The organism is Streptomyces sp. NPDC043878, from assembly GCF_056435735.1.
In genome coordinates, this window is sequence record NZ_JBWKDW010000017.1 from 1 (window position 1) to 57,048 (window position 57,048).

Sequence of the window (57,048 nt, forward strand, 5' to 3'; positions counted from 1 at the left end):
GGTGATCGGTCCGGCGTGGGACTCGCTGCTGGCCAAGCTGATCGTCACCGGCCGCACCCGCCAGGAGGCGTTGCAGCGGGCCGCGCGGGCGCTGGGAGAGTTCCAGGTCGAGGGGATGGCCACGGCGATCCCCTTCCACCGCGCGGTGGTCACCGACCCGGCCTTCGCTCCCGAACTCACCGGGTCCACGGACCCGTTCACCGTCCACACCCGGTGGATCGAGACCGAGTTCGTCAACGACATCAAGCCCTTCACCACGCCCGCCGGCCCGGACACCGACGAGGAACCCGGCCGCGACACCGTCGTCGTCGAGGTCGGCGGCAGACGCCTGGAGGTCTCCCTCCCGGGGTCGCTCGGCATGTCCCTGGCCCGCACCGGACTCGCCGCCGGCGCCCGGCCCAAGCGCCGCTCCGCCAGGAGGTCCGGCCCCGCCCCGTCGGGCGAGACCCTCGCCTCGCCGATGCAGGGCACGATCGTGAAGGTCGCCGTCGAGGAGGGCCAGGAGGTCAGGGAAGGCGACCTGATCGTCGTCCTCGAAGCGATGAAGATGGAACAGCCGCTCAACGCGCACCGGTCCGGCACCGTCAAGGGCCTGTCCGCCGAAGTCGGCGCCTCCCTCACCTCCGGCGCGCCGATCTGCGAGATCAAGGACTGATCCGATGGCAGCACTCTCCTACAGCGATGCCGTGAACGAGGCACTCGACCGCCTGCGCGGAGTGGGCTTCGAGCACGGCCCGCGGTTCGTCAACCACGCCCCGATGGCCGCGGAGGCCCTCGCCCACATGGGATACACCGACGAGGTGCCCGGCTGGGTCGACCGCAACCTGCGCACCCGCGCCTACCACGAGGTGCCCGGCCTCCGCTGGACCATCGACCCGGCGGACCGGGCCGTATGGCAGGCGGCGCTCGGGGACTTCGGCCGGGTCGGCGACTGGACCGCCCTGTTCGAGCGGGAGTTGGCCGAGGACGCGTGGACCGGGGTGCTGGCCCGCTGGTGGCCCCGGCTGCTGCCCGGCATGTCGGGGGTGCTCACGCACGGGGTGATCCGTACCGCCCACGCGGTCCGCGCGGTGGCCGCGGCCGGCCCGGACAACCACAGGCAGCTGGGCGAACTGGCGCAGGGCCTGGGCTACTGGGCGGCCCGCTACGCGGGTCACGGAGCACCGGAGGAGCCGGTCCCGGACGAACTCGACGCCGCCGCCGACGCGTTGGGCGAGGACGAACTCGACGCCGCCGCCGACGCGTCGGGCGAGGACGGACGCGATCCGGCCGAGCGGGCGCTGGACGAACTGGTCGCGGAGTACTCGGGTGTCTACGCCACCGTCGCGCAGCGTCATCCGATCCCGCTGATCCACTCGGTCACCGGACCGGCCGCCGTCCGGCTGGTGATCGAGCACCTGCCGCGGGCCCAGCGGTGGCCCTCCTACGAGGTCGCCCGCTCCCTCAGCCATGCGATGCTCGACTGGTTCCACGCCACCCCGCGGCCGGGCGCGCCGCTGCCCGAGGCCCCCGACGTGGACGAGGTGTTCGCGAACGCCGTCCAGATCGGCGACGAGCACGCCATCAAGCTCGCCGAGGTCGCCGTCCGGCACGAGGCGATCGCTCCCGACCCCCGCCACGCGGCGGCCGCCCAGACGGCGAACCAGAGCCTCGGCCGCCTGTACCTGTGACCGCCGGCCTGCCGCGGGGCAGGCCGGGACCCCGGCCGACCGGCCGTCCCGGGACAGGCGACCGGCGCCGGCCCGGCCCGTCCGGCCGCTCCCCGCACACCCGCCCGGCCACGTCGGCCCCCGTTCTTCCCCCCTGACCCGTCTCTTCCCCGCCTGAAGTGCGGGCCATCCCGAGGAGTGTCATGGACGCATCTGTCATCGTCGTGGGCGCCGGACCGGCGGGCATGATGCTCGCCGGTGAGCTGCGCCTCGCGGGCGTCGGCGTCATCGTCCTGGAGAAACTGGCGGCGCGCACCGGCGAGTCGCGCGGTCTCGGTTTCACCGCCCGCACCATGGAGGTCTTCGACCAGCGCGGCCTGCTGTCCCGCTTCGGCGACATCGAGGTCAGCAACGTGGGCCACTTCGGCGGTCTGCCGGTGGACTTCGGGGTACTCGACGGCGCGCACCAGGCCGCCAAGACGATCCCGCAGTCGGCCACCGAGACCGTGCTGGAGGAGTGGTGCGCCCAGCTCGGCGCGGACATCCGGCGTGGCCACGAGGTCCTGTCCGTCACGGAGAAGGAGGACTGCGTCGAGGTGGAGGTGCGCGGCCCCGCCGGTGTGCGGCACCTGCGCGGCGAGTACCTCGTCGGCTGCGACGGCGGCCGGTCCACGATCCGCAGGAGCCTCGGCTTCGACTTCCCCGGCACGGCCTCGACCCTGGAGATGTTCCTCGCCGACGTCCGGGGCATCACGCTGGAGCCCCGGATGATCGGCGAGACCCTGCCGGGCGGCATGGTCATGGTGGGTCCGCTGCCCGGCGGGGTGACCCGGCTGATCGTGTGCGAGCGCGGCACCCCGCCGCAGCGCCGGGAGAAGCCCCCGACCTGGGACGAGGTCGCCGCCGCCTGGCAGCGGCTGACCGGCGACGACATCTCGCACGCCGAGCCGGTGTGGGTGTCCTCGTTCGGCGACGCGACCCGGCAGGTCACCGAGTACCGGCGCGGCCGGGTCTTCCTCGCCGGCGACTCCGCGCATATCCACCTGCCGGCCGGCGGCCAGGGCATGAACACCAGCATCCAGGACGCGGTGAACCTGGGCTGGAAGCTGGGCGCGGTGGCCCGGGGCACGGCGCCCGAGGCGCTCCTGGACACCTACCACGCCGAGCGCCACCCGGTCGGGCAGCGCCTGCTGATGAACACGCGGGCGCAGGGCCTGCTGTTCCTGTCCGGTCCCGAGGTGCAGCCGCTGCGCGACGTACTGAACGAGCTGATCCGCTACCCCGAGGTCAGCCGGCACTTCGCCGCGATGGTCTCCGGCCTGGAGATCCGCTACGACCTCGACGGCGGCCGTCACCCGCTGCTCGGCCGGCGGCTGCCGGAGGTGCGGCTGACCGGCGACAGGCTGGTCTCCTCCAGCACGGAGGCGCTGCACGCGGGCCGGGGAGTGCTGCTGGACCTCGCGGGCAACGGGGCGCTGCGCCGCCGGGCCACGCCCTGGCTGGACCGCGTCGACGTCGTCACCGCCACGCCGGTGCTGCCCGAGGGCAGCGCGCTGGCCGGCACCACGGCCGTGCTGGTGCGCCCCGACGGATACGTGGCCTGGGCCGCGCCGGGCAGCCACGGCGACCTGCCGATGGCGCTGGAGCGCTGGTTCGGCCCGGGCCGCTGACCTCGTCCCCGGTCCCGGCGGCGCCCGCCGCCACACCGTCACCCCACCCGCGTACGGCATCCGTCACGCCCGCCCGGGCCGGGCCCGCCGCCCCGGGCACCGCCCGCCCCGAGTACCGCCGAAGGAGACCCTCATGCACAGCACACTGATCGTGGCCCGGATGGACCCCGGCAGTCAGGCCGACGTGGCCCGGCTGTTCAAGGAGTTCGACGGCACCGAGATGCCGCACCTGATGGGCACCCGGCGCCGCCAGCTCTTCGCGTACCGCGGCCTCTACTTCCACCTGCAGGACTTCGACGCCGACAACGGCGGCGAGCTGATCGAGGCCGCCAAGACCGACCCGCGTTTCGTCGGCATCAGCGAGGACCTCAAGCCGTTCGTCCAGGCGTACGACCCGGCCACCTGGCGCTCCCCGGCCGACGCGGTCGCCACCCGTTTCTACGACTGGGAGGGCCGGGCGTGAGCGCCAGGCGAGTGGTCATCACGGGGGTCGGTGTCACGGCCCCCGGCGGGGTGGGCGCCGAGAGGTTCTGGAGCCTGCTCAGTGAGGGACGTACGGCGACGCGCGGGATCACCTTCTTCGACCCGTCCTCGTTCCGTTCCCGGGTCGCCGCCGAGATCGACTTCGATCCGGAGGAACACGGGCTGGGCCCGCAGGAGATCCGGCGGATGGACCGGGCGGCGCAGCTGGCCGTGGTCACCGCCCGGGAGGCGGTCGCCGACAGCGGGCTGGACCTGGCCGCGGGGGACCCGTACCGGGTGGGCATCACGATCGGCAGCGCGGTCGGCGCGACCATGGGACTCGACGAGGAGTACCGGATCGTGAGCGACGGCGGCCGGCTGGCCCTGGTCGACCACGAGTACGCGGTTCCGCACCTCTACAACTACCTGGTGCCGAGCTCGATCGCCGCCGAGGTGGCGTGGGCGGCGGGCGCCGAGGGCCCGGCGACGGTGGTCTCCACCGGTTGCACCTCCGGCCTGGACTCCGTCGGCCACGCGGTCGAGCTGATCCGGGAGGGGTCGGCGGACGTCATGGTGGCCGGCGCGACCGACGCGCCGATCTCCCCGATCACGCTGGCCTGCTTCGACGCCATCAAGGCGACCACCCCGCGCAACGACGACCCCGAGCACGCCTCGCGGCCCTTCGACGGGACCCGCAACGGCTTCGTGCTGGGGGAGGGTTCGGCGGTGTTCGTGCTGGAGGAACTGGAGAGCGCGCGCAGGCGCGGCGCGCACGTCTACGCGGAGATCGCCGGTTACGCCTCGCGCTGCAACGCCTTCCACATGACGGGTCTGCGCCCGGACGGCGCGGAGATGGCCGAGGCCATCACGGTGGCGCTGGACGAGGCCCGGCTGAACCCCGACGCGGTCGACTACGTCAACGCGCACGGCAGCGGTACCAAGCAGAACGACCGGCACGAGACGGCCGCCTTCAAGAAGAGCCTCGGCGAGCACGCCTACCGGACGCCGGTGTCCTCCATCAAGTCGATGGTCGGGCACTCGCTCGGGGCGATCGGCTCGATCGAGATCGCCGCCTCGGTGCTGGCCATGGAGCACAACGTGGTGCCTCCGACGGCGAACCTGCACACGGCCGACCCCGAGTGCGACCTGGACTACGTGCCGCTGGTCGCACGTGAGCACCGCACCGACGCGGTGCTGACCGTCGGCAGCGGATTCGGTGGTTTCCAGAGCGCGATGGTGCTGGCCCGCCCCGAGAGGAGTATGGCATGAGCTCGTCAATACCGACGGCCGTCGTGACGGGGCTCGGCATCGCCGCCCCCAACGGCCTCGGTACGGAGGACTACTGGGCGGCGACCCGCGCCGGCAAGAACGGCATCGCCCGCATCACCCGCTTCGACCCCTCCGGCTACCCCGCCCGGCTGGCCGGCGAGGTCCCCGGATTCACCGCCGCCGAACACCTGCCCAGCCGACTGACGGCCCAGACCGACCACATGACCCGGCTCGCCCTGGTCGCCACCGACTGGGCGCTGGCCGACGCCGGCGTCACACCCGCCGACCTGCCCGGGTACTCCATGGGCGTGGTCACCGCCAGCTCCTCCGGCGGCTTCGAGTTCGGCCAGGGCGAGCTGCAGAAATTGTGGAGCCAGGGCAGCCAGTACGTGTCCGCGTACCAGTCCTTCGCCTGGTTCTACGCCGTCAACAGCGGCCAGATCTCCATCCGCAACGGCATGAAGGGACCCAGCGGCGTCCTCGTCTCCGACCAGGCCGGCGGTCTCGACGCGCTGGCCCACGCCCGCCGTCAGATCCGCAAGGGCACCGACCTCATCGTCTCCGGGTCGATCGACGCCTCGATCTGCCCGTGGGGCTGGGTCGGTCTCCTGGCCGGCGGCCGCCTGTCGACCAGCGAGGAACCCGACCGGGCCTACCTGCCCTTCGACGCGGCCGCCGCCGGTCACGTGCCGGGGGAGGGCGGGGCGATCCTCATCCTGGAGTCCGAGGAGTCGGCCGCGCGGCGCGGGGCCCGGGTCTACGGCGAGTTCGCCGGCTACGGGGCCACGTTCGACCCGGTCCCCGGCAGCGGCCGCCCGCCCGGTCTGCGCAAGGCGATCGAACTCGCCCTCGCCGACGCGGGCGCCGACGCCGCCGACGTGGACGCAGTCTTCGCCGACGGCGCCGCGATCCCCGACCTCGACCGGTCCGAGGCGGACGCCCTCAACGACGTCTTCGGACCGCACGGCGTCCCGGTCACCGTCCCCAAGACGATGACCGGCCGCCTCTGCTCGGGAGCGGCGCCCCTCGATGTCGCCACGGCGCTGCTCGCCCTGGCGGACGGTGTCGTCCCGGCCACCACGAACATCGACCCCGACGTGACGTACGACCTCGACCTGGTCACGGACGAGCCCCGCCCGGCGGAGCTGCGGACGGTCCTGGTCGTGGCCCGCGGCACCGCGGGGTTCAACTCGGCGGCGGTGGTACGGGCCGGCGGTTAGGCCGCGACACGCAGCGTTCGCGCGTCGCGACGGGGCGAACGCTGCCTGTCGCGGCACTTGAGCCCCACCCCCCCCATGACGGGGACGCCCGGCCCTGCCGGGCCCCCGTCCTCCTTTTCCTCCATCCCGTGAAAGAAAGGAACCACCCGTGGCCACCCAGCCCTTCACCATCGAGGACCTCAAGCGGATTCTGCTGGAGGGAGCCGGCGCCGACGAGAACGTCGACCTCGACGGCGACATCCTCGACACCGAGTTCGAGGAACTCAGCTACGAGTCCCTGGCCCTGCTGGAGACCTGCGGCCGGATCGAGCGCGAGTACGGCATATCGCTCGACGACTCCGTGCTCACCGAGGCCAAGACCCCCCGGGCGATGGTCGAGGCCGTCAACGCCCGCCTCGACGACACCACCCCGGCAGCCGCCTGACCCCACGCGCGGTTCCCCGCGCCCCCGTGGGCGGCGCACTCCCGTCGCCGCCCACGGAACCCCCTGAAGGGGCGCGGGGAACTGCGCGACAAGCCCCCACGCACCCGCGCCCGCGACCGCACCCCCGCCCCACCCCGTCCCGCCCCCGGCACACCAAACCCCCGCCAAAAAAGGGAGCACCAGACATGTCCGACATCCCCCAGCGGGTCGCCCTCGTCTCCGGCGCCACCAGCGGTATCGGTCTCGCGGTGGCACGGCTGCTGGCGACCCAGGGGCACCGGGTCTTCATCGGTGCCCGCGACGCCGAGAACGTCGCCCGTACCGTCAAGCAGCTGCGCGAGGAGGACCTCGACGTCGAGGGCGCCCCCCTCGACGTGACCTCGCCGCTGTCGATCGAGACCTTCGTGCAGGCCGCCGTGGACACCTTCGGCACCGTCGACGTCCTGGTCAACAACGCGGGCCGGTCCGGCGGCGGCGTCACCGCCGACATCGAGGACGAGCTCTGGTACGACGTCGTGGAGACCAACCTCAACGGCGTCTTCCGGCTCACCCGCGCCGTCCTCAACACCGGCGGCATGCGCCACAAGGACCGCGGCCGCATCATCAACGTCGCCTCCACCGCGGGCAAGCAGGGCGTGGTGCTGGGCGCCCCCTACTCCGCGTCCAAGCACGGCGTCGTCGGCTTCACCAAGGCCCTCGGCAACGAGCTCGCCCCGACCGGCATCACCGTCAACGCGGTGTGCCCCGGCTACGTCGAGACGCCCATGGCGCAGCGCGTGCGGGCCGGCTACGCGGCGGCGTACGACACCTCCGAGGACGCCATCCTGCAGAAGTTCACGGCGAAGATCCCCCTCGGCCGCTACTCCAGCCCCGCCGAGGTCGCCGGACTGGTGGGCTACCTCGCCTCCGACACGGCCGCCTCCATCACCGCGCAGGCGCTCAACGTCTGCGGCGGCCTCGGCAACTTCTGACCGGTCCGACACCCGTACCTTCCGAGGAGCACGCATGTCCGCATCCGAGCCGCGGGAAGTCGCGCACGAGATCACGGTCTCGGCCCCGGCCACCGCCGTCTACCGGCTGATAGCCGAGGTGGAGAACTGGCCGCGGATCTTCCCGCCGACCATCTACGTCGACCACCTGGAGCGCTTCGGCAACGAGGAGCTGATCCGGATCTGGGCGACGGCCAACGGCGAGGCCAAGAACTGGACCTCGCGCCGTGTCCTGGACCCCGAGGGCCTGAGGATCACCTTCCGCCAGCAGGTCTCCACGCCCCCGGTCGCCACCATGGGCGGCACCTGGATCATCGAGCCGCTGTCCGCGACCGCGTCCCGCGTGCGGCTGCTGCACGACTACACGGCCGTCGACGACGACCCGGCGAGCCTGGCGTGGATCGAGGAGGCCGTGGACCGCAACTCCCGCTCCGAGCTCGCGGCCCTGAAGACCAACGTCGAACTCGCCACCGCGTCCGAGGAGTTGACGTTCTCCTTCGAGGACACGGTCGAGATCGACGGCTCCGCCAAGGACGCCTACGACTTCGTCAACGAGGCCGGACTGTGGTCGAAGCGGCTGCCGCACGTGGCGACCGTACGGCTCACCGAGGACACCCCCGGCCTGCAGACGCTGGAGATGGACACCCGCGCCAAGGACGGCTCCGTACACACCACGAAGTCCTACAGGGTGTGCCTGGACGGCGAGAGGATCGCCTACAAGCAGACCACCCTGCCGGCGCTGATGACCCTGCACACCGGCTACTGGACGTTCCGCGAGACGGACACCGGCGCGACCGCCTCCTCGCAGCACACCGTCGTGCTGCGGCCCGAGAACATCGAGCGGATCCTCGGCCCCGGGGCAGGGGTGGACGAGGCCAGGGAGTACGTGCGCTCGGCGCTGAGCACCAACAGCCGCGCCACCCTCGGCCACGCCAAGGACCACGCCGAAGCGAGGCGCTGACCCGTGGCCGGTGCCGACGCTGTCGATACGCAGGTCGTGGTGGTCGGCGCCGGCCCCGTCGGGCTGATGCTCGCCGGGGAACTGCGTCTCGGCGGTGCCGACGTGACCGTACTGGAACTGCTGGACGCCCCGACGACCGAGTCACGGGCCTCCACGCTGCACGCCCGCACCATGGAGATCCTGCACCAGCGGGACCTGCTGGAGGGGCCCGGCGGGTTCGGTGACCCGCTGCCGCCGCACGAGCCGACGGGCCACTTCGGTGGACTGCCGATGGACCTGCGGCTGCCCAGCCCCTACCCGGGGCAGTGGAAGGTGCCGCAGGTGCGCACCGAGGAACTGCTCGGCGCCCGCGCGGCCGAACTCGGGGCGCGGATCATGCGTGGCTACCGGGTCGTGGCTCTGCAGCCGCATCCGCACCACATCGAGGTGGCCGCGGAGTACGGCGGGCGGACGGAGCGGTTCACCACCCGCTACGTCGTCGGCTGCGACGGCGAGCACTCGACCGTACGGCGCCTCGCGGGCATCGCCTTCCCCGGCACCGGCGCCGAACGGGAACTGGTCCGCGCGGACGTCGAGGGCATCGACGTCCCGAACCGCCGCTTCCAGCGGCTGCCGAAGGGACTCGCGATCGCGGCCCGGCGCGGCGACGGCGTCACCCGGGTGATGGTCCACGAGTTCGGCCGGCCGGCCCGCGCGAGGGGCGAGGCCGTCTTCGCGGACATCGTCGAGGCCTGGCACAACGTCACCGGCGAGGACATCTCCGGCGGCACCCCGCTGTGGGTCAACTCCTTCGGCGACGCGTCCCGGCAGGCCGAGCGCTACCGCGAGGGCCGGGTGCTGCTGGCCGGCGACGCGGCGCACCAGCAGATGCCGATCGGCGGCCAGGCACTCAACCTCGGCCTCCAGGACGCCGTCAACCTGGGCTGGAAACTCGCGGCGACCGTGCTCGGGCACGCACCGGACGGACTGCTCGACACCTACCACCAGGAACGGCACGCCGTCGGACGGCGGGTGCTGTCCCACATCCGGGCCCAGGCCCGCCTGCTGCTGGGCGGCCCGGAGGTGGAGGCGCTGCGCTCCGTCGTCGGTGAACTGACCGCCTACGAGCCGGTACGCGCCCACCTGGCCGGCACCATCAGCGGCCTCGACGTGCGCTACGAGACGGCGGTCGGCCACCCGCTGGTGGGCGCCCGCCTCCCGGAAGCCGAACTGCCGGGCTCGGCAGAGCCGTTGAGCGCGCTCGGCCTGCTGCGCACCGGGCGGGGACTGCTCCTCGTGCCGGCCCGGCAGGAGGAACTGCGGCAGCGGATCGCCGGCGTGGCCCGGCCGTGGGCCGCGACCGTCGACACCGTGACCGCGCTGCCCCCGGCCGAGGGCCCCCTCACGGAGGTGGCCGCCGTGCTCGTCCGCCCCGACGGGCACGTCGCCTGGGCCGGCGACTCGCCCGACGGCCTGGACACCGCACTCGCCCGCTGGTTCGTCCCCGACGACCCGCGGGACACACCACCGCGCGCACACCCCCACGCAACGGACGCACAAGTCAACGGCAGGAGAAGGAACATGGGTGACCTCACCGGCAAGACCGCGCTCGTCACCGGCGCGAGCCGCGGGATGGGCCGGGCCACCGCCGAACGTCTGGCCCGCGACGGCGCGCTCGTCGCCGTGCACTACGCCACCAACGAGGACGCGGCCGCCGAGGTCGTCGCCGGGATCGAGAAGGACGGCGGGCGGGCGTTCGCCGTACCGGCCGCCCTCGACGCGCCCGGCGGCGTGCACGAGCTGTTCCTCGGCCTGGAGCGGGGGCTCAAGGAGCGCACCGGCTCCACCGTGCTCGACATCCTGGTCAACAACGCCGGAGTGATGGGCGGGGTGAAGCCCGAGGACACCACCCCGGAACAGTTCGACCGGATCTTCGCCGTGAACGCCAAGGCACCGTTCTTCGTCATCCAGCGGGCGCTCGCCAACCTGCCCGACGGCGGCCGGATCGTGAACGTCTCCTCCGGGCTGACCCGCTTCGCCAACCCCGACGAGATCGCGTACGCGATGAGCAAGGGCGCCGTGGAGCAGCTCGCGCTGCACTTCGCCAAGGCGCTCGGGCCGCGCGGGATCACCGTCAACAGCGTCGCGCCCGGCATCACCCGCAACGGCAACCCGGTGTTCGACATCCCGGAGGCCGTCGAGGCGATGGCGGGCCTGTCCACCTTCAACCGGGTCGGCGAACCGCAGGACGTCGCCGACGTCATCGCCTTCCTCGTCTCCGACGACGCCCGCTGGGTCACCGGCTCCTTCGTCGACGCGAGCGGCGGAACCCTCCTCGGGTGACGCCGTGACCGGGTCGCATCCCTCCGCGACGGCCACCGCCCAGCTCGCCGCCGGGCGGTGGGACGTACGGCTGTGGGCGCTGCTGTTCGTCCTCGCCGGCAACATGCTCATCGACGCGCTCGAAGTGTCCGTGGCGGTCGTGGCCCTGCCCTCGATCCGCGCGGACCTCGGGCTGCCGCTGACCGCCGTGCAGTGGACGATGACCGGTTTCGCCGCCGGCTTCGGCGGGCTGATGCTCTTCGGCGCCCGGGTGGTGAGTCTGCTGGGGCGCCGCCGGGTCTACCTGGCGGCGCTCCTCGCCTTCGCGGCCGCCTCCCTGCTGAGCGCGCTCGCCCAGGAGCCCTGGCTGCTGGTCGCCACCCGCCTCGTCAAGGGCTTCTGCGCGGCGCTCACCGCGCCCACCGGCCTCGCCATCATCTCCACCACCTTCCCCGAAGGGCCGCCCCGCAGCCGGGCGTTGTCCGTCTACACCCTCTTCGGCGCGGTCGGCTTCACCACCGGCCTGCTGCTGTCCGGCTGGCTCACCGGCCACAGCTGGCGGCTCACCTTCGCCTTCCCGGCACCGGTCGTCCTTCTCCTGTTCGCCCTCGGCCTCCGCCTGATCCCCGACAGCGACAGCGATACGGGCATGGACGGGGGCAGGGGCAGGGGCAGGGACCGGGGCAGGCGCAGCGACAGCACCGGCGGCCCGGGCCCCGCCCCCACGCACCGACAGCCACCGCGGCGCTACGACGTGACGGGCGCCCTCACCTTCACCGGCGCCCTGCTCGCCCTCGTGCAGGGCGTCACGGCCCTGCCCGCCCACGGCTGGGCCGACCCCCGCTCCGGCGGGGCCCTGCTGGCCGCGGCGGCGCTGCTCACCCTGTTCGTCGCCGTCGAACGCACCACCCCCGCACCCCTGGTGCGGTTCGGCGCGCTGCGCCACGGCCCCCTGCTCCGCTCCGCACTCGGTGCCGCCTGCCTCAACGGGTCGTATCTCGGGCTGCTGTTCGTCCTGGTCCACCAGCTCCAGACGGTCGCCGGCTGGTCGCCGCTGCGCTGCGCGCTGGCCCTCGCGCCGGCCGCCGTCCCGCTCGCCGTCACCGCGCTGCTGTCCGGCCGGCTCGTCGCCCGCTTCGGCGCCCCGCGGCTCATCGCGGCCGGCGCCGTCCTGCCCTTCGCGGGCTACCTGCTCCAGTTGCGCGACTCCTGGCCGCCGGACTACCCGGGGCTGCTGCTGCCCACGCTGCTGCTGGTGGGCGCCGGGTTCGTGCTGTCCTTCGCCGCGCTGAACACGCAGGCCACCGCGGCGCTGCCGGCCGCCGAACGCGGCGCGGGCAGTGGCCTGTACCAGACCGCCGTACAGATCGGAGCGGTCCTGACACCGGCGCTCGCCGCCGCCCTGCTCACGGCCGCCACCCCGTCGCACGCCACCGCCGCACAGTCCGTGGCGGCCTGCCGGCCCGCACTCGTCCTGGTCGCCGCCGTCGGCGGACTGGGACTCCTGGTGGGCCTCGCCGGCCTCACCCGCACCGCCGTACCGCGCCGCCCTCCCGTACCTCCCACCCACTCCACGACGGGCCACGATCATGGATCAGACGACGAAGACCTGGATCTTCGACGAACTTGACGATCTCGACGACCTGGACTACGAGTTCGAGCAGGACCACGTGGTGGAAGTGGTGCCGCCGAGCCTGGCGACGCTGGCCTCCTGTGGCCTCGCCGAACGCACCCGTCTCCTCGACGCCTACGTGCGCGCCGAACTCGCCCGCGTCCTGCGGGTCGAGCCGCACACCATCGACACCGTGGGCCGCCCCATGAACAGCCTGGGCATCGGCTCCATCACCGGCCTGGAACTCCAGCGCCGGATGGAGGCCGTCCTCCGGGTCGACGTCAACCTCAACATGCTGCTGCGCGCCAACAGCGCCGCCGAGCTGGTCGACTGCCTGGCCGGACAGCTCGGCCCCGAGGACAGCCCGCACAAGCACGCCGCCGAGATCGAGCACCTCGTCTCGCACGACCTGCCGGGCACGGCGTGAGCGGGGACCTGCTCGTCCGCGGGGGGCCGGCCACCGGCGCGGCCCGGCTGCCCGCCCCCGGCCGGCTAGACGTGTGGCTGCTGCGCCGGCCCCGGCTCGACTCGGCCGCCGAACAGCTGGAGCTGACCGAGCTCAGCGAGGCCGAACGCCGGCGCACCGCGTCCTTCGTCCGCCCCACCGACGGCATCACCTACGCCTCCGCGCACATCGCCCTGCGCCGGCTGCTCGGCGCCTACCTGGGCCTGGCCCCGCGGGACGTGCCGTTCGTGCGGGAGCCCTGCCCCGGCTGCGCCAAGCCGCACGGGCGGCCCGCGGTCGCCCACCCCGACCCGCCGCTGCACTTCTCCCTCGCGCACAGCCACGGCATGGCCGTCATCGCCGTGTCCTCCACGGTGATCGGCATCGACGTGGAGCGGCTGCCCCGCGAGGAGACCGTCGAGGTGTGCGCCCCCGCCCTGCACCCGGGGGAGCGGGAGGAACTCGCGGCCCTCGCCGGGGACGCCAGACGGGAGGCGTTCGGACGGATGTGGACCCGCAAGGAGGCCTACCTCAAGGCGCTCGGCACCGGCCTGTCCCGTGATCCCGGCCAGGACTACCTCGGCTCCGACGCCCGCCGCCGGCCCGCCGGCTGGACCCTCCTGGACCTGCCGGCGGGCCCCCGCCACAACGCCGCCGTCGCCGTGCTCGGCACCGGGGCGCCCCGCGTCGGGGTGCGCTGGCTGCCCCCCGAGGCACTGTTCGCCGGCGGCACGGTGGACCTCGACGCCGCCGGCCCGGGCGCCGGCGCCACGACCACGCAAGGACCTGACAGGGGAGCGTGACCCAGATGTCGACCGACCAGTCCGGCACGGCACACACCGCCGCCGCCCGGCCCAGCCTGCGCGACCGCGAACACCGCGGCCAGTGGAGCGCCCTGGAACGGGTGGAGGAACTCGGCCTGATCAAACAGGCCGCCGCCCACGGGGACCCGCTGGCCACCGAGCGCCAGCACGCCAAGGGCAAGCTGACCGCCCGCGAACGCATCGAACTGCTCCTCGACGAGGGCTCGTTCACCGAGGTCGAGAGCCTGCGCCGGCACCGCGCCTCCGGCTTCGGCCTGGAGCGCAAGCGCCCCTACACCGACGGTGTGGTCACCGGCTGGGGCACGGTGGAGGGCCGTACCGTCTTCGTCTACGCCCACGACTTCCGCATCTTCGGCGGCGCCCTCGGCGAGGCCCACGCGCAGAAGATCCACAAGATCATGGACATGGCGCTCGCGGCCGGGGCGCCCCTGGTGTCCCTGAACGACGGCGCCGGTGCCCGTATCCAGGAGGGCGTCAGCGCGCTCGCCGGCTACGGCGGCATCTTCCAGCGCAACACCCGGGCCTCCGGCGTCATCCCGCAGATCAGCGTGATGCTCGGCCCGTGCGCGGGCGGCGCTGCCTACAGCCCCGCCCTGACCGACTTCGTCTTCATGGTGCGCGACATCTCCCAGATGTTCATCACCGGACCCGACGTGGTGCGGGCCGTGACCGGCGAGGAGATCAGCCAGAACGACCTCGGCGGCGCCGACGTGCACGCCACCACCTCCGGGGTCGCCCACTTCGCCTACGACGACGTCCGCAGCTGCCTGGAGGACGTGCGCCACCTGCTGTCGCTGCTGCCGTCCAACAACCGCGAACTGCCGCCCACGGCCGGGGCCGGCGACCCGGCGGAACGGCGCACGGACGCGCTGCTCGACCTCGTCCCCGAGGACCCGAGCCGGGTCTACGACATCCGGACCGTCATCGAGGAGATCGTCGACGACGGCGACTACTTCGAGGTGCAGCCGGGCTGGGCCACCAACATGGTGTGCGCGCTGTCCCGGCTGGACGGCGAGGTCGTCGGCATCGTCGCCAACCAGCCCGCCTCCTTCGCCGGCGTCCTGGACATCGACGCCAGTGAGAAGGCCGCGCGGTTCGTGCAGTTCTGCGACGCCTTCAACATCCCGCTCGTCACCCTGATCGACGTGCCCGGCTTCCTGCCCGGCGTCGACCAGGAGCACAACGGGATCATCCGGCGCGGCGCCAAGCTGCTCTACGCCTACTGCAACGCCACCGTGCCGCGCGTCTCCCTGGTCCTGCGCAAGGCGTACGGCGGCGCCTACATCGTCATGGACTCCCGGTCCATCGGCACCGACCTGGCGCTGGCCTGGCCGTCCAACGAGATCGCCGTCATGGGCGCGGAGGGCGCGGCCAACGTCATCTTCCGCCGCGAGATCGCCGCCTCCGACGATCCCGACACCACCCGGGCGCAGAAGATCAAGGAGTACCAGGCGGAGCTGATGCACCCGTACTACGCGGCCGAACGCGGCCTGGTGGACGACGTCATCGACCCCCGGGACACCCGCCGGGCGCTGGTAGGGGCGCTGGCGATGCTGCGCCGCAAGCAGGCCGACCTGCCGTGCCGCAAGCACGGCAACCCGCCGCAGTGAGCGGGGCCGGCGGCGAGCGGGACGCGCTGGTCATCCGCGTCGTCAAGGGACGGGCCACGGCCGCCGACATCGCCGCCCTGACCAGCGTTCTCCTCGCCCGCGCCGCAGCCCTGGCCGCGAGCGAGCCCTGCCTCCAGGACCACCCCCGCACACCCCCCTGGCGCCGCCCCGACGGCCCCCCCACCCACCACAACCCCCGCCCCTGGACCACGTAACCCCCCTTCAGGGGCGCGGGGAACTGCGCGACAAGCCCCAAGGAGCCCGCACCGGCAGGACGGCCGCACCTCCACCCCCTTCAGGCGCGCGGGGAACTGCGCGACAAGCCCCAAGGAACCCGCACCGGCAGGACGGCCGCACCTCCACCCCCTTCAGGGGCGCGGGGAACTGCGCGACAAGCCCCAAGGAGCCCGCACCGGCAGGACGGCCGCGCCCCCACCCCCTTCAGGGGCGCGGGGAACTGCGCGACAAGCCACAAGGAACCCGCACCGGCAGGACGACCGCACCTCCACCCCGGATGGCGCTCCGCCCCCAACCCCCGTCGCCAGCAACGGAGTTGACATGACCGCCCCACCAGCAGATCCCGCGATCGCAGCGGACCGTGACCTCACCGCCCTGCGCGAACAGGTCCGCATCCTCACCGACCGCGCCGAACTCACCGCCCTGGTCGACCGGTACGTCATCCTTCTCGACACCCAGGACGAGAACGGCTTCGACGACACCTGGACCCGCACGGTCTTCACCGCTGACTGCCGGCTCCAGTTCCCCGTCGGAAGGGCGTCCGGCCTGGACGGGCTCGCCGCCTTCCACCTGGACAAGAAGTCCCGCTTCGCCCGCACCCACCACCTCGCCGCCACCTACGGCATCCACCTGGACGGCGACACGGCCCGGCTGCGCGTCCACCTGGTCGCCTCGCACGTCCACCACGACGACGGCCCGGACCCCGGCGGCCGCTTCGACATCGGCGGCCACAGCGAGGGCGAGGCCGTCCGCACGCCCGACGGATGGCGGCTGCGCCGCTGGACGTTCCACCTCGTCTGGTCGGCTGGAGCCGGACCCCGGCCGGGACCCGCACCGAGTGCCCTGCGCACCTCCCAGCCGCAGCCGCGCGGTTGACCGAGGGCCGCCGGCCCACCCGCCCCGAAGGGAGAGACCCCGTGTCAGCGATACCCACCACCCCCCAGGCCATGGAGACGTTCCTCTGCCGCAACCTGGCCTCCTACCTCGACATCCCCCCGGCTCACCGCATCCACCGCGACCGGCCCCTGTACAGCCAGGGCGTCGACTCGCTCACCGCGCTGGCCCTCCAGCGCAGGCTGGAACACGCCCTGCGCATCCCGGTCCCGGCGAGCTATCTGTTGCGGGAGAACTCGGTCAGTGAACTGGCCGCCGTACTGGCCGATCTGATGCGTCGCGCCACCGCGTCACAGGAAGGCGAGACAGCCGCCGCATGAGCGGAATGTCCGGATCCTCTTGCTTTCGCAGGCGTGTTTGTGGACAGTGGTGCCGCGCCACCATGACCGGGCCGGCGAAAGGCTGTCGTTGAGACTGTCGTTGGGACCAGAACGGATCCTCGTGGCGGGCGGGAGCGGCTTCGTCGGCTCCCACGTGGTGCCCCTCCTGCGGACGGCCGCGGCGGCCGCGCCACGGGACATCGCCGTACGACTGCTCACCCACCGTCGGCCGCCTCCCGGTCCGGCGGCGGGCGACGTGGAGACGGTGCACGGCGACCTCGCCGAGCCCGCCTCCCTGCGCGGGGTGTGCGAGGGCGTCACCACCGTCCTGCACCTGGCGGCCCTGATCGGTGGCAGCGAGGAGGACTGCCGGGCGGTGAACGACGAGGGCACCCGCGCCCTCCTGGCCGAGGCCCGGCGGGCCGGCGTCCGCCGCTTCGTGCAGCTCGGCACGGCCGCCGTCTACGGCGACGGGCCGCACCGCGGGGAGTCCGAGGGCCGGCTGGCGGAGACGCCCGTCTCCGCGACCAGCGTCACCCGGCTCGCCGGCGAACGGCTCGTGCTGGCCGCCGGCGGGACGGTGGTGCGCCCGTACCTCGTCTACGGCGAGGGTGACACCTGGTTCGTCCCCTCGCTCATCAGACTGCTCGGCCGCCTGCCGCACTGGGTCGACGACGGCGCCGCCCGGCTGTCCCTGATCTCCGCGCCCGCCCTGGCAGGCGTCCTCGCGGAACTGGCCCTCGCCGCGCCCCCGCCCGCCGGCCGCGTCCTGCACGCCGCCCACCCACGACCGGTGTCGGTCCGCGAACTGGTCACCACGGTCTGCGGTGCCCTGGACCTGCCGCTGCCGACCGGCACGATGACCGCCCGAGAGGCGCTGCGCCACCTGGACGCGACCGCGGAGCCCGTCTTCCGGCGCCACCTGGCGCTGATAGCCGTGGACCGCTGGTACGCCACAAGCCACCTCTGGTCCCTGCTCTCCACACCCCCCGGCCCCGCTTTCGCCCATGACTTCGCCCACCACGCCCCGTGGTACCGCACGTCCCTGCTCGAACTCCCCAGAGGAGCCCAGGGCGCTTGAACGCTCCCGAAAGGGCACGGGAACCCCGCACCTTGGCCTCCGGCCGCGGCACGTCAGGGGCACGGGGGACGGACCCTGCGAACCCCCCGAAGGACCTCCACCCGCCACGCGCCCCCGAATGAGTCACCTCGCCCCCGACGGACTCACCTCGCCCGGGACGAAATCACCTCGCCCTGACGGAGTCACCTCGCCCCGCCGAAGTCACCCCCGCAACGCCACCCGCAGCGCCCGCACCAACGCCTGCGCCCGTGGATCCGCCGTCACGCTCCTGCGGAACCCGTTCGTCACATAGCCGAAGGCGATGCCCGACTCCGGGTCGGCGAACCCGAGGGCCCCGCCGCGGCCGGGATGGCCGAAGGAGCCGGGGGAGAGCAGCGGCGACGCGGCCCCGTGCAGCATGGAGCCGAGGCCGAAGCGGGTGTGGACGACCAGCACCCGGTCCGGTCCCGCGGACCGCTCGGCCCGGGCCCGCTCCCTCGTCTCGGGCGTGAACAGCCGTATCCCGCCGTCGACTTCGCCGATGAGGGAGGCGTGGAAGCGGGCCAGTCCGTCCGCCGTGGCGATGCCGTTGGAGGCGGGCAGGACGGCCGCGCGGTAGCCGGGGTCGTTCTCGTCCGGCAGCGGGGTGATCGCGGCGAAGGCGCGCCGGGTGAGGGATGCCGGGTCGGCGTACGCCTCGGCGACCGCGCGCCTGGGCCGGATCCGCAGCCCGCCGGCCGGCTCGGGCGCCTCGATCTCCGCCACCCGGCCCACCCGGGGGCGTTCGGCGTCGGGCAGTCCGAGCCACAGGTCCGCGCGGAGGGGCCCGGCGATCTCGTCGGCGATCCACGCGCCGGCCGAGCGGCCGGTGACCCGCCGTACCAGCTCGCCGGTCAGCCAGCTGTAGGTCTGCGCGTGGTAGCCGTGGTCGGTGCCCGGCTCCCAGGCGGGCGCCTGCGCGGCGACGGCGGCGGCGCCGAGCACCGGGTCGGCGGCCTGTGCGGGTGTCAGCGGCCGGTCGAGGACCGGAACGCCCGCGCGGTGCGCGAGCAGGTGCCACACCAGGGTGCGGTCCTTGCCCGCCGCCTTGTACTCGGGCCAGTACGCACTGACCGGCGCGTCCAGGTCGAGTTCCCCTCGCTGCCACAGCAGCAGGAGGACGGCCGCGGCGACGCCCTTGGTCGCCGAGCGCACGATCTGTGCGGTGTCCCGCTCCCAGGGCGCCGAGCCGTCGACGTCCCTGGTGCCGCCCCACAGGTCGACGACCCTGTGCCCGTCCCGGTAGACGGCGACGGCCGCGCCCCGGTCCCCGAGCGTCTCGAAGTTCGCCGCGAACGCCTCCCTGACCGGTTCGAAGCCCTCGGCCACCACGCCGTTCACGTCCACGTCCGCGCTCCCTGTCCGCTCGCCTTCGACACGGGTGCAACCTGTGCGCGCGGCCTGCGATTCCGGTGTCCCGCTAGCCCAGCAGGATCGTCACGTCGATGTTCCCGCGGGTCGCGTTCGAGTACGGGCAGACCTCGTGGGCCGCGTCCACCAGCTTCGCGGCGATCCCCGCGTCGAGGACCGGGAGCGAGACGCTGAGGGCGACCGCGAGGCCGTAACCACGCTGTTTGTTGGGGCCGAGTCCGACCTTCGCGGCGACCGTGGAGCCGGTCAGGTCCAGGCCCTCGCGTCGGCCCACCAGCACCAGCGCGTTGTGGAAGCAGGAGCTGTAGCCGGCCGCGAACAGCTGCTCCGGGTTGGTGCCGTTGCCGTCGCCGCCCAGCGCCGGCGGCATCGCGACCTTCAGCTGGAGCTGCCCGTCCTGACTGGTGACGTAGCCGTCCCGGCCGCCGTGCGCGGTCGCCTCGGCGACGTACACGATCTTGGACGGGCGGGTGTCCACAGCGGTGTCGTCAGTCATGACCGGCCTCCCCCAGAAACAGTGCGCACAAAAGCATCGTGCACAAGGTACTGGTTGGTAGGTCTCCTGTCCCCACCCGGGGTGGCACCGCGCACCACGCGAGGTCAGCGGGCGCGCTCCGCCGCCGCCCCCGCCCGCTCCGCGAGCCGCCACAGCTCGGTCCGCAACCGCGCGACCTCCGCGTCCGCGAGTGCGGTGGCCGTGAGCAGGGCGCCGGGCACCCGCGCCGCGCGCTCCCTCAGCTCCTGCGCGCGCTCCGTGCACGCGACCAGCACCGACCGCTCGTCGTGGGCCGCGCGCTCCCGCCGTACGAGACCCGCGTGCTCCAGTCGCTTCAGCAGCGGCGACACCGTGCCGTAGTCGAGGCGCAGCGCCGCCGCCAGCTCCTTGACCGGGCACTCGCCGCGCTCCCACAGCACCAGCAGCACGAGGTACTGCGGATAGGTGATGCCCAGTTCGTCGAGCAGCGGGCGGTAGGCGGCCGTCACCGCGCGCTGGGCGGCGTACAGCGCGAAGCACAGCTGGTCGTCGAGCAGCAGCGACGGCCCTGGTCCGGTGGTCTCCGCGTTCGTCACGCGCCCATTGTCACGGACGGCCGTCGCCCGCCGCCGCGGAACGCGGATCGAAACCGAAGGGCAGCTCCAGCCGGTGGGCGCGCATCAGCCCGTCGTCGGCGAGCAGCTCCGCCGTTCTCCCGTCCGCCGCGATGGTGCCGTCGCTCAGGATCAGCGCGCGCGGGCACAGCTCCAGCGCGTACGGCAGGTCGTGGGTGACCATCAGCACCGTCACGTCCAAGGACCGCAGGATGTCGGCCAGTTCGCGACGGGAGGCCGGGTCGAGGTTGGAGGACGGCTCGTCCAGCACGAGGATCTCCGGCTCCATGGCGAGCACGGTCGCCACCGCCACCCGGCGCCGCTGCCCGAAGGACAGGTGGTGCGGCGGCCGGTCCTTGAACTCCGCCATGCCGACCAGGGCGAGGGCCCGGTCCACCCGCGCCTCCAGCTCCGGCCCCCGCAGTCCGGCCGCCGCCGGCCCGAACGCCACGTCCTCCCGCACGCTCGGCATGAAGAGCTGGTCGTCCGGGTCCTGGAAGACGATGCCGACCTTCCGCCGGATCTCCGCCATGTGCCGTGCGCCGACGGGCAGTCCGGCGACGCGCACCGTGCCGGTGCCGCCGCTCAGGATGCCGTTGAGATGCAGCACGAGGGTCGTCTTGCCGGCGCCGTTGGGCCCGAGCAGCGCGACCCGTTCGCCGCGCGCGACGGTGAAGTCCACACCGAACAGGGCCTGGTGGCCGTCGGGGTAGGCGAAGGCGAGGCCGGAGACCTCCAGGGAAGCAGTCACAGGGCCCATCCCAGCAGACAGACGACGAGGGCGGCGAACGGGAGGGTGAGGGCGTACGACCACTGCGCCCGGGACGCGGTCACCTCGTCGATGACCGGCATCGAACCGGCGTAGCCGCGGCTGACCATGGCCAGGTGCACGCGCTCGCCGCGTTCGTAGGAGCGGATGAACAGCGCGCCCGCCGACTTCGCGAGCACCCCCCAGTGCCGTACGCCCCGCGCCTCGAAGCCGCGCGACTCCCGGGCGATCCGCATGCGGCGCATCTCGTCGGTGATGACGTCGCCGTAGCGGATCATGAAGGACGCGATCTGCACGAGCAGCGGCGGCAGCTTCAGCCGTTGCAGGCCCAGGAGCAGTTCGCGCAGTTCGGTGGTGGAGGCGAGGAGCACGGACGCGGCGACGCCGAGCGTGCCCTTGGCGAGCACGTTCCAGGCGCCCCACAGGCCGTTGACGCTCAGCGAGAGACCCAGCACCGAGACCCGCTCGCCCTCCGCGACGAACGGCATCAGGACGGCGAACGCCACGAACGGCACCTCGATCAGCAGCCGCTTCAGCAGGAAGCCGGCGGGCACCCGGGCCGCGCGGGCCACCGCCGCCAGCAGGACGGCGTACAGCCCGAAGGCCCACATCGCCTCGCGCGGGGTGGACACCACGACCACCACGAACGCGAAGGTGGCGGCGAGCTTCGTGTGCGGCGGCAGCCCGTGCACCGGTGAGTGACCGTGCCGGTAGAGCCGGTGCGCGTGTCCGGCGCCCACCTCAGACGCCCGTGCCGACGGGCGAGGAGTCCTGGGTACGGCGCCTGCGCACCGCCCAGAACACGGCGCTGCCCCCGGCCACCGTGACGCCGACGCCGATCACGCCCGCGAGACCGCCGGAGAGGCGGGCGTCGGCGACGTCCCGGACGCCGTAGCCGGCGAGCGGGGAGTCGGCCGAGGTGTGCCTGTCCACCGTGCGGTCGATGCCCTTGTCGGCCGCGACCTTCTCCAGGCCGTCCGGGCTCGCGGAGGCGTAGAAGCTGACGAACCCCGCGAGGAGGAGTGAGGTGACCAGGCCGGCCGCCCACACCCCGCGGTGGGAGCGGGCGGCGACGGGCGCGGGCGCGGCGTCCGGCACGTCGACGAGTTCGCCGTTCACCCGCAGCTTCAGCTTCCGCTGGAGCCCGCGGGCCCCGTACACCAGGTCCGGGCGGACGGCGACGACGGCGCCGACCGTCAGCGCGGTGATGGCGGCCTCGCCGAGGCCGATGAGCACGTGCACGCCGATCATGGCGGTCGCGACCTTGCCGATCGAGACGTCGGTGGTGCCGCCGACGGCGTAGATCAGGGTGAAGGCGACGGCCGCGGCCGGTACGGACAGCAGCGCGGCGACGAAGGAGGCCACGGTGATCGAGCGGCGCGTGCGCGGCAGCACCTTCACCAGCCCGCGGAAGACCGCGTAGGCGACCACTGTCGTGACGATCGCCATGTCGGTGATGTTCACGCCGAGCGCGGTCAGGCCGCCGTCGGCGAAGAGGATGCCCTGCATGAGCAGGACCACCGAGACGCACAGGACCCCGGTGAAGGGGCCGACGAGTATCGCGGCGAGCGCGCCGCCGAGCAGATGGCCGCTGGTCCCCGCCGCGACGGGGAAGTTGAGCATCTGTACGGCGAAGATGAAGGCCGCCACCAGGCCGGCCAGCGGCGCGGTGCGCTCGTCGAGTTCGCGGCGGGCGCCGCGCAGGCTCACGGCGACGGCGGTCGCGGCGACGACCCCGGTCGCGGCGGAGATGGGCGCGTTGATGAATCCGTCAGGCACATGCACCGTTCGATGATAGTGGCTTGTTGCGAACTCCTTGCAAGAGCGAGGGGATCGTTCGTGCGTGCGGAATCCGCCGCGACGAGGGGCGGGATCCGAAGAATATGCGACATTGGAGAGGAAGCGGACGCACAGCATCCGCACAGGTCACCCAGCGTGAAGGGGCCGTCCGATGTCCGTAGTCGAGCAGTACGCGCGCGCACACATCGTCACCACCGACGCGGACATCCCCGAGGACGAACACGAGGCCGCGGTCCCCGTCGTCCTGCGCTACGACCCGGACGCCGACCCCCGCTCGGTGCGCGTCGGGCTCCCCGGCACCCAGGAGTGGACCCTCTCGCGCGCACTGCTCGAACAGGGCCTGCGTTCCCCGGCAGGCAGCGGCGAGGTCCGCGTCTGGCCCTGCGGACGCGTGCAGGCCGTCGTCGAGTTCCACTCGGCGCACGGCGTCTCGGTCGTGCAGTTCGAGTCGAAGACACTCGTCCGCTTCCTGCGCCGCACCTACACGGCGGCCGACCGGGTCGCCGGCTAGTGCGGCCACGGGCACTGGCGCGGTCGCATCCGCGGGCCCGTCCAGGCGCCGCCGGGGACGGTCAGCCGCCCGCCTTCAGCAGCGCCGCCACGATCGGGCCCGCGGTGTCGCCGCCGTGCCCGCCCGCCTGGACCACGCCCGCCGCCGCCAGGTCGCCCCGGTACGCCGTGAACCAGCCGTTCGGCATCTTCTGGCCGTCGACCTCCGCGGAACCCGTCTTCGCGCCGTAGTCCGGGCCGAGGCCCGACATCGCCTCGGCCGCCGTGCCGTACGCCGCCGTGTACCGCATGACGTCCTTGAGCTGCGCCTGCGTCGTCGACGACATGGTGCGCGCGGCCTTCGCGACCGTGCGGCCGTCCACCGCCGGGGACACCAGGTACGGCTGGTGGAAGACGCCCGTCCGGACCGTCGACGCCACCGACGCCATGTTCAGCGGGTTCATGCGGACCCCGCCCTGTCCGATCAGCGAGGCACCCATCTGCGCGCCGCTCTGCACCGGGACGGAACCGTCGAACGTCGGGACGCCGATCGCCCAGTTGTCGAGGCCGAGGCCGTAGACCTGCTGGGCCTCCTTCGTCAGGTCGCTGTCGGACAGCTTCGGCGCGAAGTTGATGAAGGCGTTGTTGCAGGAGGCGCCGAAACTCGTCTTGAACGTGCCGTGCTTGATCTCGGAGTCGGCGTCGTTGTGGAACGTCCAGCCGGCCAGCTTGTAGGTCTTGGGGCAGGGATGTGACGCCTCCGGGCTGGTCAGCCCCTTCTCGAACAGCATCGTGGACGTCACGATCTTCATCGTGGAGCCGGGCGCGAGGGAGCCCTGGAAGGCGGTGTTGAAGCCGTGCGAGGTGTTCGCGACGGCCAGGATCTCGCCCGTCGACGGGCGCATCACCACGACCGAGGCGCGCTTCTGCGCGCTCACCTGCCGCTCGGCCACCGCCTGAAGGGTCGGGCTGAGCGTGGTCTTCACCTCGCCCGGCGTGCCCTTGCTCAGTTCGAGGAGCGTCTTGTCGGACGACTCGGCCGCCTTCGACGACGCGCCCCGGACCACCCGGAGCTCCACCCCCGCCCTGCCGCCGGCCGTCTTGCCGAACTTCTCCCGCAGCCCGTCCAGGACGGTGCCGAGCGACGGGTACTTCGCCGCGGTGATCTTCCCGCCGTCCCGGTCGAGCGCCGTGACCGGCGGCGTCCCGGATTCACCGGTGACCAGGGTGTCGCCGTCCTTCAGGTCGGGATGCACGATCGCGGAGTGCCAGTCCACGACCGGCTTGCCGTCCCGCGCCCGCCGTACGACCGTGAGCGCGCTGTCGTACGTCAGTGGCTTGCTGGTGCCCTTGTACGACACCGTCGCCTTCACCGAGAAGGGCACCCTGGCGCCGGCGCGGGTGCCCTCGGTCAGGGTGACGTCCTTGATACGGGCGTCCTCGGCGTAACCGGTGAGCAGGGCGGCGGCCGCCCTGGCGTCGTCGGTGGCGGCCGCCGCCCGGGTGACCCTGCCCTGCTGCCAGGCGGTCAGGAAGGCCCCGGCGGTGGTGCGTACCTCGGTCGCCGACAGCGGCCCGGTCCTGACGGCCTTCGCCTTCTGGCCGGCGGACGTGGCCCCGTCGTCGGCCGCCGCCCCGCCGTAGAGCGCGTAGACGCCGAATCCGGCGCCCCCCACGACCACGGCGATCATCCCGCCGACCACGGCGGGTGTCGTCCTCCGCCGCTCGGCGACGCGCCTTCTCTTGCCCACAGCCTTCGATCCTCCGCGGAATTCACGGTCCGTGGGCCCTGGCGGCCCGACCCTCGTCGCCTTCACACGAACCAACGACGATGACCACACTAGAGTCCCGTCCTGTGCGGGGGACGTCAGCCTCCGGCTCGTAGCACGGCTGCGACAATCGGGCCGGCCGCGTCGCCGCCGTGCCCGCCCTCCTCGGTCATGGCCGCCGCCGCGACATCGTCGCGGAAACCGGTGAACCAGCTGTTGGACACGGCCTGTCCGTCGACCTCCGCGGAACCCGTCTTCGCCCCGATGTCCCCGCCGAGCCCCGACATCGCCGGCCGGGCGGTGCCCTGGGTCGCGGTCAGCCGCATCATCTGCTTGAGCTGCGCGGCGGTCGCGGGCGGCAGGCCCCTGGCGGTCGCCAGCCGGCGGTCGTCCAGCCGCGCCGGCACCAGATACGGCTGGCGGAAGGAGCCCGTGATCGCGGTCGCCGTCACCGACGCCATGTTCAGCGGGCTCATCTGGACCTGGCCCTGGCCGATGGCGTTGGCCGCGCGGTCGGGGCCGCCGGAGGCGGGGACACTGCCGTCGAAGGAGACGATGCCGGTCTTCCAGTTGTCCTGGCCGAGCCCGAAACGGGTCTGTGCCTCCGTCGTCAGGGACTGGTCCGTCAGCGGCTTCTCGTCGATCAGCTTCACGAAGGCCGTGTTGCACGACCGCGTGAAACTGTCTGCGAGCGTGGCGCTCTCGTCGGGCCGCATGCCCGTGAGGTTCTTGAAGGTCTGGCTCTGCCAGGTGGCGGTGTCCGTGCAGGGGGCGGGCCCGTTCATCGAGGTCACGCCGTTGTCGATGAGCATCGCCGCGGTGATGATCTTCATGGTGGAGCCGGGCGCGACCCGTCCCTCGAAGGCCGCGTTGAAGCCGTCGGTGCGGTGGTTGGCCACCGCCAGCACCTCGCCGGTGCTGGGCTTGACGGCCACCACCGACGACTGGGCGTACCGCTTGACCGCCTGCTCGGCCGCCGCCTGCGCGCTCGCGCCGATCGTCGTCGTCAGCCGGCCCGCCCGGCCCTTGGCGAGGGTCAGCAGCGAGGTGTCGGCGACGCCCTCCGCCTCGTGGCGGACCGCCAGCTCGATGCCGGGGGTACCGCCGGCCCTGTCGCCGTACTTGGCGCGCAGGGCGTCCAGGACGGGGCCGAGCGAGGGGTACTTCGCCTTGGTCAGCACGTTCCCGTCGCGGTCCACCGCCTCGATCGGCGGGTTCGCGGCCTCGCCGGTGAAGAGCGTGTCGCCCTTCCTCAGTTCCGGATGGACGACGGACGGCTCCCAGTCGACCAGCGCCCGCCCGGTGCTCACCCCGCGCACGACGGTCAGTTCGCTCCGGTACGCCAGGGGCTTGGACCTGCCCTCGTACGACACCGTCGCCCGCACCGAGAACGGCACGGTGCCACCGGTCGCCCGACCCGGCGTGATCCTCACGTGCGTGATGTGCGCGGCGCCGCCGTAGGACTCCAGCAGTGGTTCGGCCGCCGCGTCGTTGTTCGTGTACGTCGCCGCGGTCGCCGCCCGCCCCTTCTCCCAGGCGGTGAGGAACGCGGCCGCCGTCTTCTTGACCTCGCCCTTGTCCGGCGGCCCGCTCTTGACGGCGGCCGGACCGCCCGCGCCCGACCCCCCGTTGTCGGCCAGCGCGGTCACGAGGTTGAACGCCCCGTATCCCGCTCCGCCCACCATCACGGCGAACACACTGCCGACGACGGCGGCCTTGACCCCCTTGCGCATGGTGCGGTCCCCTCCCCGTTTTCCAGTGCTCCGACTGTATGGGGCGGGAGGGGAGGCTGTGAGGTGAGTTTCCGTATGTTGGCCGAACGGAGATCACCCGCGGACGGGGCGGCCGCGCACGGCGGGCCGGACCCGCCGCACGCGTCACGTATGTGAACGATGGCCGCCCCTCGGGACGGCCGTGCCCGGATCAGCCGGCCATGACGCTGCCGAACTCCGGATAGCCGCTGGTGGAGACGCCGACCGTGGACGGGCCGAAGGTGACCACCCCGCGGGTGCCGATCGCGGTGCCGTCGGAGAGGAGTCCGACGACGTTGCCGTTCCAGTCGTTCTCGCCGTTGGCGCCGATGCTCAGGTCGGCCTTCTTGTCGCCGTTGACGTCGGAGAGGAAGACCTCGCCGCCGAAGAAGTCGGACTTCTCGTTGCCGCCGGGTATGCCGGCGCTGTCCTGGTGGAAGTACTGGCTGCCGGCGGTGGTGAGACGGCGATGGCGTAACCCAGACCTGCCAGCCGGCCGCCAGGTTGTACGCGAGATGTACGGAACCCGAAGTCCCCGCACCCCCCAGGTCAGACCCAGGTGTCCAGCCACATCCGCGACCGCCATTCGTCGATGGGGATCGCCTGACCCGTGTACAGGGGCCAGAAGTAGATGAAGTTCCAGGCGATAAGCAGGGTCAGGACGCCCGCGCCGGTCGCGCCGGCGACCCGGCGGGCGTCGCCCGAGCCCGGTGGGCCGATGATCGCGCCGAGGAGCATCGCCACGGCCAGGCACAGGAACGGGACGAAGACGACGGCGTAGAACAGGAAGATCGTGCGCTCCTGGTACATGAACCACGGGAGGTAGCCGGCCGCGACGCCGCAGGCGACGGCGCCCGCGCGCCAGTCGCGCCGGAACAGCCAGCGCCACAGGACGTACAGGATCGCGAAGCAGCCCACCCACCACAGCAGCGGGGTGCCGATCGCCAGGACCTCGCGGGCGCACTTGGCGCCGGCGTCGGTGGGGCAGCCGTCCGTGCCGGGAGAGGGGGACTCGTAGAAGTAGGACACCGGGCGGCCCAGGACGATCCAGCTCCACGGGTTCGACTGGTAGGTGTGCGGCGAGGAGAGACCGACGTGGAACTCGTACACCTCGTGCTCGTAGTGCCACAGGCTGCGCCACCAGTCGGGGAACAGCCAGGTCCAGCTGCCGCCCTTCCCGTCGGTCGCGGCCCAGTTGCGGTAGTAGCCGCCGCTGCCGTTCGTGGGGGAGAGGATCCAGCCGGTCCAGGAGACCAGGTAGGTGACGATCGCTACCGGGACCGTGGCCAGGAAGGCGATGCCCACGTCGTGTCTCAGCACCGCTCGGTACGGGCGGCCCGCGCCCGCGACCTTGCGGGAGCCGACGTCCCACAGCACCGCCATCACGCAGAACGCGGCGAGGATGTAGAGGCCGTTCCACTTGGTGCCGATGGCCAGGCCCAGCATGAGGCCCGCCAGCCAGCGCCACGGGCGCCATCCCAGGCGGGTCGTCTCCGCGGTGTGCGCGTCGGGGCGGACCCGGCCGTCGGCGTCGGCCGGCAGCGCGGCGGCGAGTCTCGCGCGCGCCTTGTCCCGGTCGACCACCAGGCAGCCGAACGCGGCCAGCACGAAGAACATCAGTACGCCGTCGAGGAGCGCGGTGCGGCTCATCACGAAGTGCAGGCCGTCCACCGCCATCAGGGCGCCCGCGAGGCAGCCGAGGAAGGTGGAGCGGAACAGCCGGCGGCCGATGCGGCACAGCAGCAGCACCGACAGCGTGCCGAGCAGCGCGGTCATGAAGCGCCAGCCGAACGGGTCGAAGCCGAACAGCACCTCGCCGAGACCGATGACGTACTTGCCGACCGGCGGATGCACCACGTACGCCGCGTCCGACGGGATCGTGATGTGCGAACCGGTGGACAGGACAACGTCGTTGGCGTTCTTGTCCCAGTTGACCTCGAAGCCGCGGTGGATCAGCGCCCAGGCGTCCTTGGCGTAGTACGTCTCGTCGAATATCACCGCCTTCGGGCTGCCCAGATGCCAGAACCGCAGCGCTCCCGCGAACAGCGTGACCAGCAGCGGGCCGCCCCAGGCGGACCAGCGGGTGAGACGGGCGGCGAGGGTGGGCGGCATCCCGAGGACCTGCCACAGCCGCGGGTCGGGCCGGGAGTACGGCGGCACGAGGCGGTCGCGGACGTCGGTTCTGGGCGCGGCGCTGTAGCCGAAACGGCGCAGCCGCTGCTCCCACGACGGCCGCTGGTCGGTCGGCGCCTGGCCCTGCCGGGTGTCCGTGGAGGACGCGGTACTGGTCACCGCGCCATCGTAGGGAAACGTTCTGTGTGAGTCCCGTGCATGGCGGTACCGGTGCGGATGCGTCGGCCGCCGACGGCCCCTGGGAGGATGGGGAGGTGACCACTACGCCCGGAACCCTCGTCCTCGCCGGCACCCCCATCGGCGACGTCTCCGACGCCCCGCCCCGGCTCGCCGAGGAGCTGGCCGGCGCCGACGTCGTCGCCGCCGAGGACACCCGGCGGCTGCGCCGGCTGACCCAGGCCCTGGGCGTCACACCCAAGGGGCGCGTGCTGTCGTACTTCGAGGGCAACGAGACCGCCCGGACGCCCGAGCTGGTCGCGGAACTGGTGGGCGGCGCGCGCGTGCTGCTCGTCACCGACGCCGGCATGCCCTCCGTGTCCGACCCCGGGTACCGGCTGGTCGCGGCGGCCGTCGAGAAGGACATCCGGGTCACCGCCGTGCCCGGTCCGTCCGCCGTGCTCACCGCGCTCGCGCTGTCCGGGCTGCCCGTCGACCGCTTCTGCTTCGAGGGGTTCCTGCCGCGCAAGGCGGGCGAGCGGCTGTCGCGGCTGCGGGAGGTCGCGGACGAACGCCGGACGCTGGTCTACTTCGAGGCCCCGCACCGGCTCGACGACACCCTCGCCGCCATGGCCGAGGTGTTCGGCGCGGACCGGCGGGCGGCCGTCTGCCGGGAGCTGACCAAGACCTACGAGGAGGTCAGGCGCGGCGGGCTGGGCGAGCTGGCGGCCTGGGCGGCGGAGGGCGTACGGGGCGAGATCACCGTGGTCGTGGAGGGCGCCCCCGAGAAGGGCGCCGGGGAACTCGACGCCGCCGAGCTGGTGCGCCGGGTACGGGTGCGCGAGGAGGCGGGGGAGCGGCGCAAGGAGGCCATCGCCGCGGTCGCCGCCGACGCGGGAGTGCCCAAGCGGGAGGTGTTCGACGCGGTGGTGGCGGCGAAGAACGCCGCCGGGCCCACGGGGGTGTGAGACGGCGGTGTGCGGGGCGGCGGGGGCGGGCGTCGGGCGCACGGGGTGTGAGGAGGCGCACATGCCCTCTGAGCAGGGCGCATCTCGCGTGAGCGGGCGCCCCACGGCTCGGTAAAGGGCTGTCGCCGAAGGCAAAGCGCAGACCCCCTGTGCGGGCCCCCAGGACAAGCCGACGCCAAATCGCCTCCAACACTCGACAGGCCTGATGCGCTCGCGCCGGCGGAAGCGTCCACTGGGTCGAGGGACGCATCCGTCCCCAGGTCCAGCGGACTGAAGGAGCTGGCATGAGCGAGATCGCAGGGCAGGCCGGAACGCGCGGCGCGTCGAACCCGGTCGTCCACGAGTCGTATTCCTTCGCCTGCATGCGCTGCGGGCACGGCTGGGAGCAGTCGTACGAGATCGAGCACCACCGGGACACCGACGGCCACGAGTTCGTGATGTACGTGGCGGAGGGGCAGGTCGTCCCGTCCCCGCTGAGCCGGCCCTCGTGCAAGAACTGCGACGGTCACGTGCTGCGGATCATGCGGGCCGGCCAGGTGTCGTCCGCCCTCGGCGCGGTGCAGCGGCAGCAGCAGATCCCCCGCAGCCGTCCCGCCGACGCGCCGCCCGCCGGCCCGGTGGAGGTCCCGGCGGCCGAGGGGGAAGGCGCGGCGCCGCACGAGCAGCACCACTGGCACCTGTCCGACCTGCTGCACCCCTTCCACCGCAAGGCGAGCTGAGCGCACCGCCGTCCGCCCGGGCGTGCCCCTTTCGTAGGATCGGGGCATGCCTTCGAACGCCCCCCGCGCAACCGGCGCCTCCGACAAGAACGCGGCGCCGCCGCTTCCGGAGCCCCTCCGGGTGCCGGTCGCCGACTCCCACACCCACCTCGACATGCAGTCCGGCACGGTGGACGAGGGCCTCGCGAAGGCCGCGTCGGTGGGCGTGACCACGGTCGTCCAGGTCGGCTGCGACGTGCCCGGCTCCCGGTGGGCGGCCGAGACGGCGGCCCGCCACGACTCCGTCCACGCCACGGTCGCCCTGCACCCCAACGAGGCCCCGCGCATCGTGCACGGCGACCCCGACGGTTGGTCCCGGCAGGGCGCGCGCACCCCGGGCGGCGACGCCGGGCTCGACGAGGCGCTCGCCGAGATCGACCGGCTGGCCGCGCTGCCCCAGGTCAAGGGCGTCGGCGAGACGGGCCTGGACCACTTCCGCACCGGGCCCGAGGGCAAGGAGGCGCAGGAGCGGTCCTTCCGCGCCCACATCGAGATGGCCAAGCGGCACGGCAAGGCCCTGGTGATCCACGACCGTGACGCCCACGCCGACGTGCTGCGCGTCCTCAAGGAGGAGGGCGCCCCCGAACGCACGGTGTTCCACTGCTACTCCGGAGACGCCGAGATGGCGGAGATCTGCGCCGCCGCCGGATACTTCCTGTCCTTCGCCGGCAACGTCACCTTCAAGAACGCCCAGAACCTGCGGGACGCGCTCGCCGTCGCCCCGCTGGAGCTGGTCCTGGTGGAGACCGACGCGCCGTTCCTGACGCCGGCGCCCTACCGCGGACGGCCCAACGCCCCCTACCTGGTCCCGGTCACGGTGCGTGCCATGGCCGCCGTGCGCGGCATCGACGAGGACACGCTCGCCACCGCCCTCGCGGCGAACACGGCCCGCGCCTTCGGCTACTGAGGGCGCCGGCCCGCCCCGGGCCGCGGACGCCCAGGGCCCGCACAGCGCCCGGTTGGCACGCTCCGTGGTCGCGTCGCTTTGGAGAGTGACCGCCGCTCCGCTAGGTTCTGGGGGCCCGATCCGGACCCATCCGGCCCTCTGGAGCGTGTCGGCGTGAGCAACCCGCAGTACGAGACCTACGAGACCTACAGGACGCCCGAGCCGTACGGCACCGACGGGATCCCCCCGATCCCCGCCCGGAGCTCCGGTGCGGACTTCGCCGCGGGCCCGTACGGCGCCGGCGAGCCACTGCCGTACGACGGCTCCTACCACGGCTCGTACGACGGCTCCTACCACGGCTCGTACGACGGCTTCGACGTGCACAGCGCGCCGACGCTGGCCTACGGGGTGCGCGAGGCGCGGCGGCCGCCGCTGCCGCCCGAGGCGTACGGGCCCTCCGGCACCCTGGCGTACGGGGACACCTACCGGCCCGCCCACGAGGCGCCCGCGCCCCCCTCGCGCACCGGTGTGAGCCGGGGGCCCGGGCGGCGGCGCAAAGCACGGTACGCCGAACGCGTGGACGGGCCGATGCGCCGCCTGCTGCCGCAGGCGCTGGTCGTGGCCTTCCTCGCGGGCGGCACCACCGCGTTCGTCGCCGAGGACAAGGCGGTCGAGCTGAGCGTCGACGGCAGACCGCGCACCCTGCACACCCTCGCGGACGACGTGGGCGAACTCCTCGCCGACGAGGGCGTCGCCGTGGGACCGCACGACGAGGTGGTGCCCGCTCCCGGCACCACGCTCGACAACGGCGACGAGGTCACCGTGCACTACGGCCGTCCCGTCCGGCTCACCCTCGACGGTCGCCGGCACGAGGTGTGGACGACGGCACCCACCGTCGAGGAGGCGCTGCGGCAGCTGGGCGTCCGCGCGGACGGCGCCTACCTGTCCGCCTCGCGCTCACGGACCATCGGGCGCGAGGGGCTCGCCCTCGACGTACGCACCGAGCGCTCGGTCACGATCATGGCGGACGGCCGGGCCCGCACCGTCCGCACCAACGCGGCGACCGTCCGCGAGACGATCGCGGAGGCCGGCATCACCCTGCGCGGCCAGGACACCACGTCGGTGCCGGCCGACAGCTTCCCGCGCGACGGGCAGACCCTCACCGTGCTGCGCATCACCGGCTCGAAGGAGGTCCGCGAGGAGGCGATCCCCTTCCAGGTCCGGCGCACCGAGGACCCCGCCCTGTTCCGCGGCACCGAGGTGGTCGAGCGGGCCGGACAGCCGGGCCTGCGCCGGATCACGTACGCCGTGCGGACCGTCAACGGGGTCCGGCAGAAACCGCGCCGGCTGCGGACCGACCTGGTGCGCGAGCCGGGCGCGCAGGTCGTCCGGGTGGGCACCCGTCCGCTGCCGACGTCCGTGCGCGGCGCGGACCACCTCGACTGGCGAAGCCTCGCGGCCTGCGAGTCCGGCGGCCGCCCCGACGCGGTGGACCCCTCGGGGACCTACGGCGGCCTCTACCAGTTCGACACCCGGACCTGGCAGGACCTCGGCGGCAGCGGCCGCCCGCAGGACGCGCCGGCCACGGAACAGACCCTGCGGGCGAAGAAGCTGTACGTACGGCAGGGAGCGGGTCCCTGGCCGCACTGCGGGGCACGGCTGCACGGGTGAGGCGGGCCGGCCGGGGCCCCGTACCCTGGTGCGGTGAGCAGCAGCCCCGCCCCCGACGCCCTTCTGAGCCCCGCCGACGTCCGCGAACTGGCGGCCGCCCTCGGCGTACGCCCCACCAAGCAGCGCGGCCAGAACTTCGTGATCGACGCCAACACGGTCCGCCGTATCGTCCGCACCGCGCAGGTCCGGCCCGACGACGTGGTCGTCGAGGTCGGGCCCGGACTCGGCTCCCTCACGCTGGCCCTGCTGGAGGCTGCCGACCGGGTCGTCGCGGTCGAGATCGACGACGTGCTCGCCGGGGCGCTGCCCGCGACCGTCACCGCCCGGATGCCGGAGCGCGCCGACCGGTTCGCGCTCGTGCACTCCGACGCGATGCTCGTCACCGACCTGCCGGGCCCCGCGCCGACCGCCCTGGTCGCCAACCTGCCGTACAACGTGGCCGTGCCCGTGCTGCTGCACATGCTCGCCACCTTCCCCAGCATCGAGCGCACCCTCGTGATGGTGCAGGCGGAGGTCGCCGACCGGCTCGCGGCCCCGCCCGGCTCGAAGGTGTACGGCGTCCCCTCCGTGAAGGCCAACTGGTACGCCGACGTCAAGCGGGCCGGCTCCATCGGGCGAAGCGTCTTCTGGCCGGCGCCGAACGTCGACAGCGGGCTCGTCGCGCTGACCCGGCGCAGCGAGCCGGTCAAAACGACGGCGTCCAGGCGCGAGGTGTTCGCGGTGGTCGACGCGGCGTTCGCGCAGCGCCGCAAGACCCTGCGGGCCGCGCTCGCCGGGTGGGCGGGATCCGCGCCCGCCGCGGAGGCGGCCCTCGTCGCGGCCGGCGTCTCACCGCAGGCCCGCGGAGAGTCCCTGACCGTCGAGGAGTTCGCCCGGATCGCGGAACACGCGCCGCGGACCGGGACCACGCCGAGCGCGCAGAGCTCGCGCGCGCCGCGGACCGGGACCACGCCGAGCGCGCAGAGCTCGCGGAACGAGGAGTCTGGTCGGCAGTGAGTGTGACGGTACGCGTCCCCGCCAAGGTCAACGCGCAGCTCGCGGTGGGTGCCGCCCGGCCCGACGGCTTCCACGACCTGGCCAATGTGTTCCTCGCCGTCGGCCTCTACGACCTGGTCACCGTGACCCCGGCCGACACCCTGCGCGTCACCTGCGAGGGGCCCGACGCCGACCAGGTCCCCCTCGACCGGACCAACCTCGCGGCCCGCGCGGCCGAGGCCCTCGCCGCGCGGTACGGCCGCAGCCCCGACGTGCACCTCCACATCACCAAGGACATCCCGGTCGCCGGCGGCATGGCGGGCGGCAGCGCGGACGGCGCGGGCGCGCTGGTGGCCTGCGACGCGCTGTGGGGCACCCACGCCTCCCGCGAGGAACTCCTGGAGATCTGCGCCGAGTTGGGCAGCGACGTACCGTTCAGCCTGGTGGGCGGGGCGGCCCTCGGCATCGGCCGGGGCGAGCGGCTCACCGAGCTGGAGACCGGCGGCACCTTCCACTGGGTGTTCGCGATGGCCGGGCGCGGACTGTCGACGCCGGCCGTGTTCCGCGAGTTCGACCGGCTCGGCGAGGGCCTGGACATCCCCGAGCCCGTCGCCTCCCGGGACCTCCTCGACGCCCTGGCCAAGGGCGACCCGGACGCCCTGGCCGCCGCCGTCTCCAACGACCTCCAGCCCGCCGCCCTGTCCCTGTTCCCCGAACTCGCACGGACCCTCGCCGCCGGCCGCGCCGCCGGCGCCCTCGCCGCCCTGGTCTCCGGCTCGGGCCCGACCACCGCCTTCCTCGTCCGCGACGCGGGGGCGGCGACGGAGGTGGCGCGGGCCCTGCGGAGCTCCGGGACGTGCCGGACCGTGCGCACCGCCTCGGGACCGGCCCCCGGCGCGACGGTGCTCGGCGACCAGGACCCCGCCCGCACCCCCTGACCTGCCGGGGGACCGGCCACCGACCGGCGCGCATTACGCTGGGAGGCTGATCGATCCCCCCTGTCAGGAGAGTAATGGCCGTCAACCTGGTCAATGTCGAGAACGTCAGCAAGGTGTACGGCACTCGTGCCCTCCTCGACGGCGTGTCCCTCGGCGTCTCCGAAGGGGACCGCATCGGTGTCGTGGGCCGGAACGGGGACGGCAAGACGACCCTGATCCGCATGCTCGCCAAGCTGGAGGACTCCGACACCGGGCGCGTCACCCACTCCGGCGGCCTGCGCCTGGGCGTCCTCACCCAGCACGACTCCCTCGACCCGTCCGCCACCGTCCGGCACGAGGTCATCCGGGACATGGCCGACCACGAGTGGGCCGGGAACGCCAAGATCAGGGACGTGCTCACCGGCCTCTTCGGCGGGCTGGACCTGCCCGGCTTCCCGCAGGGCCTGGACACCGTCATCGCCCCCCTCTCCGGTGGCGAGCGGCGCCGCATCGCGCTCGCCAAGCTGCTCATCGAGGAGCAGGACCTGATCGTCCTGGACGAGCCGACCAACCACCTCGATGTCGAGGGCATCTCCTGGCTGGCGCGGCACCTGCGCGAGCGGCGCTCCGCGCTCGTCTGCGTGACCCACGACCGCTGGTTCCTCGACCAGGTCTGCACCCGCATGTGGGACGTCCAGCGCGGTGACGTCTTCGAGTACGAGGGCGGCTACTCCGACTACGTCTTCGCACGCGCCGAGCGCGAGCGGATCGCCGCCACCGAGGAGGTCAAGCGGCAGAACCTGGTCCGCAAGGAACTCGCCTGGCTGCGCCGCGGCGCCCCCGCCCGCACCTCCAAGCCCCGCTTCCGGGTGGAGGCCGCCAACGAGCTGATCAAGGACGTGCCCCCGCCGCGGGACACCAGCGAGCTGATGAAGTTCGCCTCCTCACGGCTCGGCAAGACCGTCTTCGACCTGAAGGACGTCACCGTCCAGGCCGGCCCCAAGGTGCTGCTGAAGCACGTCACCTGGCAGTTGGGCCCCGGCGACCGGATCGGCCTGGTCGGTGTCAACGGGGCCGGCAAGACGTCCCTGCTGCGGGCCATGGCCGAGGCGGCCCGCACGGAGGGCGAGGTGCAGCCCGCCGCGGGGCGGGTCGCCGTCGGCCGGACGGTCAAGCTCGCCTACCTCTCCCAGGAGGTCGCCGAACTCGACCCGGCCCTGCGTGTACTGGAGGCCGTGCAGCAGGTGCGCGAGCGCGTCGACCTGGGCACGGGACGCGAGATGACGGCCGGTCAGCTGTGCGAGACGTTCGGGTTCAACAAGGAGAAGCAGTGGACGCCCGTCGGTGACCTGTCCGGTGGTGAGCGGCGCCGGCTCCAGCTGCTGCGGCTGCTGATGGACGAGCCCAACGTCCTCTTCCTCGACGAGCCCACCAACGACCTCGACATCGAGACCCTCACCCAGCTGGAGGACGTCCTCGACGGCTGGCCCGGGTCGATGATCGTCATCTCCCACGACCGGTTCTTCGTCGAACGGACCACCGACCGGGTCTTCGCCCTCCTCGGTGACGCCACCCTGCGGATGCTGCCGCGCGGTATCGACGAGTACCTGGAGCGCCGCCGCCGGATGGAGGAGGCCGCCGCGGCCTCCGCCTCCGCGGGAGCGTCCGCCGCCGCGGCCGCGCAGAAGGCGGGGCCCGAGCGCAGCGCGGCCGACCAGCGGGCCGCCAAGAAGGAACTCCAGAAGATCGAGCGGCAGTTGGACAAGGTCTCCGAACGGGAGGCCAAGCTGCACGCGCTGATCGCCGAGCACTCCACCGACTTCGCGAAGGTCGCCGAACTCGACGCGGAGCTGCGGGATCTGGCGGGCCGGCGGGAGGAACTGGAGCTGACCTGGCTGGAACTCGCCGAGGACGCGTGAGCGGCGCACGGTCGTCGCGCACCCGCGCCGCGCACGCCGCGTGAAGGGGGCGTGAAGGCGCGTAACAAGGGCATCACGGGCCGGTCCTCCCTTGGGAACAGGGCAGGACGCGGCCCGGTGCGCTGTCCGGGCCGAGTGATACAAAGAGCCGTCTGAGAACAGTCTGAGTACGACTCTGGGTCCTTCACGTACCTCGGGGCGTGGCGAGAAATCAGTGAACGAGGGGGAGCACGCTGATGAGTCAGCCGCCCGACCAGCCCGCGCAGTCCGGTGGGTTCGGCCCGCCGCAGGACCAGCCGCCGTCCGCCGGCGGCTTCGGCCCTCCGCCACCGCGGGAACCGCAGGCCCCGACACCGCCGCCCCCTCCGCAGGCGCCGCCCCAGGCCCCGCCGCCCGGTTACGGCCCGCCCCCGCAGCAGCCCGGCTACGGCTATCCGCAGCAGCCGGGGCCCTACGCCCAGCCCGGCCCGTACGGCGCACCGGGTGCCGCCGGCCCGTACGGCCCTCCCCAGCAGCCGGGGCCGTACGGACCGCAGGGCTACGGCCGGCCGCCGCAGTTCCCCGGCGCACCCGGCACACCGCCCCCGGGCGCCGGCTCCCGTGGCCCCTTCCGGGGCAGGCGAGGGGTCGTCATCGGGGCGGCGGTGGCGGCGCTGCTCGTCGTCGGCGGCACCGTGTGGGCCGTCAGCGGCGGGGACGGCGGCGGGGACAGGAAGCCGGTCGCGCGGCACAGTGACGACGCCACGGCCTCCGCCACCGCCGATCCCGCCAACCCCGGGGACGGCAGCGGCGACGGCGGCGCCGGCCCGGAGAACCTCAACGCGGGCCGCAAGCCCGGCGAGGCGAAGGTCCTCTGGTACAAGGAGGCGCCCGACGCGCCCGGTTCCGGCGCCGACGCCCCCGGCATGTGGATCACCGGGAAGACCGCGGTGAAGGCGGCGTACAAGCAGGTCTTCGCCTACCAGGTCGGCAGCGGCGCCCCCGCCTGGGATCCGGTCTCCTTCCCGCAGAAGATCTGCGCGGTCACCCCGCGGCAGACCGCCGACGACACGATCGTCGTGGCGTACATGAGCGGCACCAGCGACCGCGCCAAGTGCAACCAGCTCCAGCAGATCGACCTGGACACCGGCAGGAAGGGGTGGAGCGCCGAGGTCGCGGACGGGGCGCTGTTCGACAGTGCGATCAGCGTCGAACTGACGGTCAGCGGCAACACGCTGATGGTGGGCCGCTCGCAGTCCGGGACGGCGTACGACATCAGGACCGGCAAGAAGCTGTTCGACAAGAAGAGGTACGGAAGCGCCTGCTTCCCGACCGCCTTCGCGGGCGGCGGCCGGCTGATCTCCGTCGCGTCCTGCGACGCCTCGGCACCCGGCGAACACGACGAGATGCAGGAACTCGACCCGAGGACCGGCAAGGTCAGGTGGACGCGGAAGTTCGACAAGGGCTGGCGGGTCGCCCGCGCCTACTCCGTCGACCCGCTGGTCATCTACAGCACCAACGAGGACAAGAAGGCGTGGAACATCTCCACGTTCGACGACGACGGCACCTTCCGCTCCCAGGTGCGCTTCGACGAGGAGTTCGCCCCCGCGTGCGGTCTGGCGATCCTGGAACGTGACCTGACGGGCTGCCAGGGCGTGGCCGCCGACGCCGACACCCTCTACCTGCCCACCGCGGCGACCAGTGGCGCCAACGAGGTCGTCGCCGTCAACCTCGCCACCGGCAAGGAGAAGTGGCGCGTGAAGTCACCGGCGGACGAGTCGATGCTGCCGGTGAAAATCGAGGGCGGCAGGCTCATCGCCTACGTGCAGCCGTCGTACGACGCGGGCGGGCAGATCGTGTCGATCCCGACGACCGGGAGCAGCCACACACCGTCGAAGCTGCTGCAGAACCCGCAGGGCACCGCGGACATCGAGAACGGCTTCTACTCGAAGGCGTTCGACTGGGCCGACGGGCGGTTCTACCTCTCGACCACCCGGCTGACCGGCAACGACGAAGCGAAGGAGAAGTTGATGCTCGCCTTCGGCAAGTGACCCTTCCTCCCGCGCCCCCGTCCCCGCAGCCTGTCCCCGAGGTACTCACGCCATGACCCAGCCGCCGCCCCCGCCGTCCGACGAACCCCCGCAGCAGGGGGGTTTCGGGCCGCCGCCGGACCAGCCGCCGCAGCAGCCGGGCGGCTTCGGCCCACCCCAGGCCCCGCCGCCCCAGCCCCCGCAGACGCCCCCGCCGCCCGCCCCGCCGGGCGGCCAACCCCCGCAGGCACCCCCCGGCTACGGCTATCCCGTGCAGCCGCCCGCCGGCTACGGCTACCCGCAGCCTCCGCAGACGCCGGGCTACGGCTACCCGCAGCAGCCCCCGCCCCCGCAGGCCCCGGGCTACGGCTACCCCGGGGGGCAGCCGAACCCGTACGGCCAGCCGAACCCGTACGGGCAGCAGCCGCCGCCCGGTTACGCGCAGCCGACGATGCCGATGCACCCGCAGGCCGGCAAGCCGGCCGGCGGCGGGCGGGGGTTCAACGCGCAGCTGGCGATCATCGTGGCGGCCGTCGTCGCGATCGCGCTGATCATCGGCGGCGGGGTCTGGTACGCGTCCTCGTCCGGTGACGACGGCAGGAAGGACGACACCGCCCACCCCACCGGCGGCACCGGCGGCAAGGACGACAACGGCGGCACCGACGACACCGGAGGCGGCACCACCTCCACCGACCCGGTCGAGAAGGCCCCCGCCGACCCCGCCTCCGAGGTCCTCTTCAAGGTCCCGGCACCCGAGGTCGCCAAGAGCACCACCGTCTCGGTCGCCGGTTCCTGGATCACCGACAAGGTGTACGCCAAGAGCGGCGTCGCCAAGATCGTCGGCTACGACCCCGCCCAGGGCACCGTGCTGTGGACGATCAAGCTGCCCGGCCCGGTCTGCCAGGCCAGCGACCACATGACCGACGACCACCGCACGGCGATCACCTACCAGCCCGCCATGCCCACCAAGGCCCAGCCCGCGCACGGCTGCACCCAGGTCGCGGCGATCGACCTCGACGCGGGCCGGAAGCTGTGGACGAAGACCGTCGACGCCGGTGACCAGCCGATCAGCCTCAGCAACGTCACCGTCAGCGGGAACACCGTCGCCGTGGGCAGCACCAGCGGCGGCGGCGCCTTCGACATCGACTCCGGCAAGGCGCTGTGGGCGCCCAAGCCGGGCGACACCTGCTACGACTCCGGCTACGGCGGCGGACCCAAGCTCGTCGCGGTGCGCAAGTGCGGCACCTACGACGACCGCGAACTGCACATCCAGACCATCGACCCGGCCTCCGGCAAGGTGCTGTCCGACTACAGGATGGCGACCGGCATCGAGTACGCCAGCGTGGTGTCCACCGACCCGCTGGTCGTCGCCGCCGACGTCGGCAAGGCGGCCAAGGACGGCAGCGGCATCTCCGACTTCTTCTCCATCGACAACAGGACCGGCAAGCTCCGCATCCGCATCTCCGCGCCCAGCGACCAGTACGCGGCCTCCTGCGACGGCATCACCCGGATCGAGGAGTGCCACCAGGTCGCCGTCGGCAACGACCGGCTCTACGTGGCGACCGAGGAGCACGACGGCGGTGGCGGCGGCCTCGGCCAGACCAACGAGATCGTCGCCTTCGACCTGGCCACCGGCAAACTGACCGGCCAGCGCGCCGACGCCGGCGAGGACTACACGATCTCCCCGCTGCGCATGGACGGCACCAACCTCATCGCCTACAAGCGCCCGCCCTACGACAAGGGCGGCCGGATCGTCAGCATCGACGGCGGTTCCTTCAAGGCGACCGAGCTGATGGAGAACCCCTCGACGCAGGCGGTGCACGACGTGGAGTCCCGGATGACCCCGGACTACTCCGAGATCCTCTACGCACACGGCCGGCTGTTCATGTCGGACGTGTTCGCCAGCGCCCTGACCGGTACCGGCGGCAAGGAGTACCTGGCGATCGCGTTCGGCACCGGCTGACGCCCCACCCGCCCCACACGCACGGCCCCGTCCCTGCTCAGGGGCGGGGCCGTGCGCGTACCGCTCAACACCCTCGAATGTGAGGAATTTCGGCGATCCGGGGCACTTCTCGCCAGTAGGGGGCGCGCGACGTCGAACAAGCGTGTAGCTTCCGGGGGCATGTGGGGCGGGGGGCCGGAGGGGGCTTCTGTCCGTGCGGACCGGTGGGCATCCATAGGGGGGCGTCCACGGGATTCCGTTGGGGGGACTGGGGGGTTGCTCGATGGGAGTGCGGCTCATGGTGGTCGACGACCACCGGCTGCTGGCCGAGGCGCTGGCCTCGGCGTTGAAACTGCGCGGGCACCGGGTGCTCGCCGCGGCGGCGCCGGCCGCGGGCGCGGCGGACCTGGTGATCAGCCGCGCGCCGGAGGTGTGCCTGCTGGGGACGGCGACACCGGCCGAACCGGGCATGTTCGACCCGGTGGTGCGGATCAAACGGGAACGGCCGCAGGTCGCGGTCCTGGTCCTCGGCCCGGTGCCGAGCCCGCGGGGCATCGCGGCCGCCTTCGCCGCGGGAGCCTCCGGCTACGTACGGCACGACGAGCGCATCGAGGGGGTCGAGCGCGCGATCATGAAGGCCAGGGCGGGTGAGGCCGCCGTGGCGCCGCAACTGCTCCAGGGCGCCTTCAGCGAACTGCTCAACCCGGTGGCCCAGCCCGACGACGAGGGCCAGCGCCTGCTGCAGATGCTCACCCCCCGCGAGGTGGAGGTGCTGGTCCGGGTCGCCGACGGCGAGGACACCCGGCTGATCGCCGCCGGCATGGGCATCGCCCCGTCCACCGCCCGCACCCACGTCCAGCGGGTGCTGATGAAACTCGGTGTGGGCTCCCGGCTGGAGGCGGCGGCCCTGGCCGCCCGGACCGGCCTGCTGGACCGGGCCGGCCCGGTGCCGCACACCCCGTCCGTGGCGGGCGCGCCGCTGGAGCTGTAGACGCCCCGGTGACGGCCCGCCTCCGCGCGGGCCGCCACCGGTCACGTGCGGGAACCGCACACGCGGACAGCGTTCCGTCAGCCGTCAGCCGGCCTGACACGTACGGCGTCCTGCCGTCAGCCGGCCTGACGCGTACGGCGTCCTGCCGTCAGCCGGCCGGCTTGTCGTCCGGGGACGCGTCGTCCGGTGCGACCTCCGGGACGGGGGCCGCCGTGGGCCTCAGCTTCAGCCAGGCCAGGAAGAACAGGCCCAGGAGCAGCATGCCCAGGCCGGTCCACAGGTTGATGTTGACGCCCTGCGACTTGTCGAGCGAGGCGTCGGAGGGGGAGATGCCGGCGATCGTCACGATGACGCCGTAGAGCACGAACAGGCCGCCGATGATGAGGCGGATGTCGAAGAGGCGGGCCGCGGTCGTGGACCGGCTCTCCAGCTCGGAGACCTCCCGCTGGACGTCCTTCTCGGAGGATCCGGAATATTCGGACATGGTGTCTCCAATTCTCCTCTCGGAACGGCGTCAGATCGAGAAGGGGATGTAGCACGCGGCCGCCAGGACGATCGCGCCCCAGCCCAGCAGGGCCGGCCGCCGGTACCAGGCGTCGTCCCCGGCGGCGGGCGGCTCGGTCATGCCGGGGGAGGTGGTGCCGTAGACCAGGCCCTGGAGTTCCGATTCCGGCTTGGGCTCGGTGAACAGAGACACGACGACCATGACGACCGCGCCGGCCACGAACCCGGCGATCGCGGAGACGAAGTTGGCGCCCTGGTCGGTGGGGATGCCGATGACGTCCCGCTTGTAGAGGACGAAGTAGTTGACCATCGCGGCGGTGGTGCCGGCCAGCAGGCCCCAGAACCCGGACTTCTTCGACGCGCGCTTCCAGAACATGCCGACGATGAAGACGACGAACATCGGCACGTTGAAGAAGGAGAACAGCGTCTGCAGGTAGCTCATGATGTTCGAGAACGACGACGCCAGGAACGCCGTGCCGATCGAGGCGAGCACGCCCACGACGGTGATGAGCCGGCCGAAGCGCACGTAGTACGCGTCGTCGCGGTCCCGCACCACGTACTTCGCCCAGATGTCGGTGGTGAACACGGTGTTGAAGGAGGAGATGTTGGCCGCCATGCCCGCCATGAACGCGGCGAGCAGACCGGTCACCGCGATGCCGAGCACACCGTTGGGCAGCAGTTGTTCCATGAGGTAGGGGATCGCGTCGTTGTACTGGAGGTCCGAGCCGGAGGTGCCGATCTTCGGCACCAGGACCGCGGCGACCAGGCCCGGGATCATCACCAGGAACACGATGAAGATCTTCGGGAAGGCGGCGATGAGCGGGGTGCGCTGGGCCGCGGAGAGGTTCTTCGCGGACAGCGCGCGCTGCACCTCGGCGAAGTTGGTCGTCCAGTAGCCGAAGGACAGCACGAAGCCGAGGCCGAGGACGATGGTCAGCCAGTTGGCGCCGAGCGGGTTGTCGCTGCCGATGCCGGTGCCGCCCCAGGCGCTGACGAAGTTGTCGCCGTGGGTCTTGGTGAGGGCGTCGGACAGGCCGTCCCAGCCGCCGACCTTCTTGAGGCTCAGCACGACCAGCGGGATCAGCGCGGCGAGGATGACGAAGAACTGGAGCACCTCGTTGTAGATCGCCGAGGACAGTCCGCCGAGGGTGATGTACGCGAGGACGAAGAAGCCGGCCACCACGATCGCCACCCACTGCGGCCAGCCCAGCAGTGCCTCGACCACGATCGCGAGGGCGTACAGGTTCACGCCGGCGATCAGGATGGCGGCGAAGGCGAACAGGATCGAGCTCAGCAGGTGCGCGCCCTTGTCGAAGCGCAGCAGCAGCATCTCGGGGACCGAGCGGACTTTGGAGCCGTAGTAGAAGGGCATCATCACCAGGCCGAGGAAGACCATGGCGGGGATGGCGCCGATCCAGTACCAGTGCACGGTGTAGGCGCCGTACTGGGCGCTGTTGGCGGCCATGCCGAGGATCTCGGTGGCGGCCAGGTTGGCCGAGACGAAGGCCAGACCGGTGATCCAGGCGGGCAGGGAGCGCCCGGAGAGGAAGAAGTCGAGGCTGGTCTTCACCGAGCGGCGGGCGGCGAAGCCGATACCGAGGACGACGACGAAGTAGATGCCGAGGATCGTGTAGTCGAGCCCGTTGGTGGGGAGCCGGAGCTCGGCCGCCAGTGAGGTGGCCGGATTGATGGGGGTTCGCATGCAGCGCTCACCTTGTTTGGTGTTCTTTGTTTGATTGTGATGGTGACGAACGTGGGGAATTGTGCTTTGATGTGTTCGGTTCTGTTTAAAGCTTGATCACTGCTCGATCGCTGCTCGATCACTGCTCGACCGGTCCCCGGATCGATGCCTGGATCGGTGTACGGACTGGATGGAGTGCCCGGCGTGAAGAAGACCTCGACCCGGCTGGCCGACGGGCGTGAGCTCATCTACTACGACCTGCGGGACGACACCGTGCGCGACGCGGTGGACCGCCGCCCCCTGGAGCGCACGGTCACCACCTCGGAGGTACGGCGTGACGTGCTGCTCGGCGACGAGGTGGCGATCGCCTCGCACCGCCAGGGCCGCACCTACCATCCGCCCGCCGACCAGTGCCCGCTGTGCCCCACCCAGGGCGACCGGCTGAGCGAGATCCCCGACTCGTCGTACGACGTCGTCGTGTTCGAGAACCGCTTCCCGTCGCTGGCCGGCGACTCGGGCCGCTGCGAGGTCGTCTGTTTCACCTCCGACCACAACGCGTCCTTCGCCGACCTCACCGAGGAACAGGCCCGCCTCGTCCTGGACGCGTGGACGGACCGTACGTCGGAGCTGTCGCATCTCCCCTCCGTGGAACAGGTCTTCTGTTTCGAGAACCGCGGCGCCGAGATCGGTGTGACGCTGGGTCACCCGCACGGCCAGATCTACGCCTACCCCTTCACCACCCCCCGCACCGCACTGATGTTGCGGTCGGTGGCGGCGCACAAGGAGGCCACCGGCGGGGAGAACCTCTTCGACGCCGTCGTGGAGCGCGAACGCGCCGGTGAGCGGGTCGTCCTGGAGGGTGACCACTGGGTCGCGTTCGTGCCGTACGCCGCCCACTGGCCCTTCGAGGTCCACCTGTATCCCAAGCGCCGGGTGCCCGACCTGCTCGGACTCGACGAGGACGCGCGCACAGAGTTCCCCCAGGTCTATCTGGAACTCTTGAGGCGCTTCGACCGGATCTTCGGCGAAGGTGAACCGCCCACGCCGTACATCTCGGCCTGGCACCAGGCCCCGTTCGGCGCGCTGGAGGAGTTCGAGGGAGTCAACCGCGACGACTTCGGGCTGCACCTGGAGCTTTTCACCATCCGCCGCACCTCCGGCAAGCTGAAGTTCCTCGCGGGCTCCGAGTCCGGCATGAACGTGTTCATCAACGACGTGCCGCCGGAGTTCGCGGCTCAGCGACTGCGAGAGGTAGCGAGTTCATGAGTGGGAAGTACCTGGTCACCGGAGGCGCGGGCTATGTCGGCAGCGTCGTCGCCCAGCACCTGCTGGAGGCCGGCCACGAGGTCACCGTCCTCGACAACCTGACCACCGGCTTCCGCGAGGGCGTGCCCGCCGGGGCCACGTTCGTCGAGGGCGACATCCGTGACGCCGCCAAATGGCTCGACTCCTCCTACGACGGCGTCCTGCACTTCGCCGCCTCCTCCCAGGTGGGCGAGTCCGTCGCCAAGCCGGAGAAGTACTGGGACAACAACGTCGGCGGCACCATGGCCCTGCTCGGCGCGATGCGCGAGGCGGGCGTGCGCACGCTGGTGTTCTCCTCCACGGCCGCCACCTACGGCGAGCCGAAGGAGGTCCCGATCGTCGAGTCGGCCCCGACCTCGCCGACCAACCCCTACGGCGCCACCAAACTCGCCGTCGACCACATGATCACCGGCGAGGCCGCGGCGCACGGCCTGGCCGCGGTCAGCCTGCGCTACTTCAACGTGGCGGGCGCCTACGGGCAGTACGGCGAACGGCACGACCCCGAGTCGCACCTCATCCCGCTCGTCCTCCAGGTCGCCCAGGGCAGGCGCGAGGCGATCTCCGTCTACGGCGACGACTACCCGACACCGGACGGCACCTGCGTCCGCGACTACATCCACGTCGCGGACCTCGCCGAGGCCCACCTGCTCGCGCTGCGGGCGGCGACCTTGGGCGAGCACCTGATCTGCAACCTCGGCAACGGCAACGGCTTCTCCGTCCGCGAGGTCATCGAGACGGTCCGCCGGGTCACCGGCCACCCGGTGCCCGAGGTGGTCGCCCCCCGCCGGGGCGGCGACCCGGCGGTGCTGGTGGCGTCGGCCGGCACGGCCCGGGAGAAGCTGGGCTGGAAGCCGTCACGCGCCGACCTCACGGGGATCGTCGCCGACGCCTGGGAATTCGCGCAGCGGCGCGGCAACTAGAACGCACAGCGCACAGCGCACAGCGCATTACGCATTACGCATCACGCGGAACGCAGGACAGGAAAGGTCAGGGGTCACGGGATGAGCGAGGCTGTCGCAGGGGCTGTCGCCGGACGGTTCAGGGAGCTGTACGGCGCCGATCCGGACGGGGTGTGGGCGGCGCCCGGCCGGGTCAACCTGATCGGCGAACACACCGACTACAACGACGGTTTCGTCATGCCGTTCGCGCTGCCGCACGTCGCGGTCGCCGCCGTGGCCCGGCGCGACGACGGCGTGCTGCGGCTGCACTCGGCGGACATCGAGTCCGGCGTGACGGAGCTGCGGCTGGACGAACTCGCCCCGGAGTCGGACCGGAACTGGACGGCGTACCCGGCCGGTGTGGTGTGGGCGCTGCGCGAGGCGGGCCACGACGTCACCGGCGCTGACGTCCACCTGACGTCCACCGTGCCGTCGGGCGCCGGCCTGTCCTCCTCGGCCGCGCTGGAGGTCGTGGTGGCCCTCGCCCTCAACGACCTGTTCGCCCTGGACCTCAAGGGCTGGCAGCTGGCCCGGCTGTGCCAGCGCGCCGAGAACGTCTACGTCGGCGCCCCCACCGGGATCATGGACCAGACCGCGTCCGCCTGCTGCCAGGCCGGCCACGCCCTGTTCCTCGACACCCGCGACCTGTCCCAGCGGCAGATCCCCTTCGACCTGGCCGCCGAGGGCATGCGCCTGCTCGTCGTCGACACCCGCGTCAAGCACGCCCACAGCGACGGCGAGTACGGCAAGCGCCGCGCCGGCTGTGAGAAGGGCGCGGCCCTGCTGGGCGTCGACGCCCTGCGGGACGTGCCGTTCGACGGGCTGGAGGCGGCGCTGGAGCGACTGGCCGGCGAGGACGAGGTCCGCCGGCTGGTCCGGCACGTGGTGACGGAGGACGCCCGGGTCGAACGGGTCGTCTCCCTGCTGGAGGCGGGCGACACCGAGGCCATCGGACCGGTCCTCACCGAGGGCCACGCCTCCCTGCGGGACGACTTCCGCATCTCCTGCCCGGAACTGGACCTGGTCGTCGACACCGCCCTGTCGGCCGGCGCCCTCGGCGCCCGCATGACCGGCGGCGGCTTCGGCGGCTCGGCGATCGTCCTGGCCCGGGCGGCCGACGTGGACACCCTGACCAAGGCGGTCGAAGAGGCCTTCGCGGCGGCCGCCTTCACCGCGCCGCGGGTCTTCGAGGCGGTGCCGTCGGCGGGGGCGCGCAGGCTCAGCTGAGCCGTTTCGTCAGCGTGTACTCCGTGATCCCCGGCGGATAGCCGGGGATCACGCACACCACCTCGTACCCCTGCTTCACATAGAACCCCGGCGCCTGGAAGTCCCAGGTCTCCAGCCGTGCCGAGGCGCAGCCCCGCGTGCCGGACGCGATCCGCTCGGCCTCCGACAGCAGCCGGGACCCCAGCCCCGCGCCGCGGTGCCGGCCGTCGACCCACAGATACGTCACGTGCAGCCACGTCGCCCAGGTGTGGCCGACCAGACCGCCCGCCAGTTCCCCGGCCCCGTCCGACGCCCACACATGCAAAGGGACTTCGCGTTCGCCCGGGGTGCCGCGCAGCGTGCGCAGGACCGGCGAGGCAGCCGTGTTGGCCTCCCTGAGCCTGCTGCGGAGCAGATCACGCCGGACCTTGTCGACTTCTGTCTCGATGCGAAACATGCGGCTCACCATAAACGTGTCGGGCGACCAGTTCTGCAAATCGCCTTCCCCTCCCGGCCCCCAGCCGTACGCTGTGAACAGCACCGGTGGGGGCCGGTGCTGTTCAGGGGGCGAGACGGTCGGGTACGGCGCCCGCACCGGGGTAGCAGTTCTCCGCACGGCGGCGGTCGTGTGGGGGTCGGCAGTCCGGGGCGCCGTGCCCGCAGTGGTCGTCCCTCTCCGAACCTTGGGGTATCCCCTGCTCTTCAGGAGCCTGGGGAAGGGGGTTTCGTGGTTCGCATCCGAGTCCTGGTCGTCGACGACCATCGCATCTTCGCCGAGTCACTGGCCGCGGCACTCGCCGCCGAGCCGGACGTGGACGTCGCCGCGGCCGGCAGCGGCTCCGCCGCGCTGCGCAGTCTGGAGCGGGCGGCCGCCGAGGGCCGCCGCTACGACGTGCTGCTCGTGGACGCCGACCTGGGCGGCAACATACCGGGCCTGCGGCCCGCCGTGCCCGTCTCGGAGGGCGACGAGGACGGGCTGGTGGACGGCATATCGCTGGTCGCCGGTGTCCGCGTCGCGCAGCCCACCGTCCGGATCGTCGTCCTCGCGGAGAAGGACGATCCGCGCCGGGCCGCGCTCGCGCTCCAGGCCGGGGCCTGCGGCTGGGTGGCGAAGGACTGCTCGCTGTCCCGGCTGCTGACCGTCATACGCGGGGTCCTGCGCGACGAGACCCACCTGCCGCCCGCCCTGCTCACCGGGGTGCTGCGCGAGCTGACCGCGGCCCGCAAGCACCGCACCGACAGCGAACGGCTGGTGGAGTCGCTCACCCCGCGGGAGCGGGAGGTGCTGCGCTGCATGGTCGCCGGGCTGGGGCGCAAGGCGGTCGCGGAGCGGCTGTTCCTCTCGCCCCACACCGTCCGCACGCACATGCAGAACGTGCTCGGCAAGCTGGGGGTCCACTCCACCCTGGCAGCCGTCGCCCTCGCCCGCCGGGCCGGGGTCGGACCGGCCGACCTGGTGCCCGCCGGGCGGGTCAGGGCGGAGGAGAGCAACAGCGCGTGACCGACACGGCCCAGCCGGCGCTGGTCCCGCGACAGGCGACGTCCGCCCCGTCGCGCAGACGTCGCCCCGTCGCGGGACAGCACTCAGCCCGGGATGTTGTCGAAGGGGGCGGTCAACTGGCGTAGCAGGGACGCCAGTTCGCCCCGCTGGGCGCGGGAGAGTTCCGCGAGGATCGCCCGCTCCTGGTCCAGTAGGCCGGCCAGGGCCTGGTCCGCGCGATCCCGGCCCTCGGCCGTCAGCCGGACCAGCACGCCACGCCGGTCGCTGGGGTCGGGCAGCCGCTCCACCAGGCCCTTCTGCGCGAGCCGGTCGATGCGGTTGGTCATCGTGCCCGAGGTGACCAGGGTCTGGGTCAGGAGCTGCCCGGGCGAGAGCTGGTACGGCGATCCGGCGCGCCTGAGCGCGGTCAGCACGTCGAACTCCCAGGGCTCCAGGGCGTGCTCGGCGAAGGCCAGTCGGCGGGCACGGTCGAGATGCCGGGCCAGTCTGCTCACCCGGCTGAGCACCTCGAGCGGTTCCACGTCGAGGTCCGGGCGCTCCCGGCGCCACGCTGCGACCAGCCGATCGACCTCGTCCTCCATGACGATCAGTGTAGTGGTTGTGTCGACATGAAGTCTCTTGACGTGAAGTCTCTTGACGTCAAGATAAGTGTGGGGGGAAAGTGGGAGCCATGACCACTCCCACCTGGGACCCCGCCCAGTACCTCCGCCACGCCGGCCACCGCGCCCGCCCCTTCACCGACCTCCTGGCCCGCGCCCCCGACCTGCCCGGCACCCCGCCCCGCATCGCCGACCTCGGCTGCGGCCCCGGCAACGTCACCACCGTCCTCGCCGGCCGCTGGCCCACCGCCCACATCACCGGCTACGACAACTCCCCACAGATGCTCGCGGAGGCCGCGGCACACGCCGGCCCCACCGCCGGAGGCGGCCGCCTCGACTTCACCCACGCCGACGCGACGGCCTGGACGCCGGGCGAGACGTACGACCTGATCGTCTCCAACGCCACGCTGCAGTGGGTCGACGGACACCTCGACGCGTTTCCCCGCTGGCTGGACGCCCTCGCCCCCGGCGGCACCCTCGCCTTCCAGGTGCCCGACAACATCGACGCGCCCCTGCACGCCCTGATGCGCGAACTCGGCACCGGCCCCCGCTGGAAGGACCGCCTCGGCGGCGTCCTGCGCCGCACCGACTCGGTGCACACACCCGCCGTCTACCTGGACCGGCTCGCCCGCCTCGGCTGCGCCACCGACGTCTGGCAGACGACGTACCTGCACGTCCTGCCGGGCGAGGACCCCGTCCTGGACTGGGTCAAGGGCACGGGCCTGCGCCCGGTCCTCACCGCCCTCGCGGACGACCCGCAGGCGCGGGACGCCTTCCTCACCGAATACCGCGACCTGCTCCGCACCGCCTACCCCAGCACCGCGTACGGCACAGTGCTCCCCTTCCGGCGCCTGTTCGCCGTCGCCCGGAAGGAAACCCGATGATCACCGCCCTGGACCACATCCAGCTCGCCGCGCCCCCCGGCGCGGAAGAACACCTGCGGACGTACTACGTGGACGCCCTGGGCCTGACCGAGATCCCGAAGCCACCGGTGCTCGCCACCCGCGGCGGCTGCTGGTTCCGGGCGGGCCCGGTGCACCTGCACGTGGGCGTCGAGCCCGGCTTCCGGCCCGCGCGGCAGGCGCACCCCGGGCTGAGGGTCACCGGGATCCAGGCATTCGCGGCCCGGCTGGAGGCCCACGGCGCGCAGGTCCTGTGGGACACCGACCTGCCGGACCACCGGCGCTTCTTCTCCTACGACCCGGTGGGCAACCGCCTGGAGTTCCTGGAGCCGCTCACAGCTCCCTGAGCGCGTCCAGGGTGATGTCGATGCCGAGGTCGTAGGGGACACCGAGCTTGAGCGCGTCGTGGTGGATGCCGGTCAGCGCGTACGTCTTCGACAGCGGGTCGAGCTCGTAGACCCGGACGACGGGGTGCTGGTTCGCGCCCGCCATGTCGACCAGCCAGAAGTGCGGAATGCCCGCGGCGGCGTACTTGCGGGGCTTGGTGTCGCGGTCGCGCGCCTCGGAGTCGGGGGAGACGACCTCCACGGCCAGCAGCACGTCGGCGGCTTCGAAGCGAGTCCGCTCCAGACCGGTGACGGCCTCGGCGCGCACGACGCACAGGTCCGGCTCGGGGCCGTTGCGGCGATCCAGGACGACGGTCATCTCGCGGCGGACCTTCACGTTCTTCGGGGTCGTGCGGCGCAGGCCCGTCACGAGAAGGTCGATCATGGTGCTGTGAAAATCCCGCCGCGGACTCACGAAAACAAGGCTCCCGTCGATCAGCTCGGTGTGCGGCGGGAGGTCGGGCAGCGTGAACAGGTCGTCCACGGTGTACCCGTCCTGCGGCGGCACCGGCCAGCGGCAGCCGTGCTCGGCGGTCATGGTTCCTCCCATGGACGGGATTCTCGGCCTGCCGCTCAACGCCAGCGGCCGGAATCCGCAGGCGTCATCACAAAGGGTGGCCCGTCAGCTCTTGCGGCGGCCTATCAGATGCGGCTTCGCCTCCAGGCCGTCCAGGCCGTGCCACGCCAGGTTGACCAGGTGGGCCGCCACCTCCGCCTTCTTCGGGCGGCGCACGTCCAGCCACCACTGACCCGTCAGCGCGACCATCCCGACCAGGGCCTGCGCGTACAGGGGAGCCAGCTTCGAGTCGAAACCGCGGTTCTTGAACTCACGGCCCAGGATGTCCTCCACCTGGGTGGCGATGTCCGAGATGAGAGACGCGAAGGAACCCGTCGACTGCGGGATGGGCGAGTCCCGGACCAGGATGCGGAACCCGTCCGTGTACTCCTCGATGTAGTCAAGCAGCGCGAACGCGGCCTGTTCGCACAGCTCACGGGGATGCCCTGCCGTCAGGGAACTCGTCACCATGTCCAGCAGGCGCCGCATCTCACGGTCCACCACCACCGCGTACAGCCCCTCCTTGCCGCCGAAGTGCTCGTACACCACCGGCTTGGACACCCCGGCCTTCGCCGCGATCTCCTCCACCGACGTGCCCTCGAAACCCTTGGCGGCGAAAAGGGTGCGACCGATCTCCAGCAACTGCTGGCGACGCTCCACACCGGTCATCCGGGTGCGACGCGCTCGCCGCGGCTTCTCATTGCTCGGAGTGCTGCTGGAGTCGGTCGCCACGCCGTCCATCATGCCGCCTCGGCGGTCTCCTCCCGGCGCCGGGAGCCGCCCCCGTCGGTGTTACGGCGGGAATCGATACGCGAGCGTGACGGCCAGCGCACGTCCGACGCCCAGCCGAGCTGCTCGAACCAGCGGATGAACCGCGCCGAGGAATCCAGCTGACCGCGCTCCACCCCGTGCCGCGCCGACGTCGGGTCCGCATGGTGCAGGTTGTGCCACGACTCGCCGCACGACAGCACCGCGAGCCACCACACGTTGCCCGAACGGTCACGCGACCTGAACGGCCGCTTGCCCACCGCGTGACAGATCGAGTTGATCGACCACGTGACGTGATGCAACAGCGAGACCCGCACGAGCGAACCCCAGAAGAACCCCGTGAACGCGCCCCACCAGGACATCGTCACCAGGCCACCGATCAACGCCGGCAGGGTCAGCGACAGACCCGCCCACAGGATGAACGTCCGGGAGACCGCACGCAGCGCCGGATCCTTGATCAAATCCGGCGCGTACTTCTCCTGCGAGGTCTGCTCCTCGTCGAACAGCCAGCCGATGTGGGCCCACCACAGGCCCTTCATCAGCGCCGGCAGCGTCTCGCCGAACCGCCACGGGGAGTGCGGGTCACCCTCCGCGTCGGAGAACTTGTGATGCCTGCGGTGATCCGCCACCCACCGCACCAACGGCCCCTCGATCGCCATCGAGCCCATGATCGCCAGCGCGATCCGCAGCGGCCGCTTCGCCTTGAACGAACCATGCGTGAAGTAGCGGTGGAAACCGATCGTGATGCCGTGGCAACCCAGGTAGTAGAAGAAGACGAGCAGGCCGAGATCCAGCCAGCTCACCCCCCAGCCCCACGCCAGCGGCACGGCCGCCAGCAGCGCGACGAACGGGAGGACGATGAAGGCGAGCAGCGTGATCTGCTCGATCGAGCGTTTCTGCTCCCCGCCCAGCGTGGCGGAGGACGCGGCTGTGCCGTCGCTCGCCTCCGGGGCGTCTTCGATCACATCGGAGCTCGTGGTCATGGGCGTCCCCTGTGGGGTCGAGGGTCTGGAGAAGTACCGGGCGGCGGGAACGGCGCGCAGCGCCCTACGGTTCCGTAACCTACGGCATCGTAAGTATGACAGCGCGCCGGTCGGCGGCAACAGCCCGAGAGTCTGCGCGTCCGCATGGACACCTATCCTTGGAGTCGGTCGGACAGCGCGGTCCGCTCAGAATTCTTCCCGGAAGCCCGCCCCCTATGCGGCAGCCACCGCCAGGGGCGAACCGGGTACCCCTCCGGACGAGCTTCAACACTGCAAGGAGCCGCACCTGTGAGCAGTGCCGACGACCTGACTGCAAGTGCCACCACGACCAGCACCGAACTGCGCGCCGACATCCGGCGGCTGGGTGACCTCCTCGGTGAGACCCTCGTCCGCCAGGAGGGCCCCGAGCTGCTGGAACTCGTCGAGAAGGTCCGCCGCCTCACCCGCGAGGACGGCGAGGCCGCAGCCGAACTGCTGCGCGGCACCGAACTGGAGACCGCCGCCAAACTGGTCCGCGCCTTCTCCACCTACTTCCACCTCGCCAACGTCACCGAACAGGTCCACCGCGGCCGCGAACTGCGCGCCCGGCGCGCCGCCGAGGGCGGCCTCCTCGCCCGCACCGCCGACCGCCTCAAGGACGCCGACCCCGACCACCTCCGCGCGACCGTCCGCAACCTCAACGTCCGCCCCGTGTTCACCGCCCACCCCACCGAGGCCGCACGCCGCTCCGTCCTCAACAAGCTCCGCCGCATCGCCGCACTCCTCGAAACCCCCGTCATCGAGTCCGACCGCCGCCGCCACGACACCCGACTGGCCGAGAACATCGACCTCGTCTGGCAGACCGACGAGCTGCGCGTCGTACGACCCGAACCCGCCGACGAAGCCCGCAACGCCATCTACTACCTCGACGAACTCCACGCCGGCGCCGTCGGAGACGTCCTGGAAGACCTGACCGCGGAACTGGAGCGCGTCGGCGTCAAACTGCCCGACGACACCCGCCCCCTCACCTTCGGCACCTGGATCGGCGGCGACCGCGACGGCAACCCCAACGTGACCCCCCAGGTCACCTGGGACGTCCTCATCCTCCAGCACGAACACGGCATCAACGACGCCCTGGAGATGATCGACGAACTGCGCGGCTTCCTGTCGAACTCCATCCGCTACACCGGCGCCACCGCCGAACTCCTCGACTCCCTCGGCACCGACCTCGAACGCCTCCCCGAGATCAGCCCCCGCTACAAGCGGCTCAACGCCGAGGAGCCCTACCGGCTCAAGGCCACCTGCATCCGGCAGAAGCTCGAGAACACCAAGACCCGCCTCGCCAAGGGCATCCCCCACGAACCCGGCCGCGACTACCTCGGCACCCCCGAGCTGCTCCACGACCTCACCCTCATCCAGACCTCCCTGAGGGAACACCGCGGCGGACTCTTCGCCGACGGCCGCATGGACCGCACCATCCGCACCCTCGCCGCCTTCGGCCTCCAGCTCGCCACCATGGACGTACGCGAACACGCCGACGCCCACCACCACGCCCTCGGCCAGCTCTTCGACCGCCTCGGCGAGGAATCCTGGCGCTACGCCGACATGCCCCGCGACTACCGCGGCAAGCTCCTCGCGAAGGAACTCCGCTCCCGCCGGCCCCTCGCCCCCAGCCCGGCCCCCGTGGACGCCGCCGGCCACAAGACCCTCGGCGTCTTCCAGACCGTCCGCAAGGCCCTGGAGGTCTTCGGACCCGAGGTCATCGAGTCGTACATCATCTCCATGTGCCAGGGCGCCGACGACGTCTTCGCCGCCGCCGTCCTCGCCCGCGAAGCCGGCCTCCTCGACCTGCACGCCGGCTGGGCCAAGATCGGCATCGTCCCCCTCCTGGAGACCACCGACGAACTCAAGGCCGCCGACACCATCCTCGAGGACATGCTCTCCGACCCCTCCTACCGCCGCCTCGTCGCGCTGCGCGGAGACGTCCAGGAAGTCATGCTCGGCTACTCCGACTCCTCCAAGTTCGGCGGCATCACCACCAGCCAGTGGGAGATCCACCGCGCCCAGCGCCGCCTCCGCGACGTCGCCCACCGCTACGGCGTCCGGCTGCGCCTCTTCCACGGCCGCGGCGGCACCGTCGGCCGCGGCGGCGGCCCCTCCCACGACGCGATCCTCGCCCAGCCCTGGGGCACCCTCGAAGGCGAGATCAAGGTCACCGAACAGGGCGAGGTCATCTCCGACAAGTACCTCGTACCGTCACTGGCCAGGGAGAACCTGGAACTGACCGTCGCGGCCACCCTCCAGGCATCCGCCCTGCACACCGCACCCCGCCAGTCCGAGGAGGCCCTGGCCCGCTGGGACGCGGCGATGGACGTCGTCAGCGACGCCGCCGAAGCCGCCTACCGCAGACTCGTCGACGACCCCGACCTGCCCGCCTACTTCTTCGCCGCCACCCCCGTCGACCAGCTCGCCGACCTCCACCTGGGATCCAGGCCCTCACGCAGGCCCGACTCCGGCGCCGGCCTCGACGGCCTGCGCGCCATCCCCTGGGTCTTCGGCTGGACCCAGTCCCGACAGATCGTGCCCGGCTGGTTCGGCGTCGGCTCCGGACTGAAGGCACTGCGCGAGGCCGGCCTGCGACAGGAAGGAGACACCGTCCTCGACGAGATGCACGAGCACTGGCACTTCTTCCGCAACTTCATCTCCAACGTCGAGATGACCCTCGCCAAGACCGACCTGCGGATCGCCGCCCACTACGTCGACACCCTCGTCCCCGACGAACTCAAGCACGTCTTCGACACCATCCGCGCCGAACACGAACTGACCGTCCGCGAGGTCCTGCGCATCACCGGCGAGCAGGAACTCCTCGACGCCACCCCCGTGCTGAAGCAGACCTTCACCATCCGCGACGCCTACCTGGACCCCATCTCCTACCTCCAGGTCGCCCTGCTCAAGCGCCAGCGCGACGCGGCCGCCGCCGGCACCGACCCCGACCCGCTGCTGGCCCGGGCCCTGCTCCTCACCGTCAACGGCGTCGCGGCCGGCCTGCGCAACACCGGCTGACCACAACGGAAGGGCGGTGCCCCCGAGCTTGTACGAAGCTCGCGGGCACCGCCCTTCCGCGTCCGCGGTCAACCCTCCAGGTCACAGCAGCAGGAACGTCACCGAGAGCAGCGCGAGCCCCGAACCCGCACGCGACGGTTGCCCCGACGGGAGGTGACAGCGGCATGCATGCCGAGATCCTTGGCCATGCCCACACTCGCGGTCAACTCCCGCAGAGCCGGCACCCAGCACCTCAGGAGTTGTACGTCCCCTGCGCCCGCTCCAACCCCTCCAGCACCAGCGCCTCCACCGCATCCGCCGCCCGGTCCACCAGGTAGTCCAGCTCCTT

General features: G+C 72.4%; 54 protein-coding genes (1 of these 54 only partly in view). 36 read left to right on the forward strand and 18 right to left on the reverse strand.

The features are described from left to right. The 18 genes from AC07AZ_RS23190 to AC07AZ_RS23275 form a co-directional block, all read left to right on the forward strand. On the forward strand, window positions 1-655 hold a 655-nt coding region (locus tag AC07AZ_RS23190; RefSeq protein ID WP_478850676.1), incomplete at its 5' end, for an acyl-CoA carboxylase biotin carboxyl carrier protein subunit. Between the two features lie 4 nt (window positions 656-659). After that, complete coding sequence (locus AC07AZ_RS23195; RefSeq protein WP_478850678.1) at window positions 660-1,670, forward strand: hypothetical protein; 1,011 nt, start codon at window positions 660-662, stop codon at window positions 1,668-1,670. Window positions 1,671-1,852: 182 nt separating this feature from the next. Next, window positions 1,853-3,319: an FAD-dependent monooxygenase gene (locus tag AC07AZ_RS23200; RefSeq protein WP_478850680.1), complete on the forward strand. Its 1,467-nt coding sequence runs from the start codon at window positions 1,853-1,855 to the stop codon at window positions 3,317-3,319. Window positions 3,320-3,452: 133 nt separating this feature from the next. Next, complete coding sequence (locus AC07AZ_RS23205; RefSeq protein WP_478850682.1) at window positions 3,453-3,782, forward strand: TcmI family type II polyketide cyclase; 330 nt, start codon at window positions 3,453-3,455, stop codon at window positions 3,780-3,782. After that, on the forward strand, window positions 3,779-5,050 hold the full coding sequence (locus AC07AZ_RS23210; protein WP_478850684.1) for a beta-ketoacyl-[acyl-carrier-protein] synthase family protein: 1,272 nt from the start codon (window positions 3,779-3,781) through the stop codon (window positions 5,048-5,050). The genes AC07AZ_RS23205 and AC07AZ_RS23210 overlap by 4 nt, the downstream gene beginning before the upstream one ends. Further along, entirely contained in the window at window positions 5,047-6,270 is a 1,224-nt protein-coding gene (locus AC07AZ_RS23215; RefSeq protein ID WP_478850686.1) for a ketosynthase chain-length factor, read from the forward strand. The genes AC07AZ_RS23210 and AC07AZ_RS23215 overlap by 4 nt, the downstream gene beginning before the upstream one ends. A 148-nt stretch (window positions 6,271-6,418) precedes the next feature. Beyond that, window positions 6,419-6,694, forward strand: coding sequence for an acyl carrier protein (locus AC07AZ_RS23220; RefSeq protein ID WP_356048601.1), 276 nt, complete (start codon window positions 6,419-6,421; stop codon window positions 6,692-6,694). Between the two features lie 185 nt (window positions 6,695-6,879). After that, window positions 6,880-7,665 carry a 3-oxoacyl-ACP reductase FabG gene (fabG, locus tag AC07AZ_RS23225; RefSeq protein WP_478850688.1) on the forward strand — a complete coding sequence of 262 codons (786 nt, stop codon included), beginning with the start codon at window positions 6,880-6,882 and terminating at the stop codon, window positions 7,663-7,665. A gap of 34 nt (window positions 7,666-7,699) precedes the next feature. Further along, window positions 7,700-8,644, forward strand: coding sequence for an aromatase/cyclase (locus AC07AZ_RS23230; RefSeq protein WP_478850690.1), 945 nt, complete (start codon window positions 7,700-7,702; stop codon window positions 8,642-8,644). 3 nt (window positions 8,645-8,647) lie between these two features. Then, on the forward strand, window positions 8,648-10,966 hold the full coding sequence (locus AC07AZ_RS23235) for an SDR family oxidoreductase (RefSeq protein WP_478850692.1): 2,319 nt from the start codon (window positions 8,648-8,650) through the stop codon (window positions 10,964-10,966). Between the two features lie 4 nt (window positions 10,967-10,970). Next, complete coding sequence (locus AC07AZ_RS23240; protein WP_478850694.1) at window positions 10,971-12,575, forward strand: MFS transporter; 1,605 nt, start codon at window positions 10,971-10,973, stop codon at window positions 12,573-12,575. Beyond that, a complete protein-coding gene (locus tag AC07AZ_RS23245; protein WP_478850696.1) occupies window positions 12,535-12,984 on the forward strand; it encodes an acyl carrier protein in 450 nt (149 codons plus the stop codon). The genes AC07AZ_RS23240 and AC07AZ_RS23245 overlap by 41 nt, the downstream gene beginning before the upstream one ends. Further along, window positions 12,981-13,805: a 4'-phosphopantetheinyl transferase family protein gene (locus AC07AZ_RS23250; protein WP_478850698.1), complete on the forward strand. Its 825-nt coding sequence runs from the start codon at window positions 12,981-12,983 to the stop codon at window positions 13,803-13,805. Before AC07AZ_RS23245 ends, AC07AZ_RS23250 begins: the two co-directional genes overlap by 4 nt. 5 nt (window positions 13,806-13,810) lie before the next feature. Continuing rightward, on the forward strand, window positions 13,811-15,436 hold the full coding sequence (locus AC07AZ_RS23255) for an acyl-CoA carboxylase subunit beta (RefSeq protein WP_478850987.1): 1,626 nt from the start codon (window positions 13,811-13,813) through the stop codon (window positions 15,434-15,436). Next, window positions 15,433-15,651 (forward strand): acyl-CoA carboxylase epsilon subunit, encoded by a 219-nt coding sequence (locus AC07AZ_RS23260; protein ID WP_478850700.1) that lies wholly within the window; start codon window positions 15,433-15,435, stop codon window positions 15,649-15,651. Before AC07AZ_RS23255 ends, AC07AZ_RS23260 begins: the two co-directional genes overlap by 4 nt. 343 nt (window positions 15,652-15,994) lie before the next feature. Beyond that, window positions 15,995-16,549, forward strand: a complete 555-nt coding sequence (locus AC07AZ_RS23265; protein WP_478850702.1) for a nuclear transport factor 2 family protein — start codon at window positions 15,995-15,997, stop codon at window positions 16,547-16,549. Window positions 16,550-16,590: 41 nt separating this feature from the next. Continuing rightward, the gene (locus AC07AZ_RS23270; RefSeq protein WP_478850704.1) at window positions 16,591-16,887 is read left to right on the forward strand and encodes an acyl carrier protein; all 297 of its coding nucleotides are present in this window, start codon (window positions 16,591-16,593) and stop codon (window positions 16,885-16,887) included. A 100-nt stretch (window positions 16,888-16,987) separates the two neighbouring features. Further along, window positions 16,988-17,968: an NAD-dependent epimerase/dehydratase family protein gene (locus AC07AZ_RS23275; protein ID WP_478850706.1), complete on the forward strand. Its 981-nt coding sequence runs from the start codon at window positions 16,988-16,990 to the stop codon at window positions 17,966-17,968. 201 nt (window positions 17,969-18,169) lie between these two features. On the opposite strand, the gene AC07AZ_RS23280 is transcribed toward AC07AZ_RS23275, so the two are convergent. The 6 genes from AC07AZ_RS23280 to AC07AZ_RS23305 all read right to left on the reverse strand — a co-directional run bounded on the left by AC07AZ_RS23280 (window position 18,170) and on the right by AC07AZ_RS23305 (window position 23,000). Next, a complete protein-coding gene (locus tag AC07AZ_RS23280; protein ID WP_478850708.1) occupies window positions 18,170-19,333 on the reverse strand; it encodes a serine hydrolase domain-containing protein in 1,164 nt (387 codons plus the stop codon). Between the two features lie 73 nt (window positions 19,334-19,406). Next, the gene (locus AC07AZ_RS23285; protein ID WP_356040620.1) at window positions 19,407-19,853 is read right to left on the reverse strand and encodes an organic hydroperoxide resistance protein; all 447 of its coding nucleotides are present in this window, start codon (window positions 19,851-19,853) and stop codon (window positions 19,407-19,409) included. A 104-nt stretch (window positions 19,854-19,957) separates the two neighbouring features. Continuing rightward, window positions 19,958-20,428 carry a MarR family winged helix-turn-helix transcriptional regulator gene (locus AC07AZ_RS23290; RefSeq protein WP_478850711.1) on the reverse strand — a complete coding sequence of 157 codons (471 nt, stop codon included), beginning with the start codon at window positions 20,426-20,428 and terminating at the stop codon, window positions 19,958-19,960. Between the two features lie 10 nt (window positions 20,429-20,438). Then, the gene (locus AC07AZ_RS23295; protein ID WP_478850713.1) at window positions 20,439-21,206 is read right to left on the reverse strand and encodes an energy-coupling factor ABC transporter ATP-binding protein; all 768 of its coding nucleotides are present in this window, start codon (window positions 21,204-21,206) and stop codon (window positions 20,439-20,441) included. After that, entirely contained in the window at window positions 21,194-21,955 is a 762-nt protein-coding gene (gene cbiQ / locus AC07AZ_RS23300; RefSeq protein ID WP_478850715.1) for a cobalt ECF transporter T component CbiQ, read from the reverse strand. Before cbiQ ends, AC07AZ_RS23295 begins: the two co-directional genes overlap by 13 nt. A gap of 1 nt (window position 21,956) precedes the next feature. Then, a complete protein-coding gene (locus AC07AZ_RS23305; protein WP_478850717.1) occupies window positions 21,957-23,000 on the reverse strand; it encodes an energy-coupling factor ABC transporter permease in 1,044 nt (347 codons plus the stop codon). A 166-nt stretch (window positions 23,001-23,166) separates the two neighbouring features. Here AC07AZ_RS23305 and AC07AZ_RS23310 point away from each other — a divergent pair, with 166 nt between their 5' ends. After that, complete coding sequence (locus AC07AZ_RS23310; protein ID WP_478850719.1) at window positions 23,167-23,526, forward strand: SsgA family sporulation/cell division regulator; 360 nt, start codon at window positions 23,167-23,169, stop codon at window positions 23,524-23,526. 61 nt (window positions 23,527-23,587) lie between these two features. On the opposite strand, the gene AC07AZ_RS23315 is transcribed toward AC07AZ_RS23310, so the two are convergent. The 4 genes from AC07AZ_RS23315 to AC07AZ_RS23330 form a co-directional block, all read right to left on the reverse strand. Then, on the reverse strand, window positions 23,588-25,255 hold the full coding sequence (locus AC07AZ_RS23315) for a penicillin-binding transpeptidase domain-containing protein (protein ID WP_478850721.1): 1,668 nt from the start codon (window positions 25,253-25,255) through the stop codon (window positions 23,588-23,590). A 116-nt stretch (window positions 25,256-25,371) separates the two neighbouring features. Then, window positions 25,372-27,006, reverse strand: coding sequence for a penicillin-binding transpeptidase domain-containing protein (locus AC07AZ_RS23320; RefSeq protein ID WP_478850722.1), 1,635 nt, complete (start codon window positions 27,004-27,006; stop codon window positions 25,372-25,374). Window positions 27,007-27,196: 190 nt separating this feature from the next. After that, window positions 27,197-27,595: a hypothetical protein gene (locus AC07AZ_RS23325; RefSeq protein WP_478850723.1), complete on the reverse strand. Its 399-nt coding sequence runs from the start codon at window positions 27,593-27,595 to the stop codon at window positions 27,197-27,199. Next, the gene (locus AC07AZ_RS23330) at window positions 27,574-29,316 is read right to left on the reverse strand and encodes a dolichyl-phosphate-mannose--protein mannosyltransferase (protein WP_478850725.1); all 1,743 of its coding nucleotides are present in this window, start codon (window positions 29,314-29,316) and stop codon (window positions 27,574-27,576) included. Before AC07AZ_RS23330 ends, AC07AZ_RS23325 begins: the two co-directional genes overlap by 22 nt. Window positions 29,317-29,411: 95 nt before the next feature. On the opposite strand from AC07AZ_RS23330, the gene rsmI reads away from it, so the two are divergent. The 10 genes from rsmI (at window position 29,412) to AC07AZ_RS23380 (ending at window position 42,349) form a co-directional block, all read left to right on the forward strand. Then, complete coding sequence (gene rsmI, locus AC07AZ_RS23335) at window positions 29,412-30,281, forward strand: 16S rRNA (cytidine(1402)-2'-O)-methyltransferase (RefSeq protein WP_478850727.1); 870 nt, start codon at window positions 29,412-29,414, stop codon at window positions 30,279-30,281. Between the two features lie 284 nt (window positions 30,282-30,565). Next, window positions 30,566-31,000 (forward strand): hypothetical protein, encoded by a 435-nt coding sequence (locus tag AC07AZ_RS23340; RefSeq protein WP_478850729.1) that lies wholly within the window; start codon window positions 30,566-30,568, stop codon window positions 30,998-31,000. Window positions 31,001-31,046: 46 nt separating this feature from the next. After that, on the forward strand, window positions 31,047-31,946 hold the full coding sequence (locus AC07AZ_RS23345; protein WP_478850731.1) for a TatD family hydrolase: 900 nt from the start codon (window positions 31,047-31,049) through the stop codon (window positions 31,944-31,946). Window positions 31,947-32,099: 153 nt separating this feature from the next. Further along, window positions 32,100-33,596 (forward strand): ubiquitin-like domain-containing protein, encoded by a 1,497-nt coding sequence (locus AC07AZ_RS23350; protein WP_478850733.1) that lies wholly within the window; start codon window positions 32,100-32,102, stop codon window positions 33,594-33,596. A 33-nt stretch (window positions 33,597-33,629) separates the two neighbouring features. Beyond that, entirely contained in the window at window positions 33,630-34,592 is a 963-nt protein-coding gene (gene rsmA / locus AC07AZ_RS23355; protein ID WP_478850735.1) for a 16S rRNA (adenine(1518)-N(6)/adenine(1519)-N(6))-dimethyltransferase RsmA, read from the forward strand. Beyond that, complete coding sequence (locus tag AC07AZ_RS23360) at window positions 34,589-35,509, forward strand: 4-(cytidine 5'-diphospho)-2-C-methyl-D-erythritol kinase (RefSeq protein WP_478850737.1); 921 nt, start codon at window positions 34,589-34,591, stop codon at window positions 35,507-35,509. The genes rsmA and AC07AZ_RS23360 overlap by 4 nt, the downstream gene beginning before the upstream one ends. A gap of 74 nt (window positions 35,510-35,583) precedes the next feature. Then, a complete protein-coding gene (locus AC07AZ_RS23365; protein ID WP_478850739.1) occupies window positions 35,584-37,407 on the forward strand; it encodes an ABC-F family ATP-binding cassette domain-containing protein in 1,824 nt (607 codons plus the stop codon). 236 nt (window positions 37,408-37,643) lie between these two features. Continuing rightward, on the forward strand, window positions 37,644-39,437 hold the full coding sequence (locus AC07AZ_RS23370) for an outer membrane protein assembly factor BamB family protein (protein WP_478850741.1): 1,794 nt from the start codon (window positions 37,644-37,646) through the stop codon (window positions 39,435-39,437). Between the two features lie 52 nt (window positions 39,438-39,489). Then, the gene (locus tag AC07AZ_RS23375; RefSeq protein WP_478850743.1) at window positions 39,490-41,379 is read left to right on the forward strand and encodes an outer membrane protein assembly factor BamB family protein; all 1,890 of its coding nucleotides are present in this window, start codon (window positions 39,490-39,492) and stop codon (window positions 41,377-41,379) included. A gap of 262 nt (window positions 41,380-41,641) precedes the next feature. Continuing rightward, window positions 41,642-42,349 (forward strand): helix-turn-helix transcriptional regulator, encoded by a 708-nt coding sequence (locus AC07AZ_RS23380; protein ID WP_478850745.1) that lies wholly within the window; start codon window positions 41,642-41,644, stop codon window positions 42,347-42,349. A 148-nt stretch (window positions 42,350-42,497) separates the two neighbouring features. On the opposite strand, the gene AC07AZ_RS23385 is transcribed toward AC07AZ_RS23380, so the two are convergent. Further along, the gene (locus tag AC07AZ_RS23385) at window positions 42,498-42,833 is read right to left on the reverse strand and encodes a hypothetical protein (RefSeq protein ID WP_478850747.1); all 336 of its coding nucleotides are present in this window, start codon (window positions 42,831-42,833) and stop codon (window positions 42,498-42,500) included. A gap of 30 nt (window positions 42,834-42,863) precedes the next feature. Beyond that, the gene (locus tag AC07AZ_RS23390; RefSeq protein WP_478850749.1) at window positions 42,864-44,555 is read right to left on the reverse strand and encodes a sodium:solute symporter family protein; all 1,692 of its coding nucleotides are present in this window, start codon (window positions 44,553-44,555) and stop codon (window positions 42,864-42,866) included. 183 nt (window positions 44,556-44,738) lie between these two features. Between AC07AZ_RS23390 and galT the strand changes: the two genes are divergently transcribed. From galT to galK, 3 genes are all read left to right on the forward strand, one after another. Beyond that, window positions 44,739-45,800, forward strand: a complete 1,062-nt coding sequence (galT, locus tag AC07AZ_RS23395; protein WP_478850751.1) for a galactose-1-phosphate uridylyltransferase — start codon at window positions 44,739-44,741, stop codon at window positions 45,798-45,800. After that, entirely contained in the window at window positions 45,797-46,759 is a 963-nt protein-coding gene (gene galE, locus AC07AZ_RS23400; protein WP_478850753.1) for a UDP-glucose 4-epimerase GalE, read from the forward strand. Before galT ends, galE begins: the two co-directional genes overlap by 4 nt. Before the next feature lie 81 nt (window positions 46,760-46,840). Next, window positions 46,841-48,004 (forward strand): galactokinase, encoded by a 1,164-nt coding sequence (gene galK, locus AC07AZ_RS23405; protein ID WP_478850755.1) that lies wholly within the window; start codon window positions 46,841-46,843, stop codon window positions 48,002-48,004. Here the strand turns inward: galK and AC07AZ_RS23410 are convergent. Further along, window positions 47,997-48,452, reverse strand: coding sequence for a GNAT family N-acetyltransferase (locus tag AC07AZ_RS23410; protein ID WP_478850989.1), 456 nt, complete (start codon window positions 48,450-48,452; stop codon window positions 47,997-47,999). The genes galK and AC07AZ_RS23410 overlap by 8 nt on opposite strands. 258 nt (window positions 48,453-48,710) lie before the next feature. Here AC07AZ_RS23410 and AC07AZ_RS23415 point away from each other — a divergent pair, with 258 nt between their 5' ends. Further along, window positions 48,711-49,484: a LuxR C-terminal-related transcriptional regulator gene (locus AC07AZ_RS23415; protein ID WP_478850757.1), complete on the forward strand. Its 774-nt coding sequence runs from the start codon at window positions 48,711-48,713 to the stop codon at window positions 49,482-49,484. Between the two features lie 83 nt (window positions 49,485-49,567). Here the strand turns inward: AC07AZ_RS23415 and AC07AZ_RS23420 are convergent, their stop codons facing one another. After that, on the reverse strand, window positions 49,568-50,065 hold the full coding sequence (locus AC07AZ_RS23420; protein WP_478850759.1) for a MarR family winged helix-turn-helix transcriptional regulator: 498 nt from the start codon (window positions 50,063-50,065) through the stop codon (window positions 49,568-49,570). Window positions 50,066-50,154: 89 nt separating this feature from the next. Here AC07AZ_RS23420 and AC07AZ_RS23425 point away from each other — a divergent pair, with 89 nt between their 5' ends. Together AC07AZ_RS23425 and AC07AZ_RS23430 are read left to right on the forward strand one after the other, a co-directional pair. Continuing rightward, a complete protein-coding gene (locus AC07AZ_RS23425; RefSeq protein ID WP_478850761.1) occupies window positions 50,155-50,967 on the forward strand; it encodes a trans-aconitate 2-methyltransferase in 813 nt (270 codons plus the stop codon). After that, the gene (locus tag AC07AZ_RS23430) at window positions 50,964-51,332 is read left to right on the forward strand and encodes a VOC family protein (RefSeq protein ID WP_478850763.1); all 369 of its coding nucleotides are present in this window, start codon (window positions 50,964-50,966) and stop codon (window positions 51,330-51,332) included. The genes AC07AZ_RS23425 and AC07AZ_RS23430 overlap by 4 nt, the downstream gene beginning before the upstream one ends. Here AC07AZ_RS23430 and AC07AZ_RS23435 read toward each other — a convergent pair. The 3 genes from AC07AZ_RS23435 to AC07AZ_RS23445 form a co-directional block, all read right to left on the reverse strand. Next, window positions 51,319-51,909 (reverse strand): Uma2 family endonuclease, encoded by a 591-nt coding sequence (locus tag AC07AZ_RS23435; RefSeq protein WP_478850991.1) that lies wholly within the window; start codon window positions 51,907-51,909, stop codon window positions 51,319-51,321. The two genes, AC07AZ_RS23430 and AC07AZ_RS23435, sit on opposite strands and share 14 nt — an antisense overlap. Before the next feature lie 84 nt (window positions 51,910-51,993). Then, window positions 51,994-52,671 (reverse strand): TetR family transcriptional regulator, encoded by a 678-nt coding sequence (locus AC07AZ_RS23440; protein WP_478850765.1) that lies wholly within the window; start codon window positions 52,669-52,671, stop codon window positions 51,994-51,996. Continuing rightward, the gene (locus tag AC07AZ_RS23445) at window positions 52,668-53,678 is read right to left on the reverse strand and encodes an acyl-CoA desaturase (protein WP_478850767.1); all 1,011 of its coding nucleotides are present in this window, start codon (window positions 53,676-53,678) and stop codon (window positions 52,668-52,670) included. Before AC07AZ_RS23445 ends, AC07AZ_RS23440 begins: the two co-directional genes overlap by 4 nt. 288 nt (window positions 53,679-53,966) lie before the next feature. Between AC07AZ_RS23445 and ppc the strand changes: the two genes are divergently transcribed. Beyond that, complete coding sequence (gene ppc / locus AC07AZ_RS23450) at window positions 53,967-56,720, forward strand: phosphoenolpyruvate carboxylase (protein WP_478850769.1); 2,754 nt, start codon at window positions 53,967-53,969, stop codon at window positions 56,718-56,720. Window positions 56,721-56,952: 232 nt separating this feature from the next. On the opposite strand, the gene pth is transcribed toward ppc, so the two are convergent. Further along, window positions 56,953-57,048, reverse strand: partial view of an aminoacyl-tRNA hydrolase gene (pth, locus tag AC07AZ_RS23455; RefSeq protein WP_478850771.1) — the end only. Its footprint extends 507 nt past the window's final position; the window shows 96 of its 603 coding nt (coding positions 508-603); its start codon lies beyond the right edge, outside the window; it ends in the stop codon at window positions 56,953-56,955.

What these genes read in the sequence shown, in the direction of transcription:
- AC07AZ_RS23195 (WP_478850678.1), top strand. Translation starts at nt 660, where the DNA reads ATGGCAGCACTCTCCTACAGCGATGCCGTGAACGAGGCACTCGACCGC.
- AC07AZ_RS23200 (WP_478850680.1), top strand. Translation starts at nt 1,853, where the DNA reads ATGGACGCATCTGTCATCGTCGTGGGCGCCGGACCGGCGGGCATGATG.
- AC07AZ_RS23205 (WP_478850682.1), top strand. Translation starts at nt 3,453, where the DNA reads ATGCACAGCACACTGATCGTGGCCCGGATGGACCCCGGCAGTCAGGCC.
- AC07AZ_RS23215 (WP_478850686.1), top strand. Translation starts at nt 5,047, where the DNA reads ATGAGCTCGTCAATACCGACGGCCGTCGTGACGGGGCTCGGCATCGCC.
- fabG (WP_478850688.1), top strand. Translation starts at nt 6,880, where the DNA reads ATGTCCGACATCCCCCAGCGGGTCGCCCTCGTCTCCGGCGCCACCAGC.
- AC07AZ_RS23230 (WP_478850690.1), top strand. Translation starts at nt 7,700, where the DNA reads ATGTCCGCATCCGAGCCGCGGGAAGTCGCGCACGAGATCACGGTCTCG.
- AC07AZ_RS23245 (WP_478850696.1), top strand. Translation starts at nt 12,535, where the DNA reads ATGGATCAGACGACGAAGACCTGGATCTTCGACGAACTTGACGATCTC.
- AC07AZ_RS23255 (WP_478850987.1), top strand. Translation starts at nt 13,811, where the DNA reads ATGTCGACCGACCAGTCCGGCACGGCACACACCGCCGCCGCCCGGCCC.
- AC07AZ_RS23265 (WP_478850702.1), top strand. Translation starts at nt 15,995, where the DNA reads ATGACCGCCCCACCAGCAGATCCCGCGATCGCAGCGGACCGTGACCTC.
- AC07AZ_RS23285 (WP_356040620.1), bottom strand. Translation starts at nt 19,853, where the DNA reads ATGACTGACGACACCGCTGTGGACACCCGCCCGTCCAAGATCGTGTAC.
- AC07AZ_RS23295 (WP_478850713.1), bottom strand. Translation starts at nt 21,206, where the DNA reads ATGGGCCCTGTGACTGCTTCCCTGGAGGTCTCCGGCCTCGCCTTCGCC.
- AC07AZ_RS23310 (WP_478850719.1), top strand. Translation starts at nt 23,167, where the DNA reads ATGTCCGTAGTCGAGCAGTACGCGCGCGCACACATCGTCACCACCGAC.
- AC07AZ_RS23320 (WP_478850722.1), bottom strand. Translation starts at nt 27,006, where the DNA reads ATGCGCAAGGGGGTCAAGGCCGCCGTCGTCGGCAGTGTGTTCGCCGTG.
- AC07AZ_RS23340 (WP_478850729.1), top strand. Translation starts at nt 30,566, where the DNA reads ATGAGCGAGATCGCAGGGCAGGCCGGAACGCGCGGCGCGTCGAACCCG.
- AC07AZ_RS23345 (WP_478850731.1), top strand. Translation starts at nt 31,047, where the DNA reads ATGCCTTCGAACGCCCCCCGCGCAACCGGCGCCTCCGACAAGAACGCG.
- AC07AZ_RS23365 (WP_478850739.1), top strand. Translation starts at nt 35,584, where the DNA reads ATGGCCGTCAACCTGGTCAATGTCGAGAACGTCAGCAAGGTGTACGGC.
- AC07AZ_RS23370 (WP_478850741.1), top strand. Translation starts at nt 37,644, where the DNA reads ATGAGTCAGCCGCCCGACCAGCCCGCGCAGTCCGGTGGGTTCGGCCCG.
- AC07AZ_RS23375 (WP_478850743.1), top strand. Translation starts at nt 39,490, where the DNA reads ATGACCCAGCCGCCGCCCCCGCCGTCCGACGAACCCCCGCAGCAGGGG.
- AC07AZ_RS23380 (WP_478850745.1), top strand. Translation starts at nt 41,642, where the DNA reads ATGGGAGTGCGGCTCATGGTGGTCGACGACCACCGGCTGCTGGCCGAG.
- AC07AZ_RS23385 (WP_478850747.1), bottom strand. Translation starts at nt 42,833, where the DNA reads ATGTCCGAATATTCCGGATCCTCCGAGAAGGACGTCCAGCGGGAGGTC.
- AC07AZ_RS23390 (WP_478850749.1), bottom strand. Translation starts at nt 44,555, where the DNA reads ATGCGAACCCCCATCAATCCGGCCACCTCACTGGCGGCCGAGCTCCGG.
- galE (WP_478850753.1), top strand. Translation starts at nt 45,797, where the DNA reads ATGAGTGGGAAGTACCTGGTCACCGGAGGCGCGGGCTATGTCGGCAGC.
- galK (WP_478850755.1), top strand. Translation starts at nt 46,841, where the DNA reads ATGAGCGAGGCTGTCGCAGGGGCTGTCGCCGGACGGTTCAGGGAGCTG.
- AC07AZ_RS23410 (WP_478850989.1), bottom strand. Translation starts at nt 48,452, where the DNA reads ATGGTGAGCCGCATGTTTCGCATCGAGACAGAAGTCGACAAGGTCCGG.
- AC07AZ_RS23420 (WP_478850759.1), bottom strand. Translation starts at nt 50,065, where the DNA reads ATGGAGGACGAGGTCGATCGGCTGGTCGCAGCGTGGCGCCGGGAGCGC.
- AC07AZ_RS23425 (WP_478850761.1), top strand. Translation starts at nt 50,155, where the DNA reads ATGACCACTCCCACCTGGGACCCCGCCCAGTACCTCCGCCACGCCGGC.
- AC07AZ_RS23430 (WP_478850763.1), top strand. Translation starts at nt 50,964, where the DNA reads ATGATCACCGCCCTGGACCACATCCAGCTCGCCGCGCCCCCCGGCGCG.
- AC07AZ_RS23435 (WP_478850991.1), bottom strand. Translation starts at nt 51,909, where the DNA reads ATGACCGCCGAGCACGGCTGCCGCTGGCCGGTGCCGCCGCAGGACGGG.
- AC07AZ_RS23440 (WP_478850765.1), bottom strand. Translation starts at nt 52,671, where the DNA reads ATGATGGACGGCGTGGCGACCGACTCCAGCAGCACTCCGAGCAATGAG.
- AC07AZ_RS23445 (WP_478850767.1), bottom strand. Translation starts at nt 53,678, where the DNA reads ATGACCACGAGCTCCGATGTGATCGAAGACGCCCCGGAGGCGAGCGAC.